Source organism: Actinoplanes sp. NPDC051405 (genome assembly GCF_055586185.1).
In genome coordinates this window covers 1-56690 of record NZ_JBVJIR010000023.1, presented here as the reverse complement: position 1 = coordinate 56690, position 56690 = coordinate 1, and the positions used below count along the sequence as shown (strand labels likewise).

The 56690-nt window shown below is 72.0% G+C and carries 55 protein-coding genes, 1 pseudogene and 1 riboswitch (1 of these 57 running past the window's edge); of the genes and pseudogenes, 19 read left to right on the top strand and 37 right to left on the bottom strand.

Annotation, left to right across the window (positions count from 1 at the left end):
- Positions 1-371, bottom strand: the 5' portion of a protein-coding gene (gene groL, locus ACZ6S4_RS38005) for a chaperonin GroEL (protein WP_465479542.1). Its footprint begins 1282 nt before the window's first position; the window shows 371 of its 1653 coding nt (coding positions 1-371); the start codon lies at positions 369-371; the stop codon falls past the left edge of the window.
- Positions 372-445: 74 nt separating this feature from the next.
- Entirely contained in the window at positions 446-760 is a 315-nt protein-coding gene (groES, locus tag ACZ6S4_RS38000; RefSeq protein ID WP_084297906.1) for a co-chaperone GroES, read from the bottom strand.
- 231 nt (positions 761-991) lie between these two features.
- On the opposite strand from groES, the gene ACZ6S4_RS37995 reads away from it, so the two are divergent.
- The 7 genes from ACZ6S4_RS37995 to ACZ6S4_RS37965 all read left to right on the top strand — a co-directional run bounded on the left by ACZ6S4_RS37995 (position 992) and on the right by ACZ6S4_RS37965 (position 7536).
- A complete protein-coding gene (locus ACZ6S4_RS37995) occupies positions 992-2158 on the top strand; it encodes a class I SAM-dependent methyltransferase (protein WP_465479541.1) in 1167 nt (388 codons plus the stop codon).
- 11 nt (positions 2159-2169) lie between these two features.
- Positions 2170-2652, top strand: a complete 483-nt coding sequence (gene ybaK, locus ACZ6S4_RS37990; RefSeq protein ID WP_465479540.1) for a Cys-tRNA(Pro) deacylase — start codon at positions 2170-2172, stop codon at positions 2650-2652.
- A 137-nt stretch (positions 2653-2789) separates the two neighbouring features.
- Positions 2790-3887, top strand: coding sequence for a sugar ABC transporter substrate-binding protein (locus ACZ6S4_RS37985; RefSeq protein ID WP_465479539.1), 1098 nt, complete (start codon positions 2790-2792; stop codon positions 3885-3887).
- A 79-nt stretch (positions 3888-3966) separates the two neighbouring features.
- Entirely contained in the window at positions 3967-4782 is an 816-nt protein-coding gene (locus ACZ6S4_RS37980) for an ATP-binding cassette domain-containing protein (RefSeq protein ID WP_465479538.1), read from the top strand.
- Positions 4779-6035, top strand: a complete 1257-nt coding sequence (locus tag ACZ6S4_RS37975; protein ID WP_465479537.1) for a sugar ABC transporter permease — start codon at positions 4779-4781, stop codon at positions 6033-6035. The genes ACZ6S4_RS37980 and ACZ6S4_RS37975 overlap by 4 nt, the downstream gene beginning before the upstream one ends.
- 37 nt (positions 6036-6072) lie before the next feature.
- Positions 6073-7248 carry an ROK family transcriptional regulator gene (locus ACZ6S4_RS37970; protein WP_465479536.1) on the top strand — a complete coding sequence of 392 codons (1176 nt, stop codon included), beginning with the start codon at positions 6073-6075 and terminating at the stop codon, positions 7246-7248.
- A gap of 21 nt (positions 7249-7269) precedes the next feature.
- A complete protein-coding gene (locus ACZ6S4_RS37965; protein ID WP_465479535.1) occupies positions 7270-7536 on the top strand; it encodes a DUF1707 SHOCT-like domain-containing protein in 267 nt (88 codons plus the stop codon).
- Here the strand turns inward: ACZ6S4_RS37965 and ACZ6S4_RS37960 are convergent.
- The 12 genes from ACZ6S4_RS37960 to ACZ6S4_RS37905 form a co-directional block, all read right to left on the bottom strand.
- Positions 7496-9280, bottom strand: coding sequence for an ABC transporter ATP-binding protein (locus ACZ6S4_RS37960; protein WP_465479534.1), 1785 nt, complete (start codon positions 9278-9280; stop codon positions 7496-7498). The genes ACZ6S4_RS37965 and ACZ6S4_RS37960 overlap by 41 nt on opposite strands.
- Positions 9277-10974, bottom strand: coding sequence for an ABC transporter transmembrane domain-containing protein (locus tag ACZ6S4_RS37955; RefSeq protein WP_465479533.1), 1698 nt, complete (start codon positions 10972-10974; stop codon positions 9277-9279). Before ACZ6S4_RS37955 ends, ACZ6S4_RS37960 begins: the two co-directional genes overlap by 4 nt.
- Before the next feature lie 43 nt (positions 10975-11017).
- Positions 11018-11272, bottom strand: coding sequence for a hypothetical protein (locus ACZ6S4_RS37950; RefSeq protein ID WP_360830909.1), 255 nt, complete (start codon positions 11270-11272; stop codon positions 11018-11020).
- An 8-nt stretch (positions 11273-11280) separates the two neighbouring features.
- Positions 11281-12333, bottom strand: a complete 1053-nt coding sequence (gene tsaD / locus ACZ6S4_RS37945) for a tRNA (adenosine(37)-N6)-threonylcarbamoyltransferase complex transferase subunit TsaD (RefSeq protein WP_360830912.1) — start codon at positions 12331-12333, stop codon at positions 11281-11283.
- A complete protein-coding gene (gene rimI, locus ACZ6S4_RS37940; protein WP_465479532.1) occupies positions 12326-12754 on the bottom strand; it encodes a ribosomal protein S18-alanine N-acetyltransferase in 429 nt (142 codons plus the stop codon). Before rimI ends, tsaD begins: the two co-directional genes overlap by 8 nt.
- On the bottom strand, positions 12754-13410 hold the full coding sequence (tsaB, locus tag ACZ6S4_RS37935; RefSeq protein WP_465479531.1) for a tRNA (adenosine(37)-N6)-threonylcarbamoyltransferase complex dimerization subunit type 1 TsaB: 657 nt from the start codon (positions 13408-13410) through the stop codon (positions 12754-12756). Before tsaB ends, rimI begins: the two co-directional genes overlap by 1 nt.
- 308 nt (positions 13411-13718) lie before the next feature.
- Positions 13719-14381: a uracil-DNA glycosylase gene (gene ung / locus ACZ6S4_RS37930; protein WP_433731758.1), complete on the bottom strand. Its 663-nt coding sequence runs from the start codon at positions 14379-14381 to the stop codon at positions 13719-13721.
- 11 nt (positions 14382-14392) lie between these two features.
- Complete coding sequence (tsaE, locus tag ACZ6S4_RS37925; RefSeq protein WP_465479530.1) at positions 14393-14869, bottom strand: tRNA (adenosine(37)-N6)-threonylcarbamoyltransferase complex ATPase subunit type 1 TsaE; 477 nt, start codon at positions 14867-14869, stop codon at positions 14393-14395.
- A 26-nt stretch (positions 14870-14895) separates the two neighbouring features.
- Positions 14896-15930, bottom strand: coding sequence for an alpha/beta fold hydrolase (locus ACZ6S4_RS37920; RefSeq protein WP_465479631.1), 1035 nt, complete (start codon positions 15928-15930; stop codon positions 14896-14898).
- Positions 15931-16094: 164 nt separating this feature from the next.
- On the bottom strand, positions 16095-17246 hold the full coding sequence (alr, locus tag ACZ6S4_RS37915; protein WP_465479529.1) for an alanine racemase: 1152 nt from the start codon (positions 17244-17246) through the stop codon (positions 16095-16097).
- A 37-nt stretch (positions 17247-17283) separates the two neighbouring features.
- On the bottom strand, positions 17284-18732 hold the full coding sequence (locus tag ACZ6S4_RS37910; RefSeq protein ID WP_465479528.1) for an NAD(P)H-hydrate dehydratase: 1449 nt from the start codon (positions 18730-18732) through the stop codon (positions 17284-17286).
- 19 nt (positions 18733-18751) lie between these two features.
- A complete protein-coding gene (locus ACZ6S4_RS37905) occupies positions 18752-19120 on the bottom strand; it encodes a holo-ACP synthase (protein WP_360834870.1) in 369 nt (122 codons plus the stop codon).
- A 161-nt stretch (positions 19121-19281) separates the two neighbouring features.
- On the opposite strand from ACZ6S4_RS37905, the gene ACZ6S4_RS37900 reads away from it, so the two are divergent.
- Positions 19282-19560 carry a hypothetical protein gene (locus ACZ6S4_RS37900; RefSeq protein WP_465479527.1) on the top strand — a complete coding sequence of 93 codons (279 nt, stop codon included), beginning with the start codon at positions 19282-19284 and terminating at the stop codon, positions 19558-19560.
- Positions 19557-21035, top strand: coding sequence for an alpha/beta hydrolase (locus tag ACZ6S4_RS37895; protein ID WP_465479526.1), 1479 nt, complete (start codon positions 19557-19559; stop codon positions 21033-21035). The genes ACZ6S4_RS37900 and ACZ6S4_RS37895 overlap by 4 nt, the downstream gene beginning before the upstream one ends.
- Here ACZ6S4_RS37895 and glmS read toward each other — a convergent pair.
- The gene (gene glmS / locus ACZ6S4_RS37890) at positions 21022-22905 is read right to left on the bottom strand and encodes a glutamine--fructose-6-phosphate transaminase (isomerizing) (RefSeq protein WP_465479525.1); all 1884 of its coding nucleotides are present in this window, start codon (positions 22903-22905) and stop codon (positions 21022-21024) included. The two genes, ACZ6S4_RS37895 and glmS, sit on opposite strands and share 14 nt — an antisense overlap.
- 199 nt (positions 22906-23104) lie before the next feature.
- Between glmS and ACZ6S4_RS37885 the strand changes: the two genes are divergently transcribed.
- Together ACZ6S4_RS37885 and ACZ6S4_RS37880 are read left to right on the top strand one after the other, a co-directional pair.
- Positions 23105-24187 carry an MmpS family transport accessory protein gene (locus ACZ6S4_RS37885; RefSeq protein WP_465479524.1) on the top strand — a complete coding sequence of 361 codons (1083 nt, stop codon included), beginning with the start codon at positions 23105-23107 and terminating at the stop codon, positions 24185-24187.
- A 47-nt stretch (positions 24188-24234) separates the two neighbouring features.
- The gene (locus tag ACZ6S4_RS37880) at positions 24235-25422 is read left to right on the top strand and encodes a pyridoxal phosphate-dependent aminotransferase (RefSeq protein WP_465479523.1); all 1188 of its coding nucleotides are present in this window, start codon (positions 24235-24237) and stop codon (positions 25420-25422) included.
- 285 nt (positions 25423-25707) lie between these two features.
- On the opposite strand, the gene glmM is transcribed toward ACZ6S4_RS37880, so the two are convergent.
- The 3 genes from glmM to rplM all read right to left on the bottom strand — a co-directional run bounded on the left by glmM (position 25708) and on the right by rplM (position 28286).
- Complete coding sequence (gene glmM / locus ACZ6S4_RS37875) at positions 25708-27060, bottom strand: phosphoglucosamine mutase (RefSeq protein WP_465479522.1); 1353 nt, start codon at positions 27058-27060, stop codon at positions 25708-25710.
- Positions 27061-27210: 150 nt separating this feature from the next.
- The gene (gene rpsI, locus ACZ6S4_RS37870; protein WP_451911287.1) at positions 27211-27645 is read right to left on the bottom strand and encodes a 30S ribosomal protein S9; all 435 of its coding nucleotides are present in this window, start codon (positions 27643-27645) and stop codon (positions 27211-27213) included.
- 197 nt (positions 27646-27842) lie between these two features.
- The gene (gene rplM, locus ACZ6S4_RS37865) at positions 27843-28286 is read right to left on the bottom strand and encodes a 50S ribosomal protein L13 (protein WP_203776528.1); all 444 of its coding nucleotides are present in this window, start codon (positions 28284-28286) and stop codon (positions 27843-27845) included.
- 650 nt (positions 28287-28936) lie between these two features.
- On the opposite strand from rplM, the gene ACZ6S4_RS37860 reads away from it, so the two are divergent.
- On the top strand, positions 28937-30082 hold the full coding sequence (locus ACZ6S4_RS37860; protein ID WP_465479521.1) for a uroporphyrinogen-III synthase: 1146 nt from the start codon (positions 28937-28939) through the stop codon (positions 30080-30082).
- A 128-nt stretch (positions 30083-30210) separates the two neighbouring features.
- Here ACZ6S4_RS37860 and ACZ6S4_RS37855 read toward each other — a convergent pair whose 3' ends face one another.
- From ACZ6S4_RS37855 to ACZ6S4_RS37840, 4 genes are read right to left on the bottom strand one after another with little or no spacing between them, the layout of a single operon-like run.
- Positions 30211-30831: a GTP-binding protein gene (locus ACZ6S4_RS37855; protein WP_203776533.1), complete on the bottom strand. Its 621-nt coding sequence runs from the start codon at positions 30829-30831 to the stop codon at positions 30211-30213.
- Complete coding sequence (locus ACZ6S4_RS37850; protein WP_360551876.1) at positions 30812-31174, bottom strand: DUF742 domain-containing protein; 363 nt, start codon at positions 31172-31174, stop codon at positions 30812-30814. The genes ACZ6S4_RS37855 and ACZ6S4_RS37850 overlap by 20 nt, the downstream gene beginning before the upstream one ends.
- A 53-nt stretch (positions 31175-31227) precedes the next feature.
- The gene (locus ACZ6S4_RS37845; protein WP_199515804.1) at positions 31228-31641 is read right to left on the bottom strand and encodes a roadblock/LC7 domain-containing protein; all 414 of its coding nucleotides are present in this window, start codon (positions 31639-31641) and stop codon (positions 31228-31230) included.
- Positions 31642-31643: 2 nt separating this feature from the next.
- Positions 31644-34913: a sensor histidine kinase gene (locus ACZ6S4_RS37840; RefSeq protein WP_465479630.1), complete on the bottom strand. Its 3270-nt coding sequence runs from the start codon at positions 34911-34913 to the stop codon at positions 31644-31646.
- Between the two features lie 532 nt (positions 34914-35445).
- On the opposite strand from ACZ6S4_RS37840, the gene ACZ6S4_RS37835 reads away from it, so the two are divergent.
- Positions 35446-36609 carry an ABC transporter substrate-binding protein gene (locus ACZ6S4_RS37835; protein ID WP_465479520.1) on the top strand — a complete coding sequence of 388 codons (1164 nt, stop codon included), beginning with the start codon at positions 35446-35448 and terminating at the stop codon, positions 36607-36609.
- Positions 36610-36675: 66 nt separating this feature from the next.
- On the opposite strand, the gene ACZ6S4_RS37830 is transcribed toward ACZ6S4_RS37835, so the two are convergent.
- A complete protein-coding gene (locus ACZ6S4_RS37830) occupies positions 36676-37500 on the bottom strand; it encodes an ABC transporter permease (protein WP_465479519.1) in 825 nt (274 codons plus the stop codon).
- Positions 37501-37569: 69 nt separating this feature from the next.
- Positions 37570-38562, bottom strand: a complete 993-nt coding sequence (locus ACZ6S4_RS37825) for an ABC transporter substrate-binding protein (RefSeq protein WP_465479629.1) — start codon at positions 38560-38562, stop codon at positions 37570-37572.
- A gap of 274 nt (positions 38563-38836) precedes the next feature.
- Between ACZ6S4_RS37825 and ACZ6S4_RS37820 the strand changes: the two genes are divergently transcribed.
- Genes ACZ6S4_RS37820 through ACZ6S4_RS37810 form a run of 3 tightly spaced genes read left to right on the top strand, consistent with a single transcriptional unit; the run spans position 38837 to position 40838 of the window.
- Complete coding sequence (locus ACZ6S4_RS37820; RefSeq protein ID WP_465479518.1) at positions 38837-39586, top strand: ABC transporter ATP-binding protein; 750 nt, start codon at positions 38837-38839, stop codon at positions 39584-39586.
- Positions 39587-39597: 11 nt separating this feature from the next.
- The gene (locus ACZ6S4_RS37815; RefSeq protein ID WP_465479517.1) at positions 39598-40527 is read left to right on the top strand and encodes an LLM class F420-dependent oxidoreductase; all 930 of its coding nucleotides are present in this window, start codon (positions 39598-39600) and stop codon (positions 40525-40527) included.
- On the top strand, positions 40524-40838 hold the full coding sequence (locus ACZ6S4_RS37810; RefSeq protein WP_360551863.1) for a cupin domain-containing protein: 315 nt from the start codon (positions 40524-40526) through the stop codon (positions 40836-40838). Before ACZ6S4_RS37815 ends, ACZ6S4_RS37810 begins: the two co-directional genes overlap by 4 nt.
- Here ACZ6S4_RS37810 and ACZ6S4_RS37805 read toward each other — a convergent pair.
- A complete protein-coding gene (locus tag ACZ6S4_RS37805) occupies positions 40739-42199 on the bottom strand; it encodes a hypothetical protein (RefSeq protein WP_465479628.1) in 1461 nt (486 codons plus the stop codon). The genes ACZ6S4_RS37810 and ACZ6S4_RS37805 overlap by 100 nt on opposite strands.
- An 864-nt stretch (positions 42200-43063) precedes the next feature.
- Between ACZ6S4_RS37805 and ACZ6S4_RS37800 the strand changes: the two genes are divergently transcribed.
- The gene (locus ACZ6S4_RS37800; RefSeq protein WP_465479516.1) at positions 43064-43504 is read left to right on the top strand and encodes a ribonuclease domain-containing protein; all 441 of its coding nucleotides are present in this window, start codon (positions 43064-43066) and stop codon (positions 43502-43504) included.
- Between the two features lie 9 nt (positions 43505-43513).
- On the opposite strand, the gene thiC is transcribed toward ACZ6S4_RS37800, so the two are convergent.
- The 7 genes and pseudogenes from thiC to thiE form a co-directional block, all read right to left on the bottom strand.
- Positions 43514-45094, bottom strand: a complete 1581-nt coding sequence (gene thiC, locus ACZ6S4_RS37795) for a phosphomethylpyrimidine synthase ThiC (protein ID WP_465479515.1) — start codon at positions 45092-45094, stop codon at positions 43514-43516.
- Between the two features lie 82 nt (positions 45095-45176).
- The gene (gene thiD, locus ACZ6S4_RS37790) at positions 45177-45944 is read right to left on the bottom strand and encodes a bifunctional hydroxymethylpyrimidine kinase/phosphomethylpyrimidine kinase (protein WP_465479514.1); all 768 of its coding nucleotides are present in this window, start codon (positions 45942-45944) and stop codon (positions 45177-45179) included.
- A gap of 122 nt (positions 45945-46066) precedes the next feature.
- Positions 46067-46690: pseudogene (locus ACZ6S4_RS37785) on the bottom strand (thiamine phosphate synthase); the annotation flags it as partial.
- On the bottom strand, positions 46684-47424 hold the full coding sequence (locus ACZ6S4_RS37780) for a thiazole synthase (RefSeq protein ID WP_465479513.1): 741 nt from the start codon (positions 47422-47424) through the stop codon (positions 46684-46686). The gene ACZ6S4_RS37780 and the pseudogene ACZ6S4_RS37785, both read right to left, overlap by 7 nt.
- A 1-nt stretch (position 47425) precedes the next feature.
- The gene (gene thiS / locus ACZ6S4_RS37775; RefSeq protein ID WP_465479512.1) at positions 47426-47623 is read right to left on the bottom strand and encodes a sulfur carrier protein ThiS; all 198 of its coding nucleotides are present in this window, start codon (positions 47621-47623) and stop codon (positions 47426-47428) included.
- Positions 47620-48657, bottom strand: a complete 1038-nt coding sequence (thiO, locus tag ACZ6S4_RS37770; RefSeq protein ID WP_465479511.1) for a glycine oxidase ThiO — start codon at positions 48655-48657, stop codon at positions 47620-47622. The genes thiS and thiO overlap by 4 nt, the downstream gene beginning before the upstream one ends.
- Positions 48654-49277 carry a thiamine phosphate synthase gene (thiE, locus tag ACZ6S4_RS37765; protein ID WP_465479627.1) on the bottom strand — a complete coding sequence of 208 codons (624 nt, stop codon included), beginning with the start codon at positions 49275-49277 and terminating at the stop codon, positions 48654-48656. The genes thiO and thiE overlap by 4 nt, the downstream gene beginning before the upstream one ends.
- 14 nt (positions 49278-49291) lie before the next feature.
- A riboswitch (TPP riboswitch) is annotated at positions 49292-49403 on the bottom strand.
- Between the two features lie 144 nt (positions 49404-49547).
- Between thiE and ACZ6S4_RS37760 the strand changes: the two genes are divergently transcribed.
- Positions 49548-50060 (top strand): DinB family protein, encoded by a 513-nt coding sequence (locus tag ACZ6S4_RS37760; protein WP_465479626.1) that lies wholly within the window; start codon positions 49548-49550, stop codon positions 50058-50060.
- A 3-nt stretch (positions 50061-50063) separates the two neighbouring features.
- On the opposite strand, the gene ACZ6S4_RS37755 is transcribed toward ACZ6S4_RS37760, so the two are convergent.
- Positions 50064-51719, bottom strand: a complete 1656-nt coding sequence (locus ACZ6S4_RS37755) for an ABC-F family ATP-binding cassette domain-containing protein (protein ID WP_465479510.1) — start codon at positions 51717-51719, stop codon at positions 50064-50066.
- A 31-nt stretch (positions 51720-51750) separates the two neighbouring features.
- Positions 51751-52365: a class I SAM-dependent methyltransferase gene (locus tag ACZ6S4_RS37750; RefSeq protein ID WP_465479509.1), complete on the bottom strand. Its 615-nt coding sequence runs from the start codon at positions 52363-52365 to the stop codon at positions 51751-51753.
- A 108-nt stretch (positions 52366-52473) separates the two neighbouring features.
- On the opposite strand from ACZ6S4_RS37750, the gene ACZ6S4_RS37745 reads away from it, so the two are divergent.
- Positions 52474-53958, top strand: coding sequence for a hypothetical protein (locus ACZ6S4_RS37745; RefSeq protein ID WP_465479508.1), 1485 nt, complete (start codon positions 52474-52476; stop codon positions 53956-53958).
- Here the strand turns inward: ACZ6S4_RS37745 and truA are convergent.
- The 3 genes from truA to ACZ6S4_RS37730 form a co-directional block, all read right to left on the bottom strand.
- Entirely contained in the window at positions 53947-54762 is an 816-nt protein-coding gene (gene truA / locus ACZ6S4_RS37740; RefSeq protein WP_465479507.1) for a tRNA pseudouridine(38-40) synthase TruA, read from the bottom strand. The two genes, ACZ6S4_RS37745 and truA, sit on opposite strands and share 12 nt — an antisense overlap.
- 101 nt (positions 54763-54863) lie before the next feature.
- Positions 54864-55451, bottom strand: coding sequence for a 50S ribosomal protein L17 (gene rplQ / locus ACZ6S4_RS37735; protein ID WP_465479506.1), 588 nt, complete (start codon positions 55449-55451; stop codon positions 54864-54866).
- A gap of 65 nt (positions 55452-55516) precedes the next feature.
- Positions 55517-56539, bottom strand: coding sequence for a DNA-directed RNA polymerase subunit alpha (locus ACZ6S4_RS37730; RefSeq protein WP_023358222.1), 1023 nt, complete (start codon positions 56537-56539; stop codon positions 55517-55519).
- Positions 56540-56690: the final 151 nt, after the last annotated feature.

Below are 56690 nucleotides of genomic sequence, written 5' to 3'. Positions count from 1 at the left end.
TCGGCGGCCAGGTCCATGCCCTTCTTGAGCGCGATCGGGTTGGCCCCGGCGGTCACGTTGCGCAGGCCTTCCTTGACCAGCGCCTGCGCGAGCACGGTGGCCGTGGTGGTCCCGTCGCCGGCGACGTCGTTGGTCTTGGTCGCGACCTCCTTGACCAGCTGCGCGCCGAGGTTCTCGTACGGGTCGCTGAGCTCGATCTCCTTGGCGATGGTGACACCGTCGTTGGTGATCGTGGGAGCGCCGAACTTCTTGTCGAGGACGACGTTGCGGCCGCGCGGCCCGAGGGTGACCTTGACCGTGTCGGCGAGCGTGTTGACGCCGTGCTCCAGCAGGTGCCGGGCGTCGTCAGAGAAACTGAGGATCTTCGCCATTTATGGTCCCTTCAACGCACCGGCGCCCTGGACCGGAGAGCCGGGCCAGGGCGGTCAGCACTGTCGGTTAGGTCTTACTTCTCGATGACCGCGAGGACGTCGCGGGCGGAGAGCACCAGGTACTCCTCGCCGGCGTACTTGACCTCGGTGCCGCCGTACTTCGAGTACAGAACGGTGTCGCCGACCTGCACGTCGATCGGAACGCGGTTGCCCTTGTCGTCGATCCGGCCGGGGCCGACGGCGAGGACGGTGCCCTCCTGCGGCTTCTCCTTGGCGGTGTCGGGGATCACGATGCCCGACGCCGTCGTGGTCTCGGCCTCGTTCGCCTGGACCACGATGCGGTCCTCGAGCGGCTTGATCGCAACCTTTGTCGCGGTAGTCACGGGCATACCCTCCTGGGTACAGGTGTTGTCGCCGGCCAGTGGACAGGCCGGGCTGATGCCTCATGCCACCGGGCGGGGCCGTCGTCGCGGGTGCCGGTCCGCCTGGTGCAGGCGCGCATCCCGGATGGGGCGCGCGCTGGCACCCTCAGGTTGAGAGTGCTAATCGGAGATTATGCCGGAACTAGCACTCCGTCAACCAGAGTGCCAGCACGTCACCTCCTAGCAGAATGACTCGCCGTGGACCTCGAACTGCTCGCTGCCCTGCGTACCGCCGAAGGGTCTGCCGCCCTGGCGGCCGCCGCCGACGTCGCCGGGGGCGAGCCGCTGGCCGCGGCCACCGCCCTGCGCGCCCGCGGGATCTCCCCCGGGCTGGCCTCCGCCGCCCTCACCCAGACCGACCTGCGCCGGCGCGGCTCGGCGAAGTTCGGCGCCGCCGCGGCCACGATGCTTTTCACCCGCCCGGGGCTGGAGCAGGCGACCCGGGCCGTGGTCGCCGACCGGCGGGCCGCCCGGCTCGCCGCCGCCGGGGTGCGCAGCCTGGCCGACCTGGGGTGCGGGCTGGGCTCGGACGCGCTGGCCGCGGCCCGCCGGGGCATCCGGGTGCACGCGGTGGACGCGGACCCGCTCACCGCCGCCCTGGCCGCCGCCAACGCGGACGCCGCCGGGCTCGCCGACCTGGTCACCGTGGAGTGCGCGGACGCGACAACCGTGCCGGTGGAGCGGTTCGACGCGGTCTTCGCCGATCCGGCGCGGCGCCGGGCCGGTCGTGGCCGGGTGATGGATCCGCGGTCCTGGTCGCCGTCCTGGGACTTCATCGCCACGCTGCCCGAACGGGTGCCGCGCACGGTCCTGAAGCTGGCGCCCGGCATCGACCACGCGTTGCTGCCCGCCGGCGCCGAGGGCGAGTGGGTGAGCGTCGACGGCGACCTCGTGGAAGCCGCCTTCTGGTGCGGGCCCCTCGCGCAATGCGCCCGGCGGGCCGTGCTGCTGCCCGGCGGGGCCGAGCTGACCGGCTCGGGCGTCGAGGCCGCGCCGGTCGGGCCGGTCGGCGCCTTCCTGTACGACCCGGACCCGGCCGTGGTCCGCTCGCACCTGGTCGCCGAGTTCGCCGCGGCGGTCGGGGGCCGGATCGCGGACCCGGAGATCGCGTACGTGTACACCGACGCACCCGCTGACACGGTGTTCGGCCGGCGACTGGAGATCACCGACGTGCTGCCGTTCTCCCTGAAACGGTTGCGGACCCTGCTGCGCGACCGGGGCATCGGCCGGCTGGAGATCCGCAAGCGTGGTTCGGCGCTGGAGCCGGAGCAGTTGCGCAAGGATCTGCGGCTCAGCGGCAGCGCGGGGGCGTCGCTGGTGCTGACCCGGGTGGCGGGGGCGCCGACCGTGCTGCTCTGCCGCTAGCCTGCTTGATCGTGGCGAAGAAGGCTGCCGGTACCCCGGCCACCGTGCTGCTCACCGCGCAGGAGGTGGCGCACGAGCTGCATCCGTACGACGTCTCACCGGACGCCCCCAACTACGGCGCCCTGGTCGCCGCGGCTCTGGGTGTCGACGCGGCCGTGCTCTTCAAGACCTTGATCGCCGAGGTCGACGGCACTCTGACCGTGGCCGTCGTACCCGTGACCGGCGATCTTGATCTCAAGGCGCTGGCCGCCGCGGCCGGCGGCAAGCGGGCCGCCCTGGCCGACCGGGTGGCCGCCGAGCGCAGCAGCGGCTATGTCCGCGGCGGCATCAGCCCGCTGGGCCAGCGCAAACGACTGGCCACGGTGATCGACGACTCGGCGCTCGGGCTGGAGCTGATGTACGTCTCCGCCGGGCGCCGCGGCCTGCAGGTGTCCTTGGCGCCGGCCGACCTGATCAGGCTCACTGACGCCACCACCGCGAAGATCCGGACGTAGCGCCTCCCGTTACGACACCGTTACGACTCGTCAGGGACCTTTCTCCTGAGATCCGGCAAACCGGACCCTACAAGTGACCTAGCGTCACCATCAGGAATCCGAAGCACGGCCTGGATTGATCCGAAGGGACTCGAGGAATGCGTAAGGGAATGTTCGCCCTTGCCGCGGCTGGCCTGCTGGCCACCGGCAGCATGGCTGCGTGTGGTGACGACAGCGGCAGCGACTCCGGCAGCACCGGCGGCTCGTCCGTCGGCAAGGTGGGCGTCATCCTGCCGGACACTGCCAGCTCCCAGCGGTGGGGCACCGACGACCCCAAGTTCCTGAAGGCGGCGTTCGACGCGGCCGGGGTGGCGGTGGACATCCAGAACGCGCAGGGCGACAAGAGCCAGTTCCAGACGATCGCCGACGGCATGATCTCCAGCGGCGTCAAGGTCCTGATGATCGTCAACCTGGACTCCGGCACCGGCAAGGCCGTGCTGGACAAGGCCAAGGCCGCCGGCATCGCGACCATCGACTACGACCGGCTGACGCTCAACGGCGGCGCGAACTACTACGTGTCGTTCGACAACGTGGCGGTCGGCAAGCTCCAGGGCGAGGGCCTGGTCAAGTGTCTGACCGACATGAAGGCCACCAAGCCGGTCGTCGCCGAGCTCAACGGCTCCCCGACCGACAACAACGCCACCCTCTTCAAGGAGGGCTACGACTCGGTCCTCAAGCCCAAGTACGACTCGGGTGACTTCGTGAAGGGCCCGGACCAGTCCGTACCGGACTGGGACAACGCGCAGGCCGGCACCATCTTCGAGCAGATGCTGACCGAGAAGAAGGACATCAAGGGCGTGCTGGCGGCCAACGACGGCCTCGGCAACGCGGTCATCTCGGTGCTGAAGAAGAACAAGCTCAACGGCAAGGTGCCGGTCACCGGTCAGGACGCGACGGTGCAGGGCCTGCAGAACATCCTCGCGGGCGACCAGTGCATGACGGTCTACAAGGCCATCAAGCAGGAGGCCGACGCGGCCGCCGACCTGGCCATCTCGCTCGCCAAGGGGCAGAAGAAGGACGTCGCCCAGACGATCACCGACCCGGAGTCGAAGGCGGCCGTGCCGTCGGTGCTGCTGCCCCCCAAGTCGATCTTCAAGGACAGCGTGAAGGACGTCGTCGCGGACGGCTTCGTCACCAAGGAACAGCTGTGCACCGGCGACTTCGCCAAGCTCTGCACGGACAACGGCGTCAGCTGACCCCACCTCGGGCCCGACGGCGCCGTCCATGCCCCGACCGGGCGTGGGCGGCGCCGCATCGACTGAAGGAGAAACACCCGTGGCCGCGACACCTCTTCTGGAGCTGCGCGGGATCGACAAGAGCTTCGGTCCCGTCCAGGTCCTGCACGATGTCGGACTGAGTGTCTACCCCGGCGAGGTCACCGCCTTGGTCGGCGACAACGGTGCCGGAAAGTCCACCCTGGTCAAATGCGTCAGCGGGATCTACACCATCGACGCCGGCACCGTCACCTTCGACGGCAACCAGGTCGCCATCCACAGCCCCCGCGACGCCTCCGCCCTCGGCATCGAAGTCGTCTACCAGGACCTCGCCCTCTGCGACAACCTCGACATCGTCCAGAACATGTTCCTCGGCCGCGAAAAAGTCCGCGGACTCGTCCTCGACGAACCCACCATGGAACAAATGGCCGGCGACACCCTCGCCAGCCTCTCCGTCCGCACCGTCAAAAGCCTGCGCCAACTCGTCGCCAGCCTCTCCGGCGGCCAACGCCAGACCGTCGCCATCGCCAAAGCCGTCCTCTGGAACAGCCGCGTGGTCATCCTCGACGAACCCACCGCCGCCCTCGGCGTCGCCCAGACCGCCCAGGTCCTCGAACTCGTCCGCCGCCTCGCCGACAACGGCCTCGGCGTCGTACTCATCTCCCACAACATGAACGACGTCTTCGCCGTCTCCGACCGCGTCGCCGCCCTCTACCTCGGCCGCACCGCCGCCCAGGTCAAAACCACCGACGTCACCCACTCCCAGATCGTCGAACTCATCACCTCCGGACGCAGCGGCAACCTCGGCCTGCCGCCCGAGAAGCCGGCCGCCTCCGGCTTCGCCGACATCACGCCTGCAGGAGACGCGGACCGATGACAACCACCACCACAACGGCCGGCGGCGTCAAGGTCGTCAAGCCCACGGTCGCCAGCCACCTGCACGACTACTGGGGTCGCGTACGCGGCGGCGACATCGGCAGCCTGCCGGCCATCCTCGGCCTGATCGTGCTCTGCCTGATCTTCGGTATCGCCCGGCCCACGTTCTTCAGCGCGGTCAACTTCGCCAACCTGTTCTCGCAGGGCGCGGCGGTCATCTTCATCGCCATGGGCCTGGTCTTCGTGCTGCTGCTGGGCGAGATCGACCTGTCCGCCGGCTTCGCCAGCGGCGTGTGCGGCGCGGTCATGGCCATCCTGCTGACCAACCACGGCTGGCACTGGGCCTCCGCGATCCTCGTCGCCCTGCTCACCGGGCTGGCCATCGGCTTCGTGCTGGGCTTTTTGGTGTCGAAGGTCGGCATCCCGTCCTTCGTCGTCACGCTGGCCGCGTTCCTGGCCTTCCAGGGCATCCTGCTGGTGCTGCTCAGCGGCGGCAAGAACATCTCCATCCGGGAGACGTTCGTGCTCTCGCTGGCCAACAAGAACATGTCGGTCGTGGTGAGCTGGGCGCTCGCGATCCTGGCCGTGGCCGGGTACGCCGCCCTGCAGTTCACCCGGCTCCGCGGCCGCGCCGTCCGCGGCCTGGTCACCGACCCGGTGGGCATCGTGCTCGGCCGGATCGTCGCGCTGGCGCTCATCCTGTTCGCCGCCGTCGCGGTGCTCACCGCCGAGCGCAGCATCAACCCGCTGATCAGCGGGTCGGTCAAGGGCGTACCGATCGTGGCCCCGATCATCGCGGTCTTCCTGATCGTCTGGACCTTCGTGCTGGGCCGGACCGCCTACGGCCGGCACGTGTACGCCGTGGGCGGCAACACCGAGGCGGCCCGGCGCGCCGGCATCCCGGTCGACCGGATCCGCATCTCGGTCTTCGTGATCGGCTCGTTCATGGCCTCGATCGGCGGCATCATCGCGGCCAGCCGGGCCAACTCGGTCGACCCGAACTCCGGTGGCAGCAACGTGCTGCTGTACGCGGTCGGCGCGGCCGTCATCGGCGGCACCAGCCTCTTCGGCGGCAAGGGCCGGGTGCTCGACGCGGTCATCGGCGGGGCGGTCATCGCGGTGATCGACAACGGCATGGGCCTGATGGGATACAGCGCCGGTACCAAGTTCGTGGTCACAGGTCTTATCCTGCTTCTGGCCGCCAGCGTGGACGCGTTGTCGCGGCGGAGAGCGGCAGCCACCGGGAACCGATGAGCGAGCCTCACGGTCACGGTAAGGGGGCAGCCACCTGATGCGAGCGGGCCCCAGCCAGGAGGAGGTACGCCGGCACAACCTCGGGACGTTGCTGCGATACGTCCACATCCACGGGGCTACGTCCCGGGCGGAGCTGACCACCAAGCTCGGCCTGAACCGCAGCACCATCGGCGCGCTGACCACCGAGCTGGCCGCCGCCGGGCTGGTCACCGAGCGACCGCCACAGCAGACCCGCCGGGCCGGACGACCTTCGCTGGTCGTCCGGCCCGAGTCGTCCCAGGTCTACGCGTACGCGCTGGCCATCGAGGTGGACCGGCTGCGCGCCGCCCGGGTCGGGCTGGGCGGCAAGATCCTGGACCGGCGCGAGACCGACCGCCCGCGCGGCATGCAGGTCATCGACGCGATCCAGCCGCTGGCCGGCTTCATCCACGAGATGCGGATGGACGTTCCCGAGGGCGCCCGCTGCGTGGGCGGCGGCCTGGCCGTGGCCGGCATGGTCCGCCGCGACGACGGCATGGTCCGGCTGGCCCCGACCATCGGCTGGGTCGAGGAACCGGTCGGTGAGGCCCTCAGCGAGGAGATCGGGGACGTCGGCCCCTTGATCGTCGGCAACATCGCCGACGTCTCGGCGCTGGTCGAGCACAGCCGGGGCGCGGCGGCGGGCCGCGACAACGTCATCTATCTGTACGGCGACGTGGGCGTCGGTGGCGGCATCATCGCGGGCGGCCGGCGCGTCACCGGCCACGGCGGCTACGGCGGCGAGGTCGGCCACATGGTCGTCAACCCGAAGGGCCGGCCGTGCAGTTGCGGGTCGCGGGGCTGCTGGGAGACCGAGATCGGCGAGTTCGCGCTGCTGGAGCTGGCCGGCCGCGGTCACCTGAGCGGCCGCGAAGCCGTGCTGGACGTGGTGGACGCGGCCATGCGCGGTGACTGGGAGGCCCAGCAGGCGGTCCGGCACGTCGGCGACTGGATCGGGCTGGGCGTGGGCAACCTGATCAACATCTTCAACCCGGAGGCGGTGATCTTCGGCGGCACCCTGCGCGACGTCTACCTGGTCGCCGCGGCCCAGATCCGCAGCCGCCTCAACGAGGTCGCGCTGCCCGCCTGCCGCGAACACGTCCGGCTGCGCACCCCCGAGTTGGGCACGGACGCGGCCCTGATCGGCGCGGCCGAACTCGCCTTCGAACGTTTGCTGGCCGATCCACTGTTGTGAGCCAGGGGTTAAAGTGCCCCCGTGAGTATCCGCGCTTCCGACGAGGATCGGCAGCGGATCGTGGCCGCGCTCGAGCGGCACACCGGTGCCGGACGCCTGACCCTGGACGAGTTCGCCCACCGGGTCGGCGTGGTCAGCGATGCCCGCACCCTGGACGAGCTGGCGGCGGTCGTGAGCGACCTGCCGGCCGAGACCGCGGAGGAGAAGCAGCGCCGCGAGCTGCTGGTCGTCTTCGCGGTCGCCCTGATCACCCTGGTGCTGCTCGGGGTGGCGCTGGCGCTGCGGTGACCGGCGGCGCGCCGTGCCACGAGGCCCACAGCGCCGCGTAGGAGCCACCGGCCGCCACCAGGTCGTCGTGCGAGCCCAGCTCGGTGATCCGGCCGTCCTCCACCACCGCCACCCGGTCCGCGTCGTGGGCCGAGAAGAGCCGGTGCGCGATCGCCACCACCGTACGGCCGCGCAGCACCGCGGCCAGCGACCGTTCCAGGTCGCGGGCGGCCCGCGGGTCCAGCAGTGACGTCGCCTCGTCCAGCACCAACGTGTGCGGGTCGGCCAGGACCAGCCGGGCCAGCGCCACCTGCTGCTCCTGCGCCGCCGACAGCGTCACCCCGCCGGTGCCGACCTCCGTGTCCAGCCCCGCCGGCAAGGCGTCGGCCCAGCTCAGCGCGTGCACGGCGGCGAGCGCGTCGCGGACCTCGTGCGGCCGGCACCCGGGCCGGACCATGGCGACGTTGTCGCGCAGCGTACCCATGAAGACGTGGTGTTCCTGGCTGACCAGCGCGACCTCGGTGCGCAGCCGGTGCAGCGGCAGGCCGGCCAGCGGCACGCCGCCGACCGTGATCGAGCCGGCGCCGGGCGCGTAGACACCAGCCAGCAGCCGGCCCAGGGTCGACTTGCCGGCACCGGACGGTCCGACGATCGCCAGCCGCTCCCCCGGCTCGATGGTCAGCGAGATGCCGTGCAGCACCTCCCGCCCGGGGACGTAGGAGAACCGCACGTCGTCGGCGACGATCCGGGCGCCCCGCGGAACCGCGTCCTCCTGCGGTGCCGCGCCGGGAGTCTCGGCCACCCCGAGCAGCCGGGCCAGCGAGGCGGCGCCGACCTGGAGCTCGTCCAGCCAGCCGAGGAACCGGTCGAGCGGGTCGATGAGCAGCTGGGCGTAGAGCACGGACGCGGTGACCTGGCCCAGGCTGACCCAGCCCCGCAGGTAGAACCAGCCGCCGATGAGCAGCGTGCCGACCACCGGCAGCACGTAGCCGATCTCCACGATGGGCGACCAGACAGTGCGCAGGAACAGCGTGTACTTCTCGGTACGGAAGGAGCGGCTCAGGTCAGCGTCCGTACGCCGGATCCGGTCGGCCTGCCGGCGCAGCGCGTCCACCGTACGGGCACCCTCGACGGTCTCCGCGAGACCGTCCGTGACCTGAGAATAGGCGGCATTCTGGCGCAGATAGCCGGGACCGGCCCGGCGCAGGTACCAGCGGGCGGAGAGCCCGATCACCGGTACGGCGATGAGCAGCGGCAGCGCCAGCAACGGGCTCACCAGGATCAACGCCCCGACGGCCAGGACAGCGGTGAGCGACGCGATCATCGTCTCCGGCACAGCCAGCCGCACACACCGCGACAGCGCGTCGACGTCCCGCGACGTACGGGTGAGCAGGTCACCGGTCCCCGCCCGCTCCACGGTGGACAGCGGCACGGCCAGCACCCGGTCCACGAACTCCTCCCGCAGCTCGGCCAGCACCTGCTCGCCGAGCCGGGCCGAGGCCAGGTACGCGAACCGGACCAGCACCGCCTGCACCACGATGAACCCGGCGATGGTCAGCGCGATCCGGTCGACGGTGCCGACGCCGGCGCCGTGCTGCAGCGACTCGACGAGCTCACCGAGCAGCCGCGGCCCGGCCAGTCCGGCGATCGCGGCGACGGCGTGCAGTGACACGGCGAGCAGCAGGGGGCGTGGGTGCCGGCGGAACAGGGTGCGGGCGTACCGGCGGACCTGGCGGGTGTCCGCCACGGGCAGCGCGTTACTCACTCCCGCAACACCGTCCTCGCGTACCCGGGGTGGCCGGCCAGCAGCTCCCGGTGGGTGCCCTCGGCGACCACCACCCCGTCCTCCACGTGCAGGACGATGTCGGCCCGGTCCAGCACCAGCGGGCTGGTCGAGCAGACGACCGTGGTGCGCCCGCGCCGGGCGGGGCCCAGCCGGTCGGCGATCCGGGCCTCGGTGTGCGCGTCGACCGCGCTGGTCGGCTCGACCAGCACGAGCACCTCCGGGTCGGCGATCAGCGCGCGGGCCAGCCGCAGCCGCTGCTGCTGGCCCCCGGAGAAGGTGCGGCCCCGCTCGGCGACCTCGGTGCGCAGCCCGGCGGGCAGCGCGGCGACGATCTCGTCCGCGCCGGCCGCCGCCAGCGCGCCGGCCAGCGGCGCGGTGCCGCTCGGATCCAGATCCTCCCGGAGCGGCCCGGAGAACAGCCGGGCTTCGTTGTCGGCCACCAGGATCCGTTCGCGCACGGTCGCCAGGTCAAGATCATTGAGCGGTACGCCGGCCAGCGTCGCTGCCGTACCCGGCGCACTGTCGACGTAGCGGCCGAGCCGATCGGTGATGGCGACGGCGTCGGCTGGCACGGCCGCGGCGATCGCGGTGACCAGTCCCGGCCGCACCACCACCCCGGACACACTGTCGACCAGCTCACCGGGGCCCGGCGCGGGTGCCGGGCGTACCGGGTCGGGCAGGTCCGTGCGGGCCCGCAGCATCCGCACCACCCGGCGGCTGGAGACGTGCCCGCGGGTGAGCTTGTCCAGCGTCTCGGTGAGCTGCCGCAGCGGCGCGACGAGGAACGCCGCGTACCCGTAGAAGGAGACCAGCTGCCCGATGGTGATCTGCCCGGAGAGGGCGAAGCGGGCCCCCAGCCAGGTCACCAGCACCAGGAAGATGCCGGGCAGCAGCACCTGGGCCGCCTCCAGCAACGCCTCCACGGTCGCCACCCGCAGACCCGCCGCCCGCAGCCGCTGCGACTCGGCGCGGTAGCGGCCGGACATGACCGGTTCACCGCCCACCCCGCGCAGCACCCGCAACCCGCCGACCAGGTCACTGGCCCGGCCGGTCAGCCGGCCCTGCTGTTCCCGGTACGCCTGCTGGCGGTGGTGCAGCGGCCGGATGAGCAGGCCGACGACCGCCATCAGCAGCGGCACGCCGAGCACCACGACCAGGCCCAGCGGCAACGAGGTGGACAGCAGGATCACCGTCACCGTGACAACCGCGACCAGTGAGCCGGCACCGCGGGCGGTGATGTCCAGTGCTCCGCCGATGTGGCTGATGTCGGCCGTACCGATGGCGACGACCTCGCCCGCCTCCAGCCGGCGCGGCAGGGCCGAGCCGAGCCGGTTCGACTGCCGGACGGCCACCTGGACGGTGCGGTACGCGCCGGCCAGCCAGTTGAAGACGGCCAGCCGGTGCCGGGTCACCCCGGTGGCGGCCTGCACCACGCCGATGCCGAGCAGCACCAGGCTCCAGGTGAGCAGGGCGCCGCCGTCCCGGTGGGTCAGCCCGGCGTCGATGGCCCGGCCGATGACCGCCGGGACCAGCGCCTGGCAGGTCATCCAGATGATGCCGAAGACCGCGCCACCGGTGGTGGATGGCCAGGTGCGCCGGGCGAGCCAGCCCAGGTAGCGGGTGGCGGACCGGTCGTCGGGAATGCCGGGGTCGGCAGGCGGCAGCTCGCGCATTCTCCCCTGACGGTACGAAACTGCGCCGTCACGGGGAAGCACGTTATCTATCGACGGGCGTGAAATCCCAGGCGTGCGGTGCGCGGGCGGTCAGGTGCGCCGGCGGGGCGGGCAGGTCGGCCGGGGTGTGCCGCCAGCGGGAGATGACCACGATGCGGTGGTCGGTCGACGAGTAGACCTCGCTCGACACGTGCGACGGCAGGACCTCGACCTGCGGCAATGCCACGTCGCAGACCCAGCTGAGCAGCTCGTCGAAGCCGCTGCCCAGGGCCCGTACCTCCCACATGCGAGCAATCATGCTGATTCCTACCCCGCCACAGTGACCGAGGTCAATGACATGGCGGAATCGGCCGGCAGGTCGAGCCGGCTGGGCGCGACGCCGGCGGCGACGAGATGCGAACCGAGGGCGGCGACCATGGCGCCGTTGTCGGTGCACAGGCCGGGGCGCGGCACCCGCACCCGGATGCCGAGCTTCGCGGCGCGCTCCTCGGCGAGCACCCGCAGCCGCGAGTTGGCGGCCACCCCGCCGCCGATGATCAGCGTCTCGACGCCGTGCTCGCGGCACGCGTCCAGGGCTTTGCTGGTCAGCACATCACAGACGGCGTCCTGGAAGCTGGCCGCGACGTCGGCGACCGGCACCGGCTCGCCGCTGCGCTCGCGCGCCTCGACCCAGCGCGCCACCGCGGTCTTCAGCCCGGAGAAGGAGAAGTCGAACCGGTGCTTGAGCTGGTCCTTCGGCGAGGTGAGGCCGCGCGGGAAGGCGATCGCGGCGGGGTCGCCGTCGCGGGCCGTCCGGTCGATCACCGGGCCACCCGGGAAACCCATCCCGAGCAGCCGGGCAACCTTGTCGAAGGCCTCCCCCGCGGCGTCGTCGATGGTGGCGCCGAGCGGCGTGACCCCGGCGGTGAGATCGTCGACCAGCAGCAGCGACGAGTGGCCGCCGGAGACGAGCATGGCGATGGCCGGCTCGGGCAGCGGTCCGTGCTCGAGGGTGTCGACGGCGACGTGGGCCGCGAGGTGGTTGACGCCGTAGATGGGCTTGTCGGCGGCCAGCGCGTACCCCTTGGCGGCGGCGACCCCGACGAGCAGGGCGCCCGCGAGACCGGGCCCGGCGGTCACGGCGATCGCGTCGATGTCGGCCAGGGTGACCCCGGCGTCGTCGAGCGCCCGCTGCATGGTCGGGACCATCGCCTCGAGATGGGCGCGGCTGGCAACCTCGGGCACCACCCCGCCGAAGCGGGCATGCTGTTCGACGCTGGAGGCGAGCGCATCGGCGAGCAGCGTGTGCCCGCGGACGATGCCGACCCCGGTCTCGTCGCAGGAGGTCTCGATCCCGAGAACAAGGGGCTCGTCAGGCATTACGCATCATCACCAGGGCGTCCGTGTTGCTGGGCTGGTAGTAGCCCCGCCGCAGACCGACGGGCTCGAAGTCATAGCCGGCATAAAGCCGCTGAGCAGGCGCGTTGTCGACCGCGACCTCCAGCAGCACCTTGCGCTGACCGGCCTCGGCGAGCAGCGCCTCCAGCAACTGCCGCCCGATGCCACCACGCTGGGCCCGCCGATCGACGGCGATGTTCTGCACCCAGCACTCCTGCTGGTCGACGATGGCGAGGCCGGCATAACCGGCCACCTTCTCGTCTTCCTCGGCGACAAGGTAGAAATGCCGCTGCGCAAGCTCGTTCCAGAACATGGCAGCCGACCACTTCTCGGCGCCGAACAGGTCCTCCTCGATGGGCAGCACCTCGGCGATGTGCCACCACCGGAACCGGGTGAGACGCATCAGGGCAGCACAGCCTTGCGCGCGGTGGGCTCGACGGCATCCGGGCGGCGAAGGTACAGAGGCGTGAGCGGATCCCCCGGGGCCCCCTGCCGGACCTGCTCCGCGGCCAGCGCGATAAGCGCCTCCCCAGAGGGAAAAAGAAGCCGGTCGTCGATCGGGATACCGAAGATCTCGCTGTACTTGAGAGCGCCCTCACCCACGGCCCGATCAGCCGCGACCAGGACATCGGCGGGCTTGGCAACATCGGGGTCGGTCACCCGGACACCGTCGGCATAGGTGGCGAAATACACCTCACGACGGCGGGCATCGGTGGCGACCAGGACCCGGCCCGGCCCGGCGGCCCGGCCGAGAGCATCAAGCGAGCAGATCCCGTACGTGGGAATGCCCAGCGCCTGCCCCATGGCGGCGGCGGTCGCCAGCCCCACTCGCAGGCCGGTGAACGGGCCGGGGCCGACGCCGGCGACGATGGCGGTGAGCTCACGCGGCCGCACGCCGGCGTCGTCGAGGACCAGCTGGATCTGGGGGGCGAGGCGCTCACCGTGGGCCCGGGGATCAACTGTGCGGCGCTCGGCGATCCCCTTCATGCCGCTGTCGGAGACCTCCCCGAGAGCGGCGGTGACCGCGGGAGTGGAGGTGTCCAGAGCGAGAACGAGCACCTGAGAACCCTAACCGCCTTCGGCGGCCTCGGCGGAGCCGGGCGCGGGGCTCATGCCCGGCTCGCGTGCCGGCTGCCGCCCGGGCCCGCACGACGGCTGGCACGCGGGCCCGCACGACGGCTGCCGCCCGGGCCCGCACGACGGCTGGCACGCGGGCCCGCACGACGGCTGCCGCCGGGCCGCACGACGGCTGCCGCCGGGCCCGTACGACGGCTGGCACGCGGGCCCGCACGACGGCTGCCGCCCGGGCCGCACGACGGCTGGCACGCGGGCCCGCACGACGGCTGCCGCCCGGCGGCGCCTCCGGGTCAGGCTCGGGGGTCCCAGTCGACGAGGGGGCGGCCCGCGTCAGCCAGGGCCTTGTTCGCCGCGCTGAAGGGGCGGGAGCCGCGGAAGCCCTTAGGGTTCAGCGGGCTCGGGTGGCCCGCCTCCAGCACCACGTGCGCGGGGTTGCTGACCAGCGCCGCCTTCTTGCGGGCGTAGCTGCCCCAGAGCAGGAACACCACCCGCTCGTCGCGGGCGTTCAGTGCCTGGATCGTCGCGTCGGTGAATGCCTCCCAGCCCTTGTTCGCGTGGGACGCCGCCGCTCCCGCGCGTACGGTCAGAACCGCGTTGAGCAACAGCACCCCCTGCCGCGCCCAGCCGGTGAGGTCGCCGCTGGTCGCCGGCGGGACGGCGACGTCCTCGGCCAGTTCCTTGAAGACGTTGCGCAGCGACGGCGGGATCCGCACCCCTTCCCGGACGCTGAAGCTGAGGCCGTGCGCCTGCCCGGGCCCGTGGTAGGGGTCCTGGCCGAGGATCAGCACCTTGGCCTGCTCGGGCGGGCACAGCCGATAGGCCGCGAACAGGTCCTCGACGGGCGGGTACACGGTGTTGGTCGCGTACTGCTCGCCGACGTAGGCACTGAGGGCTGCCGTGGCCGTTTCGTCGAGGAACGGCCGGAGCTCCGTACGCCAGGCGGGCGGGAGCATGTCGGGCAGGTTCACATTTTCTCCAGTCGTGCGCCCCAGTCGCCGCCGTGAGGGACGAGGTCGATGACCCGGGTGTCGTCGTCGAGCCGGTCGATCCGGACGGCCAGGTATTCGTCGTTGAGCTGCTCCACCAGGCCGGCGCCCCACTCGACCACGGTGACGGCGTCGTCCGCCGACGCGTCCAGGTCGAGGTCGTCGATCTCGGCGCGCGGATCGGCCGCGTCACCCAGCCTGTACGCGTCCGCGTGCACCAGCGGAACAGCACCGCCCTGCGCGGGATCGGGACGGTGCACCCGAGCGATGACAAACGTCGGCGAGGTGATGGCCCCTTGCACGCCGAGTCCCGCGCCGATGCCCTGCACCAACGCGGTCTTGCCGGCGCCGAGGGGGCCGGTGAGCAGCAGTAGATCCCCGGGGCGCAGCACAGCGGCAAGACGGCGACCGAAGGCCTTTGTGTCGTCCACTGTGGCCAGTCGAATGCCGGTCATACTCGGCCCGGACCTTGCCTCCGGCCTCACGAGATCTTCTCCAGGAACGGAATCAGCGCGGCGTTGACCTCGGCGGCCTTCTCCAGCATGACGACGTGTCCACTGTTGTCGATCTTCACCAGCGACGCCTCGGGCAGGCGCCGCAGGATCTCCTCGGAATGGGCTACCGGGGTCAGATAGTCCTTGGTGCCCACCAGCACCAGCACCGGCACGCCCCGCAACGCGGACAGCGCCGGGAAGCGGTTGTGCGTGTAGAGCGTCTGCAGGTATTTGGTGAGGGTCTCGACGGAGGTCTTCGAGTTCATCTGCTCCACGAAGGTCACCAGCGACGGGCTGGGCCGGGCGTCGCCGAAGCCGTACCGGCGGGTGAGCAGCCAGGCCAGGTCACCGACCGCGATCCGCGCCTTGTCGATGGCACCGCCACCGATGCGGGCGGCCCCGCCCCAGATCGGGAAGAACGGCGCACTGGCCCGCGCCACCAGCGACGGAATGCCGAGCTTGCTCTTGTCGATCAGGCCGGCCGAGGTGGACATCAGCACGACACCGGTGACCCGCTCACCGAACCACTCCGGATACTGCTCGGCGAACGCCATGATCGTCATGCCGCCCATCGAATGCCCGACCAGGATGATGTGCCCGTCCGGCACGGTCTCGTCCAGCACCGCGGCGAGCGACTTGCCCAGCGCGGCGATGTCGTAGTCACCGGACTGCAGACGGCTGGACCTGCCGTGCCCGGGCTGGTCGTAGAAGACGAGCCTGTTCTCGCCCAGCTCGGTCAGCGCCTGCCGCTGGAAGTAGAAAGTGCCCATGTCGAGCGCGAAGCCGTGCACGAAGACGACGGTGGGCTTGGCGCCGGCGACCTTGGGCTCGACGATCTCGACGTGCAGATCGGTGCCGTCGGCGGCGGTGACGGTGAGCTCGCGGTCGAACGGCTGGTCGCCGAACTCCTCCTCGGAGTACGGGTCACCGGGGGCGTTCAGCGACTTGCGCACGAGGGCGCGCTCGACGGCAAAGGCGGTGGCGAGACCGGCTGCGGCGAGACCGATGACGGCGCCGACGATCCCGACCTGCTTGGCGCGTCGTCGCGGGTCGGCCTTTCCGGCCGGCTTCGCGGACTGCTTTGTGGACGGCTTCGCGGACTGCTTTGTGGACTGCTTTGTGGACTGCTTTGTGGACTGCTTTGTGGACGGCTTCGTGGACTGCTTTGTGGACGGCTTTGCGGGACTCACGCGCCCTCCCCTGGGTCGCCGGTCGGGAGGCCGGCGGTGCCGTCGTAGACACGAGGGACCCGCGTGCCGCCGAAGCGGGTCACGATCTCATAGTTGATCGTGCCGATCGCCTCGGCCCAGTCGGTGGCCGTAGGCGTGCCGTCATCACCCGGCCCGAACAGGACCGCCACGTCACCCGCCGCCACAGGGTCGTCCCCACAGTCCAAGATGATCTGGTCCATGCAGACCCGGCCGGCGATCGTACGAACACGCCCACCCAGCGAAACCGGCCCCACATTGGACGCATGCCGAGGCACCCCGTCGCCGTAACCGAGCGGCACCAGAGCCAGCGTCGTCTCCTTCGACGTGTGGTACGCGTGCCCGTACGAGACACCCTGCCCCGCCGGCACACGCTTGGTCAGCGTGACCCGGGCCCGAGCAGTCATCGCCGGACGCAGTCCCGTCTCGTGCTCAGGCGGCAACGGCGACAGCCCGTAGATCGCCACCCCCGGCCGGACCAGGTCGTAGTGAGCGTCGGGCCGGGTCAGCGTGGCCGCCGAGTTGGCGATGTGCCGGTACCGGGGCTCGATGCCGTACTGCTCCGCGGTCGCGAGGCCCTCGGCGAACACAGCCAGCTGATGATCAACGGTCTCGTGGCCGGGCGCGTCCGCGTACACGAAGTGGCTCCAGACGCCGACGACCTCCACCTCGCCGTCGGCCTGCGCTTTCGCCGCCGCCTCCAGCAGAGCAGGCCACTCGGCCGGAGTGGCACCGCCGCGCGCGAGCCCGGTGTCGAGCTTGAGGTGCACCCGGGCCGGCCGCTGCGCCCGCCGGGCCGCCGTGACCAACTCGTCGAGCTGCGCCAGGCTGCCGGCGTTGAGATCGACATCAGCTGAAACGCCGTCGTGCAGCGGCAACCCGGGAGCCAGCAGCCAGGCCAGCACCGGCACGGTCAGGCCGGCCCGGCGCAGTGTCAACGCCTCGTCCAGGGTGGCGACGCCCAGCCAGGTCGCCCCGCCGGCCAGCGCGGCCCGGGCCACCGGCAGCATCCCGTGCCCGTAGCCGTCGGCTTTGACCACAGCCATGACCTCGGCGGAGGTGCGGGCGCGCAGCGTCGCGACGTTGTCCCGGATAGCGTCCAGATCAACCCGGACTTCGGCCTGCCACATGTTCACCAGCCTACTGAGCGGTATGACAAGACCTGGGTCACAGGAGGTCCGCCAGGACCGGCCGCAGCGCCGCGGCCACATCCTCCGACGTCACCGGGCCCTCGCGCTCGGCCCGGCGCCCGGCCAGCCCGTGCACGTACGCCGCCATGATCGCCGCTCGTTCCGCGGGCAGACCGGCGGCGAGCAGCGAGCCGAGCAGGCCGGCCAGCACGTCTCCGCTGCCGGCCGTGGCCAGCGCCGCCGTGCCCGTCGGGTTGGCCCATGCCTCGCCGGCGGGCGTGGCCACGATCGTCCGGTCGCCCTTGAGCAGCACCACGGCGTTCGTCCACGACGCCAGCCGGCAGGCGGCCGCGATCCGGTCGGCTCCCGGGCGTTCGCCGGCCAGCCGCGCGAACTCGCCGTCGTGCGGCGTGAGCACGAGTGGCGCGTCCCGGCGCAGGTCAGCCGCGTGCTGACCGTCGACGAGCAGGGTCAGCGCGTCGGCGTCCAGCAGGACCGGCAGGGAGGTGGCGAGCACACTGCGCAGCTCTGTGCGGGCTGCGTCGTCGGTGCCCAGGCCCGACCCGCAGACCCACGCCTGCACCCGGCCCGCCTCGGCCACGCGCTTGGCGGCCACCACGGACGGGTGCCGGCGCAGTACCTCCCGGTCGGCGCTGCCCGCGTAACGCACCATGCCGGTCGGGCCGGCGAGGGCACCAGTGACGGACAGCACAGCAGCACCCGGGTACGTCGCGGAGCCGGTGGCCACCCCTACAACACCCCGGCTGTACTTGTCCGAGGTGGCGTTCGGCTTCGGCCACCAGGCGGCGATGTCGGCGGCGTCGGGCACCCGTACCGCCGGGCCGGCGTGCAGCGTCGCACCCAGGCCGATGTCGACCAGCTCGACCTGACCCGCCAGGGTCGCGGCCGGACCGACCACGTGCGCCGGCTTCAGGCAGCCGAAAGTGACGGTGACGTCGGCGTGCACGGCTTCACCGGGCACGTCACCGGTGTCGACCGCGACGCCGCTGGGCACGTCCACGGCGACGACCGGCGGCCGTACCCCGTCCCGTCCGCGAAGCTTCGGCAGGCGCTCGGCCAGCGCAGTCGCCTCCGGCCGCAGACCGCCGCTGGCCCCGATGCCGACGATGCCGTCAACCACCAGGTCGACCTTGGCGGGCACGTCGGTGACAGTGACACCACCGGCGCGACGCAGGGCGGCGAGGCCGGCGAGGTGCACCCGGTCGGGCCGCAGCAGCACGGCTCGGACACCCGCACCCCGCGCGGCGAGCGTGGCACCCGCGTAGAGGGTGTCGCCGCCGTTGTCGCCACTGCCGACCAGCAGCAGCACCGTGGCGCCGTAGACACCGCCGGACTCCTGCAGCAGCAAGGCACACCGGCGGGCCAGACCGGCCGCCGCGCGCTGCATGAGCGTGCCCGACGGCAGGGTCGCCATCAAGGCTTTCTCCGCCGCGCGGACGTCCGCCACGCGCCACGCCTGCCGCATGCTCCAACCCCCAGGTAACTCAGGCCTCCGCGACGACCATCGCGGAGGCGATGCCGCCGTCGTGCGACAACGACAGGTGCCAGCGGCTGACGCCCCGTTCGGCCGCCACCGCCGCGACCGTACCGGAGACGGTCAGCCAGGGCCGTCCGTCCGGATCGGTGACCACTTCACAGTCGTGCCAGCGCAGCCCGGCGGGCGCACCGAGCGCTTTGGCGACGGCCTCCTTGGCCGCGAACCGCGCCGCCAGCGACTCAGGCGACCGCGGGTTGCCGGAGGACGTCATGCGCTCGGAGTCGGTGAAGAGCCGGTCGGCGAGCAGCGGCGTGCGCTCCAGCGCCTTGGCGAACCGGTCCACCAGCACGACGTCGATCCCCACAGACACGATCACACGAGCAACCCTATCGGCCCGCGATCCCCCGCGGCCGGTCGTGCGCCAGGCCTGTGGACAACCGGGGTACGCCCGCCGCGGCTTGTCCACAGGGGCGACATCCGAGGGGCTGAACTCCCCTAACGTCGTCGGCCGTACCCGTTGCGATCTGGAGGTTGCCGATGACGTCCGAGCTCGAAGTTGACGCCGCCGCGGTCCGCGCCTGGGCCCGGGCGCTGTCCGCGACAGCCGCGCGGATCAGCACTGATCCGCCCCCACCGCCGAGCGGGCCGCCCTGGTCAGCCACCGCGGCCGCGTCGGCCGCCGCCGACGCCGCCCAGGTGCAGCTCCGGGCGCTCGCGGACGACATCTCGGCAGCGGCCCGGCAGGCAGCCGCGGCAGCGGACGACTACGACGACGCGGACGACCGCGGCGCGGCGCGACTCCGAGCCGTCCGATGACCGTGACGTATCCCCTGGTGCGGGCCACCGATCCCGGCCGCTGGCGTGACACAGCCACCGCGTGGCGGGCGTGGGCCGCGACGGCCGGGCGCTGGGCCGCCGAGCTGCGGGCCCACGCCATCCGCCTCCACTCGATCTGGACCGGATCGGCCGCCGACGCCGCCACCGCGCACCTCGCCGGGCTGATCCGCCGGCTCAACCTCTTCCGGCTGGGTTGCTGGATCGCCGACCAGGCGCTGAGCGAGTTCGCCGCGGCTCTGGCCAGGAGCAGGTCGATGCTGGGTGGCACCCCGGCGGGCGTCACGGTCGCCGATGACGGCACGGTGAGCGGACATCCAGCGGCAGCCGTACGCGACACTGCGGCGACCATCACAGCGGCGCTGACCGTTGCCGCGAAGGCGGACGGCGCCGCCACGAGCAGGCTCAGTGAGCTGGACACGGGCGGCACAGCAAGCCAGCCGACGGGTGATCCGCTGTCCTGCACCGCCACGCCGGCCCAGGTCCGGCAATGGTGGGAGGCGCTGACTCCGGCGCAGCGCCGTTGGTTGCTCGCCACCGAGCCGGGCCGGTTGGGTCCGCTGGACGGCATTCCGGCCGGTGTCCGGGACCTGGCGAACAGGCTGACCCTGGACGAGCTGCCGGCCCGGCTCCCCGGACTCGACGCGCTACGGAACCGGCTCGCCGACGGTGCCGGGCCGCGGGCGTACCTCCTGCAGATCGATCCGGCGGGCGAGGGCCGGGCTGTGGTGGCGCTGGGCGATCCGGACCGGGCCGCGCATGTGCTGACCCAGGTGCCCGGTATGACCGCCGACCTCGCCTCGTACGGCGGTGAGCTGGCCCGCGCCGAGCGGATCGCCACCCGCGCGACGGATCTGGCCCCGCAGACCGCCACCAGCACCGTCATGTGGCTGGGCTACGACGCTCCGGACTTCGTGCACGAGGCTGCGAGCCGGTCCCAGGCCACCGCCGGGGCCATCGGGCTACGGCGGTTCCAGGACGGGTTGCGGGCCACTCACCTGGGCGCACCGGCGCACCAGACCGTGCTCGGGCACAGCTACGGATCGCTGGTCGTGGGCACCGCGGCGGCCCAGCCCGGTCTGGCCACCGATGACGTCGTCTTCGTCGGTTCACCCGGCGTCGGCGTGGACTCCGCGGCTGAGCTGGGAGTGCCGGCGGACCGGGTGTGGTCCTCGACCTCGCACTCCGACGTCATCCAGTGGGCGGCCGTCTCGCCGCGGAGCCTGGTCGAGGACCTGGCTCTCAGCCAGGCCGTGCCGGGTGGCGCCTTGCCGGCCTTCACCCGGCCGGAGGACGACCTCTACTTCGGCACCAATCCGAGTGACCCGGCGTTCGGTGCCCGCGTGTTCGCGAGCGAGCCGGACGCCGGGCACCTCGGCTACTGGGAGCCCGGCAGCGCGGCGCTCGACGCGCTCGCGGGCATCGCGGTGGGGCGGGGCGATGTCATTCCACGGTGACGGACTTGGCCAGGTTGCGCGGCTGGTCGACGTCGTGACCCCGGGCCGCGGCGATCTCGCAGGCGAGGATCTGCAACGGCACGGTGGTCATGAGCGGGGCCAGCAGGGTCGGCGTACGGGGCACGGTGATGAGGTGGTCGGCGTAGGCACCCACCGCGTCGTCGCCCTCTTCGGCGATGACGATGGTGCGGGCACCGCGGGCGCGTACCTCCTGGATGTTGGAGACGACCTTGTCCCGCAGCACGCCGCGGCCGGCCGGCGACGGCACCACGCACACCACCGGGGTGCCGTCGTCGATCAGCGAGATCGGGCCGTGCTTCAGCTCACCGGCGGCGAAGCCCTCGGCGTGCATGTACGCCAGCTCCTTGAGCTTCAGCGCGCCCTCCAGGGCGACCGGGAAGCCCACGTGCCGGCCGATGAACAGGATCGTCGGAGCGGCCTTGAGCTCACGGGCCAGCGCCCGCACGTCCTCCATGTCGGCAAGCAGCTCCCGCAGGTCGTCCGGGGTGCGCTGCAGCCGGGAGACGACGGCCGCCACCTCGTCGGCGTACATCACGCCGCGGACCTGGGCCAGGTGCAGGCCGATCAGGTAGCAGGCGACGAGCTGGGTCAGGAACGCCTTGGTGGAGGCGACGGCGATCTCAGGGCCGCCGTGGGTGTAGAGGACCGCGTCAGACTCGCGGGGGATCGTCGAGCCGTTGGTGTTGCAGATGGCCAGCACCCGGGCCTTCTGCTCCTTCGCGTGGCGCAGCGCCATGAGCGTGTCCATCGTCTCGCCCGACTGGCTGATCACGATCACCAGCGTGGAGCGGTCCAGGATCGGGTCGCGGTAGCGGAACTCGCTGGCCAGCTCGACCTCGCAGGGCAGCCGGGTCCAGTGCTCGATGGCGTACTTGGCGACCATGCCCGCGTGGTACGACGTGCCGCACGCGATGACGAAGACCTTGTCCACGTCACGCAGGTCCTGGTCGGTGAGGCGGACCTCGTCCAGGACGATCTCGCCGCGCTCGGAGAGCCGGCCGAGGAGGGTGTCCGCGATCGCCTGGGGCTGCTCGGCGATCTCCTTGAGCATGAAGTAGTCGTAGCCGCCCTTCTCCGCGGCGGAGGCGTCCCAGTCGATGTGGAACTCCTTGCCGGTCGCGGGGGCACCGGCGAAGTCGGTGATCTCGATGCCGGCCGGCGTGATCAGCACGACCTGGTCCTGTCCCAGCTCCACGGCCTCGCGGGTGTGCTCGATGAACGCGGACACGTCGCTGGCGAGGAAGTTCTCCCCGTCGCCGCGGCCGACGACCAGCGGCGAGTTGCGCCGGGCGGCGACGACCGCGTCGGGCACGTCGACGTCCATCGCGAGCAGGGTGAAGGCACCCTCGAGCCGGCGTACGACGCGGCGCATGCCCTCGGCGAGCAGCTGCGGGCCCTCCTCGGCACCGGCGGCGCGCAGGGCCCGCATCTCGGCGGCGAGCATGTGCGCGGCGCACTCGGTGTCGGTGTCGCTGACGAACTCGACGCCGGTGGCCTCGAGCTCGGCACGCAGACGGGCGAAGTTCTCGATGATGCCGTTGTGGATCACCGCGACCCGGCCGTCGGCCGACAGGTGTGGGTGGGCGTTGCGGTCGGTGGGGCCACCGTGAGTGGCCCAGCGGGTGTGCCCGATCGCGGTCGAGCCGACCGAGATGCCGTCACCCGCGCGCTCGACCAGCGCCTTTTCCAGATTCGCCAGCTTGCCGGCCTTCTTCTCGGTCAGGATGACCGAGTCGTCGATGACGGCGATGCCGGCGGAGTCATAACCGCGGTACTCCAGCCGGCGGAGCCCGTCGAGGACGATTTGCAGAGCCGGCCGACTGCCGACGTAACCCACGATCCCACACATGGGGGGCAGCGTAGCGGACTTCCGCTCACGGCCGCTGCGCAAGAACCATACTTTCGCGCATCGGACGTGATCGAAAGAGCCGTTCAGCCGGTCGCGCCCGGACCCGCGGCCAGGTCAGGCGTACGGCCGACACGACCGGGTGATCCGATCCTGGCGTCGAGGGCGTACCGTCGGGCGGACGCCTGCTCTGGAGAGACGATTGAGCTACCCACCGCCTTCTGACCCGACGCGGCCGTACCCCGCGGAAGAACCCGTATCCGGTCAGCCGTGGTCGTCCCCGTCGGGCGATTCCCTGTCGGCCGAGCCACCACGCCCGCCGGCGCCGTCGTTCCAGCCGGGCTATGCCTCGCTGCCGCAGCCGAACGCGCAGAGCAGCGGACCGCCGGACGGCTACCCGCCCACCTCGCAGTTCCCGGCCCAGCCGGGACAGCCCCAGCCCGGCCAGCCGCAGCCGCACTACGACGCGCAGGCCGGTTACCCGCCGCCGGACCAGCAGGGCCAGTTCCCGCCGCCGGCCTACCAGCCGCCCGGCTACACCCCTCCAGGCGGCTACGGCCAGCCCGAGTACGGCCAGGCCGGCTACGGCCAGCCCGGCCAGCCCGAGTACAGCCAGGCCGGCTACGGCCAGCCCGGCCAGCCCGGCTACGGCCAGCCCGGTCAAGGCCAGCCTGGTTACGGCCAGCCCGGCTATGGGCAGCCGGGATACGGCCAGCCCGGCTACGGCGCCACCCCTCCGCCCCCGAAGCGCAGCAACGTCCCGCTGGTCGCCGTTCTCGTGGCGGTGGTGCTGCTGCTGTGCGCAGGCGGCGTGACCTCGGCCGTGCTGCTGGTGAACCGGGCCACCGACAAGGCCCAGGAGAAGATCGACTCCCTGCCGAACTTCCCCACCGAAATCCCGGACCTGCCGACCGACGCGCCCGGCCTGCCCACGGAGCTGCCCACCGATCTCCCGACCGAGCTGCCCACCGGCCTGCCGAACCTGCCCAACGTGGATCCGAACCAGGAGCTCAAGGTCGAGTACGAGGTCACCGGCGACGGGCCGGCCGAGATCGTGTACGTGGAGAAGCTCGGCGGCGACCCGCAGCGGGTTCGCAACGCCTCGCTGCCGTGGCGCAAGACGCTGACGATGAAGGGCTCGTCGCTGGTCTCGGTCATCGCCGTCCGGGGCGCGACCTCGGAGGGCAAGCTGAGCTGCAGCGCCAAGGTCGACGGCCAGGAAGTGGCCCAGAAGACGAGCCAGGGCAGCTTCATCACCGCCGCCTGCACCAAGCTGATGTTCTGACCGCCGGTGGGCAGCGGCAGCCGAGCGGACGGTCGTAGGCTGGCGTCGTGACGACGTCGACCCCGGCCGATCCACTCGTCGGGCGCATGCGCCCGTTCGGCACCACCATCTTCTCCGAGATGTCCGCGCTGGCCGTGCGCACCGGCTCGGTCAACCTCGGGCAGGGCTTCCCGGACACCGACGGGCCGCCGGAGATGCTGGCCGCGGCTACCGCCGCGCTCGGCTCGGGCGCGAACCAGTACCCGCCGTTGCCGGGCATTCCCGCGCTGCGGGCCGCGATCGTGGCGCACGAGCAGCGGTTCTGGGGCCTCGACCGGGACCCGGACACCGAGGTGGTGGTCACCGCCGGCGCCACCGAGGCCATCGCCGCGAGCATTCTGGGGCTGTGCGAGCCCGGGGACGAGGTTGTGTGCTTCGAGCCGTACTACGACTCGTACGCGGCTTCGATCGCCCTGGCCGGCGCGGTCCGGCGGCCGGTCACGCTGCGGCCCGGCCCGGACGGGCGGTACGGCTTCGACGAGGGTGAGCTGCGCGCCGCGTTCGGGCCGCGCACCCGGATGATCCTGCTGAACACGCCGCACAATCCGACCGGCAAGGTCTTCACCGGCGACGAGCTCGCGCTGATCGCGGGGCTGTGCCAGGAGCACGACGTGTACGCCGTCACGGACGAGGTCTACGAGCACCTGGTCTTCACCGATGCCGCCGCGCCCCACATCCCGCTGGCCACACTGCCGGGCATGCTGGAGCGCACCCTGCGGATTTCCTCGGCGGGCAAGAGTTTCTCCTGCACGGGCTGGAAGGTCGGCTGGGCGACCGGCCCGGCCCCGCTGGTGTCGACCGCGATGCGGGTGAAGCAGTTCCTGACGTTCGTGAACGCGGGACCTCTCCAGCCGGCGGTGGCCGTCGCCCTCGCCCTGCCGGACTCCTACTTCACCGGCTTCCGCGACGGCCTCCAGGCCCGGCGGGACCGGCTCGTCTCGGGCCTCACGGATGCGGGCTTCGGCGTGCTGCCGTCCGAGGGCACCTACTTCGTGACCGCCGACATCACCCCGCTGGGCGGCACCGACGGCGTCGCCTTCTGCCGATCGCTGCCGGAACGCTGCGGCGTCGTGGCCGTGCCCACGCAGGTCTTCTACGACCACCAGGAGCAGGGCCGGCGGCTCATCCGCTTCGCCTTCTGCAAACGCGAGGACGTCATCGACGAAGCCGCCAAGCGCCTCCGCACCCTCGCCTGAACCCGACAAAGCCAAGCGGCCCAAGCCCGAACGGCCCAAGCCCAAACGGCCCAAGCCCGAACGGCCCAAGCCCAAACGGCCCAAGCCCAAACGGCCCAAGCCCGAACGGCCCAAGCCCAAGCGGCCCGAGGTCAAGCGGTCGGCAAAGCCAAGCGGCCCGGCAAAGCCAAGCGGCCCGGCAAAGCCAAGCGGCCCGGCAAAGCCAAGCGGCCCGGCAAAGCCAAGCGGCCCGGCAAAGCGAAACGGCGGCCCGAGCGATCCGCCCGGCCCGCCGCTCACCCACAGCTACGCGGGACTGGCCGACCGGACCTCGTCCGCCACCCGCTCCGCGATCGTCCGTGCCTGCTCCTCGGTGACCGCCTCGACCATCACCCGCACCAGATGCTCGGTGCCCGACGGGCGCAGCAGCACCCGCCCGGTCTCCCCCAGCTCGTCCTCCGCCAGCGCCACCGCCGCTTGCACTGTCGGGGCCGCTGCGCCCGCCTGCCGGTCCTTGACCGGGACGTTGATCAGCACCTGCGGCAGCTTGTGCAGCACCGACGCCAGGTCGGCCAGGGACTTACCGGTCTTGGCGATCGTCGCCATCAGATGCAGGCCGGTCAGCACGCCGTCGCCGGTCGTCGCGAACGCAGGCATCACAATGTGTCCGCTCTGCTCGCCGCCCAGCGCGTAGCCGCCCGCCGCCAGTTCCTCCAGCACGTACCGGTCGCCGACCTTGGTCTCCAGCAGCTTGATGCCCGCGTCCTTCATGGCCAGGCGCAGGCCCAGGTTGCTCATCACCGTCGCGACCAGGGTGTCCTCGGTGAGGGTGCCCGCCTCGCGCATCGCCAGGGCCAGGATCGCCATGATCTGGTCGCCGTCGACCACATCGCCGGCCGCGGTCACCGCAAGGCAGCGGTCGGCGTCACCGTCGTGGGCCAGGCCCAGGTCGGCGCCGTGCTCCAGGACGGCCGCGCGGACCGCCTCCAGGTGGGTGGAGCCGCAGTTGTCGTTGATGTTGAGGCCGTCGGGGTCGGCGTGGATCGCGATGACCTCCGCGCCGGCCTCCTCGTACGCCGTCGGGCCGACCTCGCTGGCCGCGCCGTTCGCGCAGTCGACCACGACCTTCACCCCGGCCAGCGGGTGCGGGGTCGACTCGAGCAGGTGCTTGACGTAGTGCTCGGCGCCGTCCAGCAGGTCGTGCACCCGGCCCACGCCGGCCCCGGTCGGGCGTCCGACCAGGCCGTGCCCGTCCGCGATGGCCGCCTCGATCTTCTCCTCCAGCTCGTCCGGGAGCTTCTGGCCGCCCGGGGCGAAGAGTTTGATGCCGTTGTCCGGCATCGGGTTGTGCGACGCCGACAGCATCACGCCGAGGTCCGCACCGGCCTGGCCGACCAGGTACGCGACCGCGGGCGTGGGCAGCACGCCGACCCGGACGACGTTGGCGCCGGCGCTGGTCAGACCGGCCACGACCGCCGCCTCCAGCATCTCGCCGCTGGCCCGCGGGTCACGCCCGACGATCGCCAGTGGCTGGTGGCTGGCGTCGCTCTCGATGAGCACCCGGGCAGCCGCGACCGCGACCGACAGGGCCAGTTCCGGGGTGAGCAGGTCACCGTTCGCCAGCCCGCGTACGCCGTCAGTGCCGAAGAGTCGCCCCATGGCGGTCGTTCCTTTCGCCGGTGCCGCCCCTGTTCGGGTGCGGTGGGCCGGTGCCGTGTTGTGAGGGAGGGAAACGCGAACGGCCGGGCACGCCCTACGAGGGGCGCACCCGGCCGTCCGGTCAGACGTGGTGCAAGACGAGCGCTGCGATCAGCGCTTCGAGTACTGCGGAGCCTTGCGGGCCTTCTTGAGGCCGTACTTCTTGCTTTCCTTGACCCGCGAGTCACGGGTGAGGAAGCCGGCCTTCTTCAGGGCCGGGCGGTCGTCCGGGTCGTTCGTGATGAGGGCCCGGGCGATGCCGAGGCGCAGCGCGCCGGCCTGGCCGGTGATGCCGCCGCCACGCAGGTTGGCGATCACGTCGAACTGCTCGGGCTTCTCGGCGGTGGCCAGCGGCTCGCGGATGAGCTGCTGGTGCACCTTGCTCGGGAAGTACGCCTCGAGGTCGCGGCCGTTGCAGGTGATCTTGCCGGTGCCGGGGATGAGACGCACCCGGACGATGGCCTCCTTGCGGCGGCCGACAGTCTGGATCGGACGGTCACCCGGGCGCGGGGCACGCACCGCGGCGGGGGCGGCCTCGACGACCACGACGGTCTCGGCGGGAACCTCGGCGGCCGGAACCTCAGCGGCGGGGGCCTCGGCGGTGGGCTCCTCGGCGGGAACCTCAGCGGTGGGCTCCTCGGCGGGAACCTCAGCGGTGGGCTCCTCGGCGGCGGCGGGCTCCGCGACGGTCTCGGCGACCTCGGGCTCGACGATGTCGGTCATGCTGTTTCCTTCGCCCGCGCTCACTGCGCGATCTGCTTGATTTCGAACGGCACCGGCTGCTGCGCGGCGTGCGGGTGCTCGGCGCCCGGGTAGACCTTCAGCTTCTTGATGATCTGGCGGGCCAGCTTGTTGTGCGGGAGCATGCCCTTGACGGCCAGCTCGACCGCGTGCTCGGGGCGCTTGCTCAGCAGCTCCTCGTAGCCGACCTGCTTCAGACCACCCGGGTAGCCGGAGTGCCGGTAGGCGACCTTGGTCTGCCGCTTGTTGCCGGTCAGCGCGACCTTGCCCGCGTTGATGATCACCACGAAGTCGCCGGTGTCGACGTGCGGGGCGAACGTGGGCTTGTGCTTGCCACGCAGGAGGGTGGCGGTGTGGGTGGCGAGCCGGCCCAGAACGACGTCGGAAGCGTCGATGATGTGCCACTGACGCTCGATCTCACCCGGCTTCGGGCTGTACGTACGCACAGAATTACCTTGTCTCGTCGTCGGTCTGGGGGCGCGCGCTGGCCGCGTCAAGCACGAACATCGAGCCTACCCGAACGGGCATGCTCGCAGCTGTCGCACAACAGCAGGCAACAATACCCGCCTGTGCGGCGCGCGGTCAAAACGGGCGGTGGGCCCGTCGTGCAGACGGGACCGGATAACGTAGCGCTCCTAGTTTAGGCGGTCCCCCGCGGCACGCCGACATGGGGCCGGGTGATTCCACCCACGGTGATGACCCGCTGACGTGAATGCCTCTTAGCAGGCTCGAAACATACGGGACGCGGAGCCGAAATTACCCCCCGGCACGCTTCGGACATGGCAAGTGGTGCGGGCACCCCGACGATGCGGCCAGGGCTCCGGCCCGGCGGCGCGCCCGGGCGCACCACCCATGAACCACCGCCAGGGTTGAGGACGGACCTGGCGGTGCCCGCTGAGCCGGTTGACCGGCTCGGCACCGGGAAGCCGCGGCGTGTGCCGGTCGGAGGTACGGCGGAGAACGCAGGCGTGACATGGGAGCGGGTCGACGCTGAGGACGGCGGTCTCCGAGCGTGCCCTTCGGTGGACCGGCCGGCCACGCCGCGGCTTTCTGGCAACCCTCCCCGCACCTCAGTGTGGGGAGGGCGGGCCGCCGGATGACCGAACGGGCCGGCAGCGCGCGAAGAACCGTGATCACCGCAGCAGCACTCGCGGAGCCCACGGCGTCGCTGTCCGGCTACACGATAGGCGTGACTTCCGACCGCCGCCGGGACGAGCTGGCCGGTCTGCTGGAGAACAGAGGCGCCCGCGTGGTGATCGCCCCCGCGCTGCGCATCGTCCCGATCGCCGACGACGCGGAGCTGCGCGCGGCCACCCGGGCCTGCCTGGCCCAGCCTCCGGACATCGTGCTGGTCAACACGGGGATAGGCATGCGGGGCTGGCTGGAGGCGGCGGAGGGCTGGGGGCTGGCGGAGCCGCTGCGGGCGGTGCTCTCCCGGGCGTACCTGGTCGCCCGCGGCCCGAAGGCCCGGGCCGCGATCCGGTCCGCCGGCCTGCAGGACCAGTGGTCGCCCGAGGGTGAGAGCTACGAAGAGGTCGTGGAGCACCTGACCGCCCGCGGCATCGCGGGCCTGACGGTGGCGATGCAGCTGCACGGCGAGAGTCAGCCGGAATACACCGAGGCGCTGCAGGCGGCCGGCGGCCGGGTGATCGAGGTCCCGGTCTACCGCTGGGCGCCTCCGGTGGACCCGGCGCCCCTGCACCGTCTGGTCGACCTGATCACCGGACGCCTGGTGGACGCGGTGACGTTCACCTCAGCCCCGGCGGTCGGGGCGCTGCTGCGGGCGGCCGGCCCGAGCACCGAGCCGCTGCTGGAGAGCCTGCGCGTCGACGTCCTGTCCGCCTGCGTGGGCCCGGTGACCGCGGCGCCGCTGCGCCGGCATGACATCCCGGTGGTCACCCCGGCCCGCGCCCGGCTGAGCGCCCTGGTCCGGACGATTGTGGACGAGCTTCCCCGCCGGGCGCTGTCGCTGGAGGTGGCCGGGCACAAGCTGACCCTGCGCGGCCACGCGGCGATCGTCGACGGCGACCTGAAGCCGCTGGCCCCGGCGCCGATGGCGGTCCTGAGAGCGCTTGCTGCGACTCCGGGCCGGGTCCTGTCCCGGGCGGCCCTGCTGCGCGCCCTGCCCCGGGGCGCGGACGAGCACGCGGTGGAGATGGCGGTGGCCCGGCTGCGCGCCGGCCTGGGCACGCCGGGCGTCATCCAGACGGTCGTCAAACGCGGCTACCGCCTGCCGGCCTGAGCGGTTCGCTCCCCGGCAGAGCAAAACGGCTCCCCGGAGCAGAACGGCTCCCGGAGCAAAACGGCTCCCCGGAGCAGAACGCGGCGGCCCGCACCCACACGGACCGCCACGCGGAAGACGATGCCGGGTCACCCCACGGTCGCGGGGAACCCTCTGCCCTGCTCGGCGACCAGAGTCGCCATCGCGTGCTCCACGACCCCGACCAGCACGGACTTCACCGAGTCGCGGTGCCGGGCGTCACACATCAGCAGCGGTACGTGCGGTGCGATCGCCAGGGCCTCGCGGACCTCCTCCGGTTCGTACCGGGGAGCGCCGTCGAAGCAGTTCAGTGCCACCAGGTACGGCAGGTGACGGTTCTCGAAATAGTCGAGCGGCGCGAAGGCGTCGGAGATCCGCCTGGTGTCCACCAGGACCGCCGCGCCCACCGCACCCCGGATCAGCTCGTCCCACATGAACCAGAACCTGGTCTGGCCGGGCGTGCCGAAGAGGTACAGGATCAGGTCGTCGGCCATGGTGATGCGGCCGAAGTCCATGGCGACCGTGGTCGTCTCCTTGCCGGGCACCTTGGACGCGTCGTCGATGCCTTGTCCCGCCGAGGTCATCACTGCCTCGGTGGTCAGCGGCTCGATCTCGGAGACCGCACCGACCAGGGTCGTCTTGCCCACGCCGAAGCCGCCGGCTATGACGATCTTCGCGGAGGTGATCTCCTTGGGTTGCGCCCCCGCCCGCTCAGAGCTTGCGAAGTCCACTCAACACCCTTTCCAGCAGATCCATCCGCTCCGTGAAGCCTTCCTTGGGAGCGGCACTGTGCAGCGTCAACAGCCCGTCGGCGACCATGTCGGCGACGAGCACCCGGGCGACTCCCAGCGGGAGCCGGCTGTAGGCCGCGATCTCGGCCAACGACTGCGCCCGCGGCTCGCACAGCACGGCGATGCGGTACTTGTCATGCCCGGCGAACCGGGATTCCTGCACGGCGGCCTGGCTGGCGACCAGGACCGCCTCGATGGGGATGTCGCGACGCGGCTCCGTCCGGCCCCGGGTGACCGCGTACGGGCGGACCAGGTTGCCCCGGGGGTCACTGGGTTGTCCCATCGTGCGGTCACCTCCTTCCGGCACACATCAGCAGCGTTGCGGGGTCGTACGGGTCAGACCTGGTGCGCGACGGCCTCACGGGGTGCGGGCACCAGGGCGGCACCCACCCGCTCGACCAGCAGAGCCATCTCGTAGCCGACCTGGCCGACATCGCAGCTGCGCGCGGCCAGCACGGCCATCGACGACCCGTCACTGATGGACATCAGGAAGAGGTACCCGCTGTCCATCTCGATGATCGTCTGCTGCACCGCGCCGGCGTTGAACATCCGCGACGCACCGTCGGTGAGGCTGACGACACCGGATGTGATCGCGGCGAGCTGATCGGCGCGGTCCGCCGGCAGGTCCCGCGACGAGGCCAGCAGCAGGCCGTCGGCGGAGACCGCGACGACGTGCGCGATACCGGCCACGCTGTCGGCGAAGTTGCTGAGCAGCCAGCCCATGTCCTGCATGGTGGGGGGCCTGGTCACTGTTAGTTCTCCTTCGGAGCAGGGGCGCCCGCTGCAGCTTCTTCACTGCCGGCCGTACGCCCACGTTGCACACCGCGGTGGTACGCGGAGAGGAGGCCACGTACCTCATCCGGGCTGCGACGGTTCTGATTGCGCGGGCTGCTCTGCACGCCACCGGGGACGAGCTGGGCCTGGGGCACCCGCTTGGGTAGTCCGGAACGGGTGGTGTCGGTGACGGAGGGTTCCGCCGCGGCCATCGCCCGCTGCCATCCTTCGTCGGCGGCGGTACGCCAGGCATCCTCGGCCGACCTGCGTGGCCGGGGCACCTGGGCACCGCTGTCCGGACCGGCGTCCGCCGGTCGCGAACCATTCTGCCCCGCGTTCGGGGCGCGGGAGGTCGTCGTTTCGGCTCGGGCCGGCGGGGAGACCGGCGCCGGTGGGGACACCGGGGCCGGTGGTGCCGGTGGGGCCACCGGAGCCGGAGCCGCCGGGGCGGGAGCCGGGGCCGCTGCCGCCGGGGCGGGAGCCGGGGCCGCTGCCGCCGGGGCGGCCGTCGCGGTCGCGGCGGGCACCGCGGCGTGCGGCTGGTTCGGCGGAGGCGCGTAGCCCGCGGTCGGCATGCTCCACTCCTCGGAGATCGGCCCGGCGTGTCCCTTGAACCAGCTCTGCTGCATCTCGAGGAAGATCGGCGAGGTCTCGCCGCGGTCCTCGGGCTGGGCGGCCGGCGGCGGGGGCGGCGGCGGCATCGCGGCGAGCGCGGCACCCCAGCCGTTCGGGTTCGGGCTGGCCGGTTGCCGCGGGGCCGGCACCGTGCCACCGTCCGGCGTCGCGAAGCCCGAGGCCGGCGCGTAGTTCTGCTGCACCTGCCGGTCGGGCGCCGCGGCCTTCATGGTCGGGTACGCCATGGTCGGCGAGCTGGTGGCCGTGGAGCCGAAGCCCGAACCGGCGACCGGCGCGGACTCGGCCGGCGGTGTGACCCGGGTGGGCAGCGGGGGCCGGTCGGTGCTCGGGAGCGCGTCGCCACGCTTGGGCAGGACCGGACGGTCCGGGGTGGGGGTGCCTTCGCCGCGGCCCGGCAGCTGCGAGGGCTGCCGCGGGAGCTGCGGGTGGGCCGGCTGCTGCGGCTGCTGCGGATTGCTGATGGTCGAGAAGCCGCCGGCACCGGCCCGGATCAGGCCGTCGTCGGAACGCTGCTGCCCCCAGGGCTCGGGCGCGATGGCCGGCAGGGTCGCCGTCGCCGCGCTGCCCCGGCCGAGCGGCATCGGGTCGTTCCAGTTGGCCGGGGCCGCGTCGAGCTGGCGGTTGCCGCGGCTCGGCGGGTCCAGCGGGCGGTTGCTGGGCAGCACCACGATGTGGTTCGGCAGGATCACCTGGGCGACCGTGCCGCCCTCGATGTTGGCCCGCAGCTCCACCCGGATGCCGTACCGGTTGGCCAGCCGGCTGACCACGGCCAGGCCCATCAGCCGGAACGCGGCCACGTCGACGTCCGGGGTCTCGGCCAGCCGCCGGTTCAGGGAGTCCATCTGTTCCTCGGACATCCCCAGCCCGCGGTCCTCGACCTGGATCACCACGTAGTCGCGGATGCGCCGGCCGTCGGCGACCACCACCGTGTTCGGCGGCGAGAACCGGGTCGCGTTGTCGAGCAGCTCGGCGACCAGGCGCACCACGTCGTTGACGGCCACGGCCGTGATCGAGATGTCGGTGTCGACGGTGCCGAACTCGATGCGGTTGTAGAGCTCGACCTCGGACTGCGCGGCACGCAGCGCGTCCACCACGAGGGCGTCCTCGCGGCGCGGCGGGCTGGAGTCGGCGCCGGCCAGGACCAGCAGGTTCTCGTCGTTGCGGCGCATCCGGGTGGCGAGGTGGTCGAGCTCGAAGAGCTGCGCGAGCCGCTTCGGGTCCTCCTCGCCGCGCTCGATCTGGTCGAGCTCGCCGATCATCCGGTCGACCAGGCTCTGCGAGCGGCGGGCCAGGTTGAGGAACATCGCCGAGACGCTGGTGCGCAGGGCGGCCTGCTCGGCCGCGATCCGGACCGCCTCGCGGTGCACGACGTTGAACGCCTGCGCCACTTGGCCGACCTCGTCGCGGTTGCTGAGCCGGATCGGGTCGCGGACCTGCCGCACGATGTCGTCGGCGCCGCCGTCGCCGAGGTTGCGCACGTCGCGCAGCCGGGCGACCGCCTCGGGCAGGTCGCGGTTGGCCACGGCCAGGGCGCCTTCCCGCAGCCGGCGCAGCGAGAGGTTGAGCGAGCGGGCCAGCACGACGGCCAGCGCGATGGCGATGATCAGGGTCAGCAGCACCAGGCCGGCCTCCATGGCGGCCTGGCGGCCCACCGCGGAGCTCTCGTCGGACGCCTGCTTCAGGGTCTGGTTCTCGAGCCGCTGCTCGGCCCAGCGCATCAGGTCGACGACCGCGCCGAAGGACTGGGTGAGCTCGACCGGCTCGATCGCGTCGGAGCGGTTGAGCTGGGTGGCGTACTGGTCGGCGAGGTTGATCGCGTCGCCGGTGACCGTGTTGTCCACCAGGGCGCGCTGCTGCGGGGTCGCCACCAGCGCGAAGCTCTCGAGCGCCTCCTGCTGGCTGGTCTCCGTGGCGGTCAGGACCGAGAGCTGCTCGGTGCTGACGTCGCCGGAGGCGCGGGAGGCGTACGCGACCGCTTCCTGCTCAGCGGTGCCGGCCTTGGCCCGGGCGAACGCGGACACCGCACGCAGGCTGTCGGCGACCGTGCCCTCACCGGCGTACTGGCTCAGGACCTCGCCGTAGCCGACGAGGTCGGTGAGCACGACACCGTAGCGCAGCACGACCTCGGAGACGGCGATCTCGTCGCGGTCGGTCACCTTCTTACGGGTGGCGTCCATCGTCTGCAGGTGCTGGTCGATGCGGTTGAGCCGGTCCTGCACGGCGGGGGGCGGCTCGTCGAGCTCGCGGCGGTCGGCCGTGTACCGCTGGATGCGCTGGTCACTGAGGGCGATCGCGGCGTTGTAACCGTCCGCTTTGGTGTCCGGGGCCGCGAGATACTGCGCCGCGGCCATCCGCTCCTTGTGGAGGTACTGCGTCAGGTCGGAGACGTCGGTGGAGAGCTCGGTCAGGTCCTCGACCTGCCGGGCGTCGAGCGCCGAGCCGCCGACGTCGACGAGCCGGACGGTGGCCAGCGCGAGCACGGCCACCAGCGGCACGAAGAGGATCAGGGCGAGCTTGGACCGGATCCGGGCGTCACGCAGGCGCGGGATGCGCCCGCGCCGCTCCCGCGTCCCGGAGCCGCTCGACCGGCCGGTGTCCGCGCTGGGTCCCACCGGGTTTCCGGCGGCGCGAGCGGGGTAGGTCGAAGCCTGGGTCGAAGAACCGGTGCTCACGACATCTCCTCGCTGGTCATCCCCGCATCTCTTCGCCCACCCCGATACTGCCGCCCGGGAATAGCCGATCCACGCGACAGGGCTCGTGCCACACGCGGCACGGCCGCGATTTCATCAGAGACGGCAACGGTTTGGGAAGTCTGCGACGTTCCGGAAACACTGTTCACGGCGCGCTGACAATCAACCGTTCGGCTCGACAATCGACACTGCGTAGGCGTTGACGTGCACGAATGTAACCATGGCAACTTTCCGTGTTGGTGCAGTGACGCTGATCCATCAAGATTCCAACCACTATGTGGGAAAGTCATCCCGTCGGCCGTCTGCGGCGCAGCTTGACCAGGGACCTTCACGTTGGCAAGGTTTGGCGCGATCGAACGGACGGACTGTCCGTGTGCGCGCGGTCCACACCGGACAACGTTGCGTTCACCGGGATGGTTCAATCCCGGGCTCCGCCCCCTAGGAGGCACCCGCAGTGAGGCTCCCCCGCCGTCTGACGGCGTCCGTGGCTGCATCGACGCTCGCCGTCGCCGCGCTGACGGGCTGCGATTCGGACCCCGAGACCGGCGACAAGACGCAGATCGTGATCGGCGCCGACCTGGATGCCTCCGGCTCCGCGGTCGACTTCGCGTACACCCGGGCGCTGCAGCTGAAGATCGACCAGGTGAACGCCTCGGGCGTGCTCGGCTCCCGGGAGCTGGTGCTGCGCACCCAGGACAACCGGTCGGACCCGACTGCCTCGTTGCGCAACATCAGCACGTTCGCCGCGGACCCGGCGGTCGCCGCGGTGATCGCCGGCTCCTGCGGCCAGTGTGTGGTCGACTCGGCCAAGACGATCAACGACCAGCGGATCCCGACCATCGCGCTCGCGGGCGCCGACGAGGTGACCACGCCGGTGCAGAGCCGCCGGTACGTCTTCAAGCTCGGTCCGAACTCGACCGACAGCGTGGCCGCCATGGTGGCCGAGCTGACCCGCAAGAAGACCAAGTCCGCCGCACTGCTCTACGCCGACGATCTGTACGGCCGGGCCGCGCAGAAGAAGATGGTCGACCAGCTCAAGGCGGCCAAGATCACGCTGTCCGGCAACCGCAGCGTCAAGCCGACGGCCACCGAGATCAGCCAGACGGTCGGCACGCTGACCGACGCCGGCCCCGAGGCCCTCGTGGTGCTGGCCGGCTCGGATCTGGCCACGCTGGCGGCCACCAGCGCCAAGGCGGCCGGCTTCACCGGCAGTGTCTACTTCGACGCCGCCGCGGCCGGTGACCTCTTCCTGCCGCAGGCGGCCGCGAACGCCACCGACCGGACCACCATGGTCTTCACCCAGATCCTGGCCATCGACGACGTGATCGCCACGACGCCGGCGAAGGCGGCCCGCAAGCAGTGGTTCCGCGACTACACCGCCCGCTACGGCAGCTATTCGGGGGTCGCGGCGTTCGCGGCCGACGCGGTGGAGCTGATCGCCGACGCGGTGGCCAAGGTCGGCGGCGACCGCCAGCGGATCCGCGACGTGCTGGAGACCTCGCAGACCGACGGCCTGGCCGGCCCCATCCGGCTGACCCCGGACAACCACTCCGGACTGATGCCGCAGGCCCTGACCCTGCTGGTGGCCCGCAGCGGCCGCTGGCGCCTGCTGAGCTGATCTCCACCCGGACACCGAGAAGCCGGCCGACTCACGACGAGTCGGCCGGCTTCTTCGTCGGCGGGATCAGCGCTGCGAGGTCGTGGCGCGCACCCAGGGCAGCGCGAGCCGCTCCACGAGGACCAGCGCGTAGTAGAGGACGATGCTGATCAGGGCCAGCAGGGTGATGGCGGCGAACGCCGTCGAGGTGTCTCCCTGGCCACTGGTCTGCACGATGATGGTGCCGAGGCCGCTCTCGCCGTACTGCATCTCGCCGACCACCACGCCGATGACCGCGAGGGGCATCGCCACCTTGAGCCCCACGAAGATCTGCGGCAGTGCGGCGGGCAGCCGGATCCGGGCGAAGGTCTGCACCCGGGACGCGTCCATCGAACGGGCCAGCTCCACCAGGTCGGCCGGGGTGCTGGTCAGGCCGGTCGCGGTGGACAGCACGATCGGGAAGAAGCAGACCATGAACGCCATCGCCAGGATCGGTGTGCGCCCGTAGCCGAACCAGATCAGCACCAGCGGCGCGAGGGCCACCTTGGGCACCGCGTTGAAGGCCACCAGCAGCGGCGAGAACATCCGCTCGAACGGCCCCCAGGCGGCGATGGCGACCCCGAGGAGCACGCCGACGGCGACCGAGAGCAGGAAGCCCTCCACCGTCGCCGCGGTGGTGTGCCCGGCCTCGTCGACGAGGAACTGGCGGTAGCGGTTGAAGCCGTCGATCACCGCGGGCGGTGACGGCAGCACGACCGTGTTGATCGCGAAGAGGGCCGTGCCGGCCCACCAGAGGCCGATCGCGACGGCCAGGCCGAGCAGCGGCCAGGCCACGGCCGAGAGGGTACGGCGGCGGGTGGATCCCGCCCGGTCCGCCGGCGCCGGGGCGGGCGCTGTCGCCACGTCAGTCATCAGTCTTTCTCGCTCCCCTGGTCCAGGCACGGGGCCGGCCGGCTATGACAGGCCCCGTGCCCGGCCGGATCAGGCGTTCGGCACCAGGTCGAAGCTGATGACCTGCTCGGGCGTCAGTCCGGCCTGGATCTGGCCGGAGCCCTGCAGGATGGCGATGCTGCGGGCGACCCGCTGGCTGTCCAGGGCGCCCACCGGCACACCGGAGGCCTCGGACCGCACGAACGGCGCCATCAGCGTCAGTTCCGCCGCGGCCGACTTGGGGTCGGCGGTCGGCACGTTCTTCTTCAGCAGGTTACCGGCCTCGTCCGGGTTGGTGATGGAGTCCTCGAGGCCCTTGAGCAGGGCCGCGGTGAACTTCTTGACCTTCTCGGGGTTGTCCTTGGCGTACTTGGTGCTGGTGATCAGCACGTTGCCGTAGAGGTCCTGCAGGTAGTCGCTGTACGGCAGCAGCACGGCCGGCTTCTTGGCGATGCCCTCGATGGTGGGCTTGCCGACCACGAACTGGCCGATGCCGTCCACCTTGTGCGAGGCCAGCGTGCCGAACAGCGTCTGCGGGTTGCCGTTGACGAAGTTGACCTTGGACGCGTCCACGTTGGCCAGCTTGGCGTACGTCGGGAACAGGTTGCGCACCACGGAGCCGGGGGTGTCGGCGAGCGTCTTGCCCTCGAGGTCCTTCGGCGAGGTGATGCCGTAGCCGTCGAGCGACATGATCGCGGCCATCGTGCGCTGCTGCACGGCGCCGACGGCGGTGAAGCCGGTGGCCTTGGCCGGGCCGCCCGCGGCGAGCAGGCCGCCGGTCAGGTCGATCGGCGTGAACTGGGCGGTGCCGGCGACGATCTGCTTGATGCCCTCACCGCTGCCGCCGCCGGGCTTGATCTCGACGTCGAAGCCGGCGTCGCGGAAGTAGCCCTTCTCCTTGGCCACATATGCGTACGAGTCGCGGCCGAAGGTGCCGAACGACGTCAGGTAGGTGATCTTCTCCAGCGTCTGCGTGCCGCCGGACGCGCTGCTGTCATCCCCGTCGTCGCTGCAACCGGCTGCGGCGGCGAGGGTCGTGGCCAGCGCGGCGGCCACGAGCGTGCGGGTGAACGTTCTTCTGTGCACCGTGTTCCTTCCCAACCGAGGGGGTGTCGAGGCAGTCGGCGTCGGGGCGGAGGGTGCACCGGCGCCGCATGGTGGTGTGCGGGAACTCGCGCGTTAGCGTAGGGGACCCCGGGCGGATGATCGATGACAGGTATGTCTCAGAAGCCCTTGTGGACGGGGTGGTCGCGGCAATGAGGCAACGGCTGGCTAGAGTGTCAGCGCATCGATCCGAAACTATCGGGAGCACCCGACGATGATCCGTCTCACCGGCGTCTCCCGGACTTTCGCGGGCCGATCCGGCACGGTGGAGGCCCTGCGCGGCATCGACCTGGCGGTCGGTGACGGCGAGTTCGTCGCCGTGCTCGGCCGCTCTGGCTGCGGAAAGTCCACACTGCTGCGATTGATCTCGGGCCTGCTGCCGGTGACCGCGGGCGAGGTCGAGGTGTCAGGCGAACGGGTGACCAAGCCGCGCCGGGACATCGCGATGATGTTCCAGAAGCCGGCCCTGCTGCCGTGGCGCACGGTGCTCGACAACGTGCTGCTCCCGATGCAGATCTTCGGCGGCAAGAAGGCGGACCACCGCGACCGCGCTCAGCAGCTGCTGAGCATGACCGGGCTGTCCGGGTTCGAGAAGCGGCTGCCGCACGAGCTCTCCGGTGGCATGCAGCAGCGGGTGGCCCTGTGCCGGTCGATGATCGCCCAGCCGCGGGTCATGCTCATGGACGAGCCGTTCTCCGCGCTGGACGCGCTGACCCGCGAGGAGCTCTCCGGTGAGCTCCAGCGGGTGCACATGGAGCTCGGCACCACGATCGTCTTCGTCACCCACTCGATCGACGAGGCGGTACTGCTGGCCGACCGGGTGGTCGTGCTGAGCCCGCGTCCGGGCCGGATCCGCGAGATCATCGACATCGACATCCCGCGGCCCCGCACCCTGGGCCGGGGCGCACACCTCGAAGAGGTCGCCCGATGCAGCGCCGAGCTGCACGAACTCCTGATGGCCTGAAGGATCCGCCGATGCGCGTCAGCCTGTTCACCGAGCCGCACCGCGGCGCGACCTACGACGACCAGCTGCGGCTGGCCCGGCACGCCGAGGACGGCGGCTTCGAGGGCTTCCTGCGCGCCGACCACTACCAGTCGATGGGCGCCGACCCGGGGCTGCCCGGCCCGACCGACGCCTGGCTGACCCTCGCCGGCCTGGCCCGCGAGACCTCCCGGCTGCGGCTGGGCACGCTGGTCAGCTCGGCGACGTTCCGGCTGCCCGGACCACTGGCGATCATGGTGGCCCAGGTGGACGCGATGAGCGGCGGCCGGGTCGAGCTGGGGCTGGGTGCCGGCTGGCTGGAGCGCGAGCACACCTCCTACGGCATCCCGTTCCCGCCGCTGGGTGAGCGCTTCGACCGCCTCGAGGAGCAGCTCGCGATCATCACCGGCCTGTGGTCGACACCGGACGGTGCCCAGTTCTCCTACGAGGGCAAGCACTATCAGCTGCTGGACTCGCCGGCGCTGCCCAAGCCGGTGCAACGGCCCGGCCCGCCGATCATCGTCGGCGGCCGGGGAGCGAAACGCACCCCGGAGCTGGCCGGCCGCTACGCGGACGAGTTCAACATGCCGTTCAAGACGGTGGCGGAGACGGCGGCGGCTTTCGACCGGGTCCGGGCCGCGAGCGGGCGGTACGGGCGCAGCGTCACGCTGTCAGCAGGGATCGTCGTGGCCCTCGGCCGCACCGACGAGGAAGCCCGGCGCCGGGCCGCTCCCCTGCACGTGCCCAGCGCACTACCGCCGGAGGACCCGGTGGTCGGCTCGCCGGACGCCCTGGTCCAGCGCATCGGGGAGTTCGCCGCGATCGGCGCCACCCGGGTGCACCTGCGGGTCATCGACATGTCCGACCTGGAGCACGTGGAGTTGATCGCGTCCCGGGTCCTGCCTCAGGTGGGAGAGCTATGACAGAGCAGGTGCTGGGCCAGGTCGGCCAGGAGATTCTGCTGGAGAACGACCGGGTGCGCGTCTGGCACATCACGCTGGCGCCGGGCGAGACCCAGCCGCTGCATCACCACGGCCTGGCGTACGTGGTGATCGCCGTGCAGGGCGCCAAGAACGTGATCCACACCGCGGCGGGCGAGCGCATCGACGTCGAGGAGGAGACCGGCAGCGTCGTCTACCGCGAACCCGGCCAGACGCACATGCTGACCAACGCCGGTGACACTGTGTACGTCGGTCGCATCGTTGAGTTGAAAACCGGTGCCGAGGCGGCCTGAGCGGAAATTTGGCCTGCCTTAAGAAGCAGGCTCTGGACTGGCCGCGGCACGGACCATTCCGTACCCTGCCCGGCATGGCATTTCGGACGTGGGCCAAGCTGCTGGCCGCCACCCTCGGCGTGGGCGCGCTGGCCGGCGCGAGCCAGCTGGGACTGGCGTACGGCCTCGGCATCGTACGGCTCACCCGCGTGCTGGACGTCACCACGCGTGATCAGTGGACCGCCCAGCTGGCCTGGGTCGCCTGGGTGCCGATGCTGGCGGCCGTGGCGGGCGCCCTGACCGGGGCCGTGCTGCTGCGGCGCTGGTCGCCGGGCCCACCGGCCGTCGGTCCGGGCACCGAGCTGGCGCTGGCCCTCTCGGCCGCGATCGGTGCCGGCGTGGTGGTGCCGCTGACCATGCAGCCGGCCCGGACCGCGCAGGTCGCGGGTGTGAACCCGGTGGTCGTGATCGCCATCTGCGCCGGCCTGGGCACGCTGGTCGGCGTGTTCGCCGCGTGGGCCGCGCTGGCCCAGGCGGTCGCCCGGTGGAGTCTCGTGACGATGGGCGCGGCGGTGTGGGCGATCGCGCTGGTGTCGGTGGCGCCGTCGCTGGCGCCGAGCGATCCGCTGCCCGCGATCCGCCTGGGTGTCTTCGACGCCGGCTTCCTGTCTCCGGCGGTGACCCAGCGGACGGCCCTGGCCACGATGCCGGCGCTGGCCCTGGTGATCGGCGCACTGCTGGGCTGGACGGCCCGGCGACGCGAGCTCCCGACACTGACGATCGCGCTGGCCGGGTTGCCCGGGCCGGCGTTGCTGACCATCGCGTACCTGATCGCGGGCCCCGGTGGCGGCAACGACCGTTACCAGGTGGTGCCGTACTGGGCGGCGATGACCGCCACGGGCGCCGGGGTGCTCGGATCGGTGCTGGCCGCGGTGCTGCGCCGCGGCCCGGACCCGGACGACGACGGCGAGCTGGACGGTCAGGAGCCGGAGAAGCCGCCGCTGCCCAAACGCACCAACCAGCCGGAGTCGGCGATCGCGGCGGCGGGCGGCGGGCCGGCGGTTGATCAGCCGCTGCGCCCGGTCGACACCGGCGTCTTCGATCTGCCCCCGCGCGGCCGCCCCGGCGACACGCCGACGCCCGCCTTCCCCGCGGCCGACCCCGCGGCCGCTCCGTCCCACAGCGCCGCTCCTTCCCACAGCGCCGGTCCCTCTCAGAGCGCCGGGGCCGATCACGGTCCGGGGTCCGATCGTGGTCCGGGGTCCGATCGTGGTCCGGGGTCCGATCGTGGTCCGGGGTCCGATCGTGGTCCGGGGTCCGATCGTGGTCCGGGGTCCGATCGTGGTGCGGGCCGTGACCGTGGTGGCCCGGGGTCCGGTCATGGCTCGGGGTCCGGTCCCGGCTCGGGGTCCGGTCACGGCGCGAGGTCCGGTCACGGGTCCGGGGCCACGGCTGCCGGGCCGGCGGATCTCGGCGCCGGTCTCGGCGCTGGTCTCGGCGGACCACCGCCGGTCGCGACCAAGCCCGAGAAGCCCCGCCGCCGCGGACGCCGTTCGAGCTTCGCCGACGCCTTCATCGGCCGCACCGGCGAGTTCCCGGCCACCCCGCCGAGCGGCACTGCCGCACCCCGGCACGAGGACAGCACCGGCCGGTCCGGGCCCGACGACCATGAGCCGGCTCCGTTCGATGCCTTCAGCCGGCCCGACCCGGCGACGGCTCCCCGATCCGGCGGCGCGCCGTGGTCCCCGGCCGCCCAAGCACCCCGCACCGAGCCGCAGCCATACGTCCCCGAGCCCGCCACCCGCCCACTGCCGCCCGGTGTCGGCACGTCCGTCCCGCAGCAGCCGCGCGGTGCCGGCGGCCGGCTGGGTCGGGGCCTGCGCCCGTTCGGCCGGGGCAAGTCCGCCGAGCCGCTGACGCCCGAGCCGACGCCGATCAGCGCGCCGCTGCCGCAGCCCGATCCGGTCACCCCGCCGCTGCCGGTCACCCCGGCCCCGCGGGCCGAGGCGGCGCCGAGCCCGGTGGGTGAGACGCCGGACGGCAAGCGCCGGTCCAAGGGCGGCGGCAAGGACGAGGACTATGTGGACTGGGTCAGCGGCCTGGGCAAATAGCCGGCGAGCAGGGGCCGACGCATAGCCGAACGCCGATGGAATGATGCGTCGGGGATGTACCGCGGCGCGGCCCGGCGGCTCCAGGATGGGGGCACGGCCCGGCCCGGACGGGCCCCCGACGCTACGGAGTCCGCCATGTCCGTTGACGCACCCCGCCCGTCCCGTCTGCGCCGCCTGCTGTCGGCGGTCGCCATCGCCTTCGCGCTCACCGGCGGCAGCCTCGTCGCCCCCGCCGTGGTCGCGCCGGCGCACACCGCCGCCGCCGAGGCCGCTGTCTACTCGACCTGCACGCTGTCCCGCTGTTCGGCGGCCCGGACCGCGCGCACCGGCTGGAGCTCACTGGGCTGGCCGACCGGCGCGGGCTGGTACAGCTGGCCGTACGGGCAGTACAACTACACCGGTGGCACGTTCCAGAACCGCGAGCGCCAGCTGCCGATCAACGCGACCTACAGCGAGTACGACGTGTACCCGCGGGCGCGGGGCGCCGCGCGGGACGCGTACCGGATCGTGGTGAACCGGTCCACCCGCGAGACCTGGTTCACCCCCGACCACTACGTCAACTTCTACAAGCTCTGAGCTGAGCCGTCATTGGACGATCGGCAGGTACACCTTGCCGCCGGCGGAGACGAACTCCTCGCTCTTGTCCTGCATGCCGCGGGCCGCGTACTCCTTGAGCTCCTGGGTGATCTTCATGGAGCAGAACTTGGGGCCGCACATCGAGCAGAAGTGGGCCGTCTTCGCCGGCGCCGCCGGCAGGGTCGCATCGTGGTACGCGCGCGCGGTCTCCGGGTCGAGGGCCAGGTTGAACTGGTCCTCCCAGCGGAACTCGAACCGGGCCTTGCTCAGCGCGTCGTCCCAGTCCTGCGCGCCCGGGTGCCCCTTGGCCAGGTCGGCGGCGTGCGCGGCGATCTTGTACGCGATCACCCCGGCCTTCACGTCGTCCCGGTCGGGCAGGCCGAGGTGTTCCTTGGGCGTGACGTAACAGAGCATCGCGGTGCCGAACATGCCGATCATCGCCGCGCCGATGGCCGAGGTGATGTGGTCGTACGCGGGCGCGATGTCGGTCGTCAGCGGGCCGAGCGTGTAGAACGGCGCCCCGCCGCACAGCTCCTGCTGCAGGTCGACGTTCTCCTTGATCTTGTGCATGGGCACGTGTCCCGGTCCCTCGATCATCACCTGCACTCCGTGCTCCCAGGCGACGTGGGTCAGCTCCCCGAGCGTGCGCAACTCGGCGAACTGGGCCGCGTCGTTGGCGTCGGCGATGGACCCGGGCCGCAGCCCGTCACCGAGCGAGAAGGTGATGTCGTAGCGCGCGAGGATCTCGCAGAGCTCGGCGAAGTTGGTGTAGAGGAAGTTCTCGGTGTGGTGGGCCAGGCACCAGGCCGCCATGATCGAGCCGCCGCGCGACACGATGCCGGTGACCCGGTCCACCGCCAGCGGCACGTACGGCAGCAGCACCCCGGCGTGCACGGTCATGTAGTCGACGCCCTGCTCGGCCTGCTCGATGACGGTCTCCCGGAACACCTCCCAGGAGAGCTTCACCGGGTCGCCGTCCACCTTCTCCAGGGCCTGGTAGATCGGGACCGTGCCGATCGGCACCGCGGAGTTGCGCACGATCGCCTCTCGGGTCTCGTGGATGCGCTTGCCGGTGGACAGGTCCATGACGGTGTCGGCGCCCCACCGGGTGGCCCAGGTGAGTTTCTCGACCTCCTCGGCCACGGACGAGGTCACCGCGGACGTACCGATGTTGGCGTTGATCTTCACCAGGAAGCGCGACCCGATGATCATCGGCTCGATCTCCGGGTGGTTGACGTTGGCCGGCAGCACCGCTCGCCCGGCCGCGATCTCCTCCCGGACGACCTCGGGCTCGACGTTCTCCCGGATCGCGACGAACTCCATCTCCGGCGTGACGATCCCGGCCCGGGCGTACGCGAGCTGGGTGGGCCGGGTGCCGGCCAGCGGCGTGCCCGGACCGGCCACCGGCGCCACGTCACCGCGCTCGGCGATCCACGGCCCGCGCAGTGGCGGCAGGCCGACCTCCGGGTCACTGCCGGGGCCGGACGTGTCGTAGAGCCGGACCGGCGGGTTGTCCCCGGTCAGGTCGATCTCGGCGAACGGCACCTGAAGGTCCGGACGGGAGCCCTCGACGTACACCTTGCGCCTCATGGTTCCTCCTATATAGGGGCAAACAGGGCGGCATTCGGCAGCACGGAACCGCCGATCGCCGATACAGCCGGTCAGTCGTTCCTCAGTGGGAGAAGCCGAAATGGTCCAGGGGGCCCGGTCCCGCGCCGAGCTTCCAGTCGCGGGAGCCGGCCAGCGCCCGCCCCACGTAGTCCTTCGCGGCGCGCACGGCCACCGGCAACGGGTCGCCCTGGGCCAGCCGCACCGCGATCGCCGACGAGAAAGTGCACCCCGAGCCGTGGTTGTTGCCGCTGGGCACCGGGTCACCGTCGAGCACGGTGGTCACCCCGTCCGCGTGCAGCACGTCCACGGCGGATTCACTGCCGGTGACCACGACGGCGCCCGGACCGCGGGCCGCCAGCTCGGCGGCCGCGTCGGCCGCCTCGGCCACCGTCGTCACCCGGTGACCGACCAGAGCGCCGGCTTCCTGCCGGTTCGGCGTCAGGACGCAGCGGTACGGCAGCAGCGGCGTGACCGCGTCCACTCCGGACAGCCGGCTCCCGCTGGTGGCCACGAGCACCGGATCAACAACGAGGTTCGGCAGCTCACCGACCCGGGACGCGATGAGCTCAGCCACCGCGGCGTCCCCGATCATGCCCACCTTGACCGCATCGGGCGCCAGATCCCCGAGCACCGCGTCCAGCTGAGCCGCCACCACGTCCACCGGCACCGGGTGGATGGCCGTAACGCCGAGCGTGTTCTGCGCGGTGACCGCCGTCAGCACAGAAACGCCATAAACCCCGAGCGCGGCGAACGTCTTGAGGTCGGCCTGAATCCCGGCCCCACCCCCGCTGTCCGACCCGGCGATGGTCAACACCACCCGCGGCGTCACGCCCACACCCCCGCCCCGGCCTGCGACCCGCTCCCGCCCGTCGTGCCCGCGCTTCCGCCGGCGTTGGGCGTCATGCCCGCTGTCCAATCACTGCTCATGCCCCGGCCTTGAGCGACATCCCGGTCCGGTGTCCCGCCCTCGCCGTGGCCGGCGCTTCGTCCGAAGCCGCGTCGCGCCTCCACCGCCTCCGCGAAGGCCCGCGCCAGGGTCCGGGTCACCGATTCGGGGTCGCCCGCGCCCATCACCACACCCAGCACCGCGATCCCGCTCGCCCCGGCAGCCGCGCAAGCGGCCGCGCGCTGCGCCGAGTGCACCCCGCCGAGAGCCAGCCACGGCATCCCACCGGCCAGTGCCGCCGCCCGGTCCGGCCTCAGCGCGGGCCCATACCCAGGCTTGGTGGGCGTGGGGTACACCGGCGACAACGTCACGTAGTCCGCAGTAGACAGCTCCGGCGCCCCATGACAGGAACGGCCGACCAGGCCGACACCCGGCGGCACGGGGTCGGTGGCCGACAGGTGCACGGCGTCGCCGCCGAGCGGATCAGGGCCCGCGATCACGAGTCGTCCCACCGGAACCACCGCGCGCAGACTCTCCGCGAGGGCGTACCTTTCGGCGTACCCCAGATCTTTGTCGCGCAGGATGACCCACTCGGCGCCGCCGCGGACCGCGGCCGCGACCACCTCGACGAGCGGCCGCGCCGCGAGCCGGCGGTCGGTGAGCACGACGATGCCGGACGGGATCACCATGCCGGCCGCCCCTCGTCCGATGTGGACGCCAGCGCGTGGTAGCGCTTGGGGATCCGGCCGGCGCCGAAGGCCAGCCGCCCGGCCTCGACGGCGTGCCGCATCGCCGCGGCCATCCGCGCCGGATCGACGGCCCGGGTGACAGCACTGGCGATCAGTACGGCGTCACAGCCCAGCTCCATGGCCAGCGCCGCATCCGAGGCAGTGCCGATGCCCGCGTCCAGCACCACCGGCACGTCCACGCTGTCGCGGATGAGCCGGATATAATGGGGGTTGGAGATGCCCAGTCCCGACCCGATCGGCGCCCCGGCCGGCATCACCGCCGCACACCCGACGTCGGCGAGCCGGCGCGCGAGGATGGGGTCGTCGCTCGTGTACGGCAACACCTGGAACCCGTCCGCGACCAGTGTCTCGGCCGCCCGCAACAGCTCGACGCCGTCCGGCAGCAGGGTCCGTTCGTCCCCGATGACCTCCAGCTTCACCAGATCCGTCTCGAACGCGTCGCGGGCCAGGTGGGCGGCCTTCACGGCGTCGGTCGCGGTGTAGCAGCCGGCCGTGTTGGGCAGGATGCGCATGCCCAGCCGGTCGAGCATCGGCAGCAGGCCGGGACCCGCGGCGTCGACCCGGCGCAGCGCGACGGTGACCAGTTCGGTGCCCGAGGCGACGATCGCCGCCTCGAGTGCGGCGAGGCTCTCCGCGCCGCCGGTGCCCAGGATCAGCCGGGATTCGCCGAACATCTCAGCCTCCCTGCGCCGCGGTGAGAACCTCGACCCGGTCGCCGTCCCGCAGTCGGGCGGCGGGCCACGACGACCGCGGCACGACCTCCCCGTTGACGGCGACCGCGACGCCGCGCCGGGCAGTGGTCAGTTGGTCGACCAGCCCTTCGACGCTGACCACATCGACGTCGCGGGCGGCGCCGTTGACGATGACCTTCATCCGAACCTCCCCGGTGCGAACGCGTCCAGCAGTGGCGCCGACTTCCCGGTCGCCACCAGTTCGGCGATCAGATCGGCGGTGACCGGGGCGAGCAGCACCCCGTTGCGGTGGTGCCCGGCGGCGACGACCACGCCCTTGCCGTACGCGCCGAGCAACGGCGCGTTGTCGGGGGTGGCCGGCCGGTGCCGGACGAGCGTCTCGACCAGCTCGCACTCACCGAGGTCGGGCACGAGATCGGTGGCGGCGCGCAGCAGGTCGAGCACCTGCCCGGCGGTCACCGTGGCGTCCACCCGTTCCTCCTGGGTGGCGCCGACGACCACCTCACCGTCGGCGCGCGGCACGAGGTAGACGTGCCGCCCGTCGGCCCAGCCGCTGACCACGTGCCGCAGCAGTCCGGGCTCGCCGCGCAGCCGCAGTACCAGGCCTTTCACCGGCCGTACGGGTAGCCCGGTCAGTGCCGCCGTCCCGGATCCCGCCGCGACCACCACGGGTCGCGGGGCCGGGAGGTCCGCTACCCGTTCGCGCACGATCGCCGGTCCGAGGGCGGCCCGCAGCGCCGCGACAACCCGCCGCGGATCAACCTGCCGGTCGTCGGGAGCATGGGCACCGCCGCGCAGTCGTGGTGACAGCGCCGGTTCCAGCTCGCGGATGGCGCTGGGCAGCAGTGGACTCACCCCGAGGCCGTGCTCACGGCGGTACTCCCACAGCCGTCGCGCCTCGGCGAGGTCGTCGGCGGTGAGGGCGACGCTCAGGGTGCCGACCGTGTCGTAGCCGACGTCGATGCCGGTCTCGCGCCGCAGCTCAGCGGCGAAGTCCGGCCACCGCGCGGCGGAGTCGACCATAAGCTCGGTCAGCGCTTCCTGGCCGAACCCCGCCTCACCGGCCGGGGCCAGCATGCCGGCGGCCGCGTACCAGGCGCCGTCGTCGCCACCGCTGTCGTGCACGGTCACCGTCAGCCCGCGCTGCACGCACCGCCACGCGATCGAAAGCCCGATGATGCCGCCGCCGATGACCACGACATCGGTGCTGCTCATGCCAGCGCCCGCAGCAGATCCTCGGTCGCCCGGCCCGGGTCGGCCGCCGCCGCGACGGCGCCGACCACCGCGACCGCGGCGGCTCCGGCGCCGACCAGCGACCGCGCGTTGCCGGCGGTCACTCCCCCGATGGCGACGATGGGTGTGTCCGGTACGGCCGCAGCAACGGTCCCCACCGCGGCCGGCCCGAGCGGAGTCGGCAATCCGGTCTTCGTGGTGGTGGCGAAGACGGGACCGACACCGAGATACGACGCGCCGGCCCGCCGCGCTGCCCGGGCCGCAGCGACATCCCGGCAGGTCGCGCCCAGCACGCCCACGGGCCCGAGTACCTTGCGGGCCACCGCGACCGGCAGATCGGCGGCACCCACGTGCCCACCGTCCGCGCCGACCGCGAGGGCCACGTGTAACCGGTCGTTGACCAGGCATAACACGCCATGCGGGCGGCACAGCTCCAGGACGGCGTCGGCCAGGTCGTACGCGTCCCGGTCGCTGACGTCGTCCTCGACCCGGACCTGGATCGCCAGGCGCTGACACGCGTCCAGCCGCCGGGCGGCAGCGATGGCGGCGGCCACGACGACCAACGGCTGCCGGCCGTGCCGGGCGTCCGTGATGACGTGCAGGTGCGGAAAGGCAGGGCCCACAACACACTCCTCCCTGCGCCGGCATGACCCGGATCAGGTTCGACGGTCGGGGGCCGCGACAGCCCCCCTCTCAGCCCGGTGCACCGGACTCCCGTGGGGTTGGTTCCGAGCAGACGGTAACCCGCGTCCCCCCGCCCGTAAACCCCCACATCCCTCCACTGTGGGTGTTCGCGTCGTCGCTCAGTGCCCGCACGCTGCGGTGATGGGCACCCGAAATTTCGCTTCCGCCGAGCCTCACGGGTGGGCAGGATCACGGTCGTGACCGTCGATACGCGAAGTGAACCGCCGCAGGTGGCGGACGAGCGCGCCACTCTGACCGGCTTCCTCCAGCGTCAGCGCGACACCCTCGCGATGAAGTGCGCCGGGCTGACACCGGACCAGCTCCGCGAGCGGGCCGTCGCGCCGTCCGGCCTCTCCCTGCTCGGCCTGGTGCGGCACCTCACGCAGGTCGAGCGCAGCTGGTTCCGGACCGTGGTGAACGGCGAGGACTGCGCGCCGCTCTGGGCACGCCCCGGGTCCGGCGCCGTGGATTTCGACGCCACCGACGCCGACCCCGAGGAGACGTTCGCGGCCTGGCGGGCGGAATGTGTCCACTCGCGGTCCATCGTGGACGCCGCCGGATCACTCGACGACGTGGGCCACCACGGCGAGGACGCGTTCTCGTTGCGCTACGTCCTCACTCACATGATCGAGGAGTACGCGCGCCACAACGGCCACGCCGACCTGCTCCGCGAACGCCTCGACGGCGCCACCGGCGAATAGCCGCTAGCGGACGTCCCAGACCGGCTCCGGAGTCTCCACGACCTCACCGTCGCTCTGGAAGAGGATGAAACGGTCGAAGCCGCGGGTGAACCAGCGGTCGTGGGTCACCGCGATCACCGTGCCCTCGAACGCCTGCAGTCCCTCCTCCAGCGCCTCGGCCGACGCCAGGTCCAGGTTGTCCGTGGGCTCGTCGAGCAGCAGCACAGTCGCGCCGGACAGCTCCAGCAGCAGCACCAGGAAACGCGCCTGCTGGCCGCCGGACAGCGTGCCGAAGAGCTGATCGCCCTGGGCCGCCAGCTCGTAACGGTTCAGGGCCTTCATGGCACCCGCCCGGTCCATCCCGGAACGGTGGTCGTCACCCCGCCAGAGAATCTCCACCAGGGTGCGTTTCAGCAGCTCCGGCCGGTCATGCGTCTGCGAGAAGTGACCAGGGCGGACCCGGGCGCCGAGCCTCGCGACACCGTTGTGCGCCACGTGGGCCAGCGGTGCCCCGTCGACCGGCTTGTTGTCCACGTCAGGCGCGGTGCCGCCGGCCGCGAGCAGCCGCAGGAAGTGCGACTTGCCCGTGCCGTTGGCGCCCAGCACCGCGACCCGGTCGCCGTACCAGATCTCCAGGTCGAACGGGAACGTCAGATTCTCCAGCTCGAGCCCGGTGCACATCACCGCGCGTTTTCCCGTACGCCCGCCGCGCAGGTTCATCCGCAGCGACTGCTCCTTGGGCGGCAACGGCGGTGGCCCGGCCTCCTCGAACTTGCGCAACCGCGTCTGCGCCGCCTGATACCGCGACGCCAGCCCGTCGTTGTACGCCGCCTTGTTCTTCAGCGTGAAGACCAGCTCACGCAGCTTCTCGTGCTCCTCGTCCCAGCGCCGGCGCAGCTCCAGCAACCGTTCGTGGCGGTCGGAACGGGCCTCGTGCCACGACGCGAAGCCACCGGGATGCGTCCACGCGCTGCCACCCTCGACGGCCACCACCCGGCTCGCCGTCTGGGCCAGCAGCTCCCGGTCGTGCGAGACGTAGAGCACTGACTTCGACGACTCCTTGAGCCGCGCCTCGAGCCAGCGTTTGCCGGGCACGTCGAGGAAGTTGTCCGGCTCGTCGAGCAGCAGCACCTCGTCGCTGCCGCGCAGCAGCAGGTCGAGCGCGAAGCGTTTCTGCTGGCCGCCGGAGAGCGTGCGCACCGGCCGGTGCCGGACCTCCTCCCACGGCTTGCCGAGGATGGCCACGGCCACGACATCGAAGAGCACTTCGGCGTCGTAGCCACCGGCCTCGCCCCAGCCGGCGATCGCGTTGGCGTAGGCCAGCTGCGCCTTCTCGGCGTCGGGGTTGCTCTCCAGGGCGGACTGGGCCGCGGCCAGGACCGCGCCGGCGGCCCGCAGCGGCGGCGCGACCAGCGACAGGGCCAGGTCGTCGAGGGTACGGTCATCGCCGATCATCCCGATGAACTGGCGCATCACCCCGAGCCCGCCGGCCCGCGCGATGGTGCCGATCGGGGTGGACGTGTCCCCGGCGACCATCCGCAACAGCGTCGTCTTGCCGGCCCCGTTCGGCCCGACGAGCGCCACCTTCGCACCCTCGCCGACCCGGAACGACACGTCGGAGAAGAGCTCCCGGCCGTCCGGCAGCACAAATCCGACCCCTGACACGTCTACGTAACCCACGTGGGCATCCTCCCCGACGACCCGCCGGTGGTCAGCCGGTTTTTCCGGTCACCCGCAGCACCCGGAAGCCCCGCTGGCTGGCCGTACGCGTCACTTCCCAGCCCAGCGACACGAGCCAGGTGTGCAGCGAATCACCACCGAGGTTGCGGTTGATCACCAGCCAGGCCACCCCGCCGGGCGCGAGCCGGGGCAGCCAGCGTGCCATCAGCGCGCGCAGCTCGGCCTTGCCGACGTGGGTGGGCGGGTTGCTCCAGATCTGCGCGAAGGTGACGTCGTCCGGCACCTCGTCGGGGGCGGCGGCCCGCACCCGGCCGGCCAGCCCGAGGGCGGCGGCGTTCTCCGCGGTCAGCTCCCGGGCTCGGGCGTTGACGTCGATCGCGTAGACGGTGGCCTCCGGCGCCTCGCTGGCGAGCACACAGGCGATCGGGCCGTAGCCGCAGCCGAGGTCGAGCAGGGTGCCGGTGGTCGCAGCCGTGGGCAGATCGCCCTTGCGCAAGAGGACGGCGGTCCCCGGGTCGAGCCGCCCGGCGGAGAACACCCCGCCCGCGACAACCAGGTCGTAGGCCCGGCCGGCGGCGGTGAACTCGATGCGGCTCCGTTTGGCGGGCGCGGCGGGCTCGGCGCTGAAGTAATGGTCGGCGGTCACACCGCCCATCCTCCCCCAACGCCCGCGACCGCAACGACGGGAGGCCACCGGAGGGTGCCGCACACGCTGTGCGTCCATCGATCACGGTGCCCTCCTACCGTGGCCTGCATGCCTGGCGATCCGCACCCCCGCTCCGCCCACCGCGCCGGCCCGGCGGGCGGACTCGCGTCGCTGACCCCGCAGGGCCTGGTCCGCCAGGCGCAAGCGGGGCACGCCCGGGCCCGGCAGGCGATCATCCGCCAGGCCCTGGCCCGCCAGACCCGCGGCCGCCGAGCAACCGACCACCCGAGCCGGGGCCGGACCTCCACCATCGCCGCCCCCGGCGAGGAGCTGTCGCACCCGGACCTGCGGTTCTCAGGTCGGCATTGCTCGGACCCGCAGCACGCGGACCCGCAGCGCTCGGGCCGGCCGTCCTCCGGGCGGCTTTGCTCGGACCCGCAGCACGCGGACTTGCAGCGCTCGGGCCGGCCGTCCTCCGGGCGGCTTTGCTCGGACCCGCAGCACGCGGACCCGCAGCGCTCGGGCCGGCATCCGTCAGATCCGCGGCACTCGGGCCGACAGCACGCGGGGCGGGAGACCGCCGGGCTTCGGACGGTCCGGTTGCGGCCGGTCGGGCTGCAGACCGTGGTGCGGCTGGCCGCCGAGTTCCAGGCTGCCCAGGTCCGGGCGGCCAGAGTTCCGGCAACCCGTATCCCGGGGGCCCGGATCCCAGGAGCCCGATTCCTGGGCACCAGGCTTCCGGCGAGCGACCTGCCCCCGGCCGGGACTCCGGCCGTCGAGTGGCTGGGATCGGACCCCGTGGTGACCGACCGGCCGCCGACACCGCAGCACCGGCAGCATCGCAGCGGCCAGTGGCCGGCCCCCGCCGCACACCAGCGGCACACGCCGCAGCGGCGGGCGCCCCGCGAACCTCAGCAGGCCCTGCAGACGCTGATGCGCGGGCTCGCCGCGCTGATCGTCCTGGCGATCGTCGGGCTGAGCGCGTTCTTCATCATCGCCGAGGAGCGCCGCGGGGACGGGCGGGAATCCGCCGCCGCCCCCGGCTCCGAGCCGGCCATCGCCTCCCGGGACGTCGACGCCGAGCCGCTGACCCAGCGCGAGGTGTTCCCGGAGCCCACGGTCCGGCTCGCCGCCGGTGACACGGGTTACCGGGTGGACCTCACCCACAGCGACAGCGTGTGCCGGACCGCCACGAGCGGTGACCTCGGCGCGCTCCTCGACGACTACGGCTGCGAGCACGTCGTCCGGGCCCGGATGCTGGCTCCCTACGGCGGCTACCAGGTCACCGCCGGCGTCTTCAACCTCGCCGACGAGCAGGGTGCGGCGCAGGTCAGCGAGCTGACCGGGACTCTGGTCGAGAACGGCCGGGGCACCTTCGCCATGCTGGGCGGCGCGGCCGGTGACCCGCTCGGCGAGCCCCTGGCCCAGGTGGGCTGGCACAGCCGTGGTCACTATCTGCTGTACTGCGTCATCGCCCGGCCCGACGGTCAGCTCGTCACCGACGACGACCCGTACGCGGCCCGGATCACCACCGAGGTCGTCGAGCGGTATCTGGGCCGGCAGGTCATCGGGAAGCGGACGCTAGGCCCGTAGCCGGCGGGTTGCGTCGGCGCGCTCCGCGTACTCGGTCTCGTCGGGATAGCCGACCGCGATCAGGGTGAGCCCGTGGGCCGGCGCGACCGTGACCTCGCTGGACCGCTCCCGCAGGGTCAGCAGCTTGGCCGGCCAGTCCGGGTCGCGGCGGCCGTCGCCCACGCTGAGCATGGCCCCGACCAGGCTGCGCACCATCGCCTGGCAGAACGCGTCGGCCTGCACGGTGGCCACGGCGACCCCGTCGGGTTCGCGGCGCCACTCCAGCCGGGTGATGGCCCGCACGGTGGTGGCGTGCTCCTTGCGTTTGCAGAACGCCGCGAAGTCGTGCAGCCCGACCAGCCCGGCAGCCGCCTCCTGCAACCGTCCCAGATCGAGGGGCCGCATCCAGCCGATGGTGTCGTAGCGCCGCAGCGGCTCCGGCCCGAAAACGGTGTCGGCGACCCGGTATTCGTACCGCCGGAAGGTGGCGGAGAACCGGGCGTCGAAAGTCGACGGTACGGGCGTGACGGCCCGCACCCGCGCGTCCGGCGGCATCAACCCGGCGAGACGCCGCACGAGCGAATCCGCCAGCGGCTCCCATGCGGCCGTGGGCAGATCGATGTGGCAGACCTGCCCGGTCGCGTGCACGCCCGCGTCGGTGCGGCCCGCCACGGTCAGACCCAGGTCGTGATCAGCGCCGACCAACCGCTCCAGCGCCTCGACGAGCACGCCCGCGACGGTACGCCGGGACGGCTGCACGGCCCAGCCCGAGAACTCGCGCCCGTCGTAGGAGACGTCCAGGCGCAGGCGGATGGCCTCGGTCATGTGGGGGCAGTCCTCCGCTGATTCGTGGACAAGGAAGCCGTACGGAAAAAGAAAGCCCGGCACCCACGAAGGGTGCCGGGCTTTTCCTACCTAGCTGAAGATCAGGCCTTGGCGTCGGCGGGGTCTTCGCCCTCGGCCTGGTCGCCCGGGCCTTCAGCACCCTTGTCGCCGGAGGCGTTCACCGGCGGCTCGGCGTCCTGGTCTGCACCGGCGTCAGCCGAAGAAGACGAAGAAACCGCCTCGTCCTCGCGGGCGAGGGCCTCCACCTTGTCCTGCTGCGCGGCGGCCTTGCGGGCCGCCTTCTTGGCCGGCGCCGTGGTGGCCGCGACCTGCAGCTCCTCGACCAGCTCGATGACGGCCATGGGAGCGGCGTCGCCCTTGCGGATACCGACCTTGGTGATCCGGGTGTAGCCACCCGGGCGGTTGGTGTACCGGGGCGCGATCTGCTCGAACAGCGAGTAGACGACGTCCTTGTCCTTGACGACACCCAGGACCCGGCGGCGGGCGTGCAGGTCGCCGCGCTTGGCCTTGGTGATGAGCTGCTCCGCCAAGGGGCGCAGGCGCTTCGCCTTGGTCTCGGTGGTCTTGATCTTCCCGTGCCGGAAGAGCTCCGTGGCCAGGTTGGCCAGCAGCAGCTTCTCGTGCGCCGGGCTGCCGCCGAGGCGGGGACCCTTGGTGGGCGTGGGCATCTTCTTGCTCCTCGTTGAAATTCCTGCGGGGCGGCTCAGCCGCCCAGCTCACGCGGCAGCCGGGATTAGAGCTGCTCGGTCTCGCGGTAGTCGTCGGTGTCGTAGTCCACGTCGCCGAACGAGTCGACCACGTGCGCGGGGTCGAAGGACGGCGCGCTGTCCTTGAGGCCCAGGCCCATGCCGGCGAGCTTCATCTTGACCTCGTCGATCGACTTCTGACCGAAATTCCTTATATCCAGAAGGTCGGCCTCCGTCCGCCCGATGAGTTCACCGACGGTGTTGATGCCCTCGCGCTTGAGGCAGTTGTACGACCGGACGGTGAGGTCCAGCTCCTCGATCGGCAGGGCCAGATCGGCGGCCAGCTGCGCGTCCTGCGGGGACGGGCCGATGTCGATGCCCTCGGCGGTCTCGTCCAGCTCACGGCAGAGACCGAACAGCTCGACCAGGGTCGAACCGGCGGAAGCCAGCGCGGTGCGGGGCGAGATCGACGCCTTCGACTCGACGTCGATGATCAGGCGGTCGAAGTCGGTGCGCTGCTCGACACGGGTCGCCTCGACGCGGTAGGTCACCTTCATGACCGGCGAGTAGATGGAGTCGACCGGGATGCGGCCGATCTCGGCGCCGGCGCTCTTGTTCTGCGCGGCCGTGACGTAGCCACGACCCCGCTCGACGGTGAGCTCCATGTCGAGCCGGCCCTTGCTGTTGAGCGTGGCCAGCTTCAGGTCGGGGTTGTGCACGGAGACGCCGGCCGGGGGCTGGATGTCGCCCGCGGTGACGTCGCCCGGGCCCTGCTTGCGCAGGTACATGCTGACGGGCTCGTCGTGCTCGGAGCTGACGGTGAGCTCCTTGACGTTCATGACGAGCTCGACCACGTCCTCCTTGACACCGGGGATCGTGGTGAACTCGTGCAGCACGCCGTCGATCTTGATGCTGGTGACCGCCGCGCCCGGGATGGACGACAGCAGGGTCCGGCGCAGCGAGTTGCCGAGGGTGTAGCCGAAGCCCGGCTCCAGGGGCTCGATGGTGAACCGGGAGCGGGTCTCGCTGAGCGACTCTTCCGAGAGGCTCGGGCGCTGGCTGATGAGCACGCGTTTCTTCTTTCGTTCGGGGCTTCCGCTATATGAAGCCCGTCCTGTGGTGGTGCAGTCCCGGGGGGGGGGGGGGGGGGGGGGGGGGGGGGGGGGGGGGGTGGGGGGGGGGGGGGGGGGGGGGGGGGAGTGGGTGTGGGGGGGGGGGGGC

Bases quoted from the DNA above. Each gene is read 5' to 3' on its own strand.
- groES (WP_084297906.1), bottom strand. From the start codon at position 760: ATGCCCGTGACTACCGCGACAAAGGTTGCGATCAAGCCGCTCGAGGAC.
- ACZ6S4_RS37985 (WP_465479539.1), top strand. From the start codon at position 2,790: ATGCGTAAGGGAATGTTCGCCCTTGCCGCGGCTGGCCTGCTGGCCACC.
- ACZ6S4_RS37975 (WP_465479537.1), top strand. From the start codon at position 4,779: ATGACAACCACCACCACAACGGCCGGCGGCGTCAAGGTCGTCAAGCCC.
- ACZ6S4_RS37970 (WP_465479536.1), top strand. From the start codon at position 6,073: ATGCGAGCGGGCCCCAGCCAGGAGGAGGTACGCCGGCACAACCTCGGG.
- ACZ6S4_RS37955 (WP_465479533.1), bottom strand. From the start codon at position 10,974: ATGCGCGAGCTGCCGCCTGCCGACCCCGGCATTCCCGACGACCGGTCC.
- ACZ6S4_RS37950 (WP_360830909.1), bottom strand. From the start codon at position 11,272: ATGATTGCTCGCATGTGGGAGGTACGGGCCCTGGGCAGCGGCTTCGAC.
- tsaD (WP_360830912.1), bottom strand. From the start codon at position 12,333: ATGCCTGACGAGCCCCTTGTTCTCGGGATCGAGACCTCCTGCGACGAG.
- rimI (WP_465479532.1), bottom strand. From the start codon at position 12,754: ATGCGTCTCACCCGGTTCCGGTGGTGGCACATCGCCGAGGTGCTGCCC.
- ung (WP_433731758.1), bottom strand. From the start codon at position 14,381: ATGCTCCCGCCCGCCTGGCGTACGGAGCTCCGGCCGTTCCTCGACGAA.
- tsaE (WP_465479530.1), bottom strand. From the start codon at position 14,869: ATGACCGGCATTCGACTGGCCACAGTGGACGACACAAAGGCCTTCGGT.
- alr (WP_465479529.1), bottom strand. From the start codon at position 17,246: ATGTGGCAGGCCGAAGTCCGGGTTGATCTGGACGCTATCCGGGACAAC.
- ACZ6S4_RS37910 (WP_465479528.1), bottom strand. From the start codon at position 18,732: ATGCGGCAGGCGTGGCGCGTGGCGGACGTCCGCGCGGCGGAGAAAGCC.
- ACZ6S4_RS37900 (WP_465479527.1), top strand. From the start codon at position 19,282: ATGACGTCCGAGCTCGAAGTTGACGCCGCCGCGGTCCGCGCCTGGGCC.
- ACZ6S4_RS37895 (WP_465479526.1), top strand. From the start codon at position 19,557: ATGACCGTGACGTATCCCCTGGTGCGGGCCACCGATCCCGGCCGCTGG.
- glmS (WP_465479525.1), bottom strand. From the start codon at position 22,905: ATGTGTGGGATCGTGGGTTACGTCGGCAGTCGGCCGGCTCTGCAAATC.
- glmM (WP_465479522.1), bottom strand. From the start codon at position 27,060: ATGGGGCGACTCTTCGGCACTGACGGCGTACGCGGGCTGGCGAACGGT.
- ACZ6S4_RS37860 (WP_465479521.1), top strand. From the start codon at position 28,937: ATGACCGAACGGGCCGGCAGCGCGCGAAGAACCGTGATCACCGCAGCA.
- ACZ6S4_RS37850 (WP_360551876.1), bottom strand. From the start codon at position 31,174: ATGGGACAACCCAGTGACCCCCGGGGCAACCTGGTCCGCCCGTACGCG.
- ACZ6S4_RS37830 (WP_465479519.1), bottom strand. From the start codon at position 37,500: ATGACTGACGTGGCGACAGCGCCCGCCCCGGCGCCGGCGGACCGGGCG.
- ACZ6S4_RS37820 (WP_465479518.1), top strand. From the start codon at position 38,837: ATGATCCGTCTCACCGGCGTCTCCCGGACTTTCGCGGGCCGATCCGGC.
- ACZ6S4_RS37815 (WP_465479517.1), top strand. From the start codon at position 39,598: ATGCGCGTCAGCCTGTTCACCGAGCCGCACCGCGGCGCGACCTACGAC.
- ACZ6S4_RS37810 (WP_360551863.1), top strand. From the start codon at position 40,524: ATGACAGAGCAGGTGCTGGGCCAGGTCGGCCAGGAGATTCTGCTGGAG.
- ACZ6S4_RS37805 (WP_465479628.1), bottom strand. From the start codon at position 42,199: ATGACCGGACCCCGGGCCACCACGGTCACGGCCCGCACCACGATCGGA.
- ACZ6S4_RS37800 (WP_465479516.1), top strand. From the start codon at position 43,064: ATGTCCGTTGACGCACCCCGCCCGTCCCGTCTGCGCCGCCTGCTGTCG.
- thiC (WP_465479515.1), bottom strand. From the start codon at position 45,094: ATGAGGCGCAAGGTGTACGTCGAGGGCTCCCGTCCGGACCTTCAGGTG.
- ACZ6S4_RS37780 (WP_465479513.1), bottom strand. From the start codon at position 47,424: ATGTTCGGCGAATCCCGGCTGATCCTGGGCACCGGCGGCGCGGAGAGC.
- thiS (WP_465479512.1), bottom strand. From the start codon at position 47,623: ATGAAGGTCATCGTCAACGGCGCCGCCCGCGACGTCGATGTGGTCAGC.
- thiO (WP_465479511.1), bottom strand. From the start codon at position 48,657: ATGAGCAGCACCGATGTCGTGGTCATCGGCGGCGGCATCATCGGGCTT.
- ACZ6S4_RS37745 (WP_465479508.1), top strand. From the start codon at position 52,474: ATGCCTGGCGATCCGCACCCCCGCTCCGCCCACCGCGCCGGCCCGGCG.
- truA (WP_465479507.1), bottom strand. From the start codon at position 54,762: ATGACCGAGGCCATCCGCCTGCGCCTGGACGTCTCCTACGACGGGCGC.
- rplQ (WP_465479506.1), bottom strand. From the start codon at position 55,451: ATGCCCACGCCCACCAAGGGTCCCCGCCTCGGCGGCAGCCCGGCGCAC.